General features: G+C 64.9%; 54 protein-coding genes (2 of these 54 cut by a window edge). 20 read left to right on the top strand and 34 right to left on the bottom strand.

Annotated features, from left to right (window positions below; genetic code table 11):
- The 4 genes from mscK to G7026_RS10145 all read right to left on the bottom strand — a co-directional run.
- Positions 1-1334: the start of a mechanosensitive channel MscK gene (gene mscK, locus G7026_RS10160; protein ID WP_181070654.1), read on the bottom strand. Its footprint begins 1963 nt before the window's first position; the window shows 1334 of its 3297 coding nt (coding positions 1-1334); the start codon lies at positions 1332-1334; the stop codon falls past the left edge of the window.
- A gap of 131 nt (positions 1335-1465) precedes the next feature.
- Positions 1466-3211 carry a potassium/proton antiporter gene (locus G7026_RS10155; protein ID WP_181070653.1) on the bottom strand — a complete coding sequence of 582 codons (1746 nt, stop codon included), beginning with the start codon at positions 3209-3211 and terminating at the stop codon, positions 1466-1468.
- A 158-nt stretch (positions 3212-3369) separates the two neighbouring features.
- Positions 3370-5172 carry an acyl-CoA dehydrogenase gene (locus tag G7026_RS10150; RefSeq protein WP_181070652.1) on the bottom strand — a complete coding sequence of 601 codons (1803 nt, stop codon included), beginning with the start codon at positions 5170-5172 and terminating at the stop codon, positions 3370-3372.
- Between the two features lie 107 nt (positions 5173-5279).
- Positions 5280-6179, bottom strand: a complete 900-nt coding sequence (locus G7026_RS10145; RefSeq protein ID WP_181070651.1) for a polyprenyl synthetase family protein — start codon at positions 6177-6179, stop codon at positions 5280-5282.
- A gap of 114 nt (positions 6180-6293) precedes the next feature.
- Between G7026_RS10145 and fni the strand changes: the two genes are divergently transcribed.
- The 5 genes from fni to G7026_RS10120 are packed head-to-tail and all read left to right on the top strand — an operon-like array spanning position 6294 to position 12209.
- Complete coding sequence (fni, locus tag G7026_RS10140; RefSeq protein WP_181070650.1) at positions 6294-7334, top strand: type 2 isopentenyl-diphosphate Delta-isomerase; 1041 nt, start codon at positions 6294-6296, stop codon at positions 7332-7334.
- Complete coding sequence (locus G7026_RS10135; RefSeq protein WP_181070649.1) at positions 7331-8620, top strand: glycosyltransferase; 1290 nt, start codon at positions 7331-7333, stop codon at positions 8618-8620. The genes fni and G7026_RS10135 overlap by 4 nt, the downstream gene beginning before the upstream one ends.
- Complete coding sequence (gene crtY, locus G7026_RS10130) at positions 8610-9779, top strand: lycopene beta-cyclase CrtY (RefSeq protein WP_181070648.1); 1170 nt, start codon at positions 8610-8612, stop codon at positions 9777-9779. Before G7026_RS10135 ends, crtY begins: the two co-directional genes overlap by 11 nt.
- Entirely contained in the window at positions 9776-11290 is a 1515-nt protein-coding gene (locus tag G7026_RS10125; protein ID WP_181070647.1) for a phytoene desaturase, read from the top strand. Before crtY ends, G7026_RS10125 begins: the two co-directional genes overlap by 4 nt.
- Positions 11283-12209: a phytoene/squalene synthase family protein gene (locus G7026_RS10120; protein ID WP_181070646.1), complete on the top strand. Its 927-nt coding sequence runs from the start codon at positions 11283-11285 to the stop codon at positions 12207-12209. The genes G7026_RS10125 and G7026_RS10120 overlap by 8 nt, the downstream gene beginning before the upstream one ends.
- Here the strand turns inward: G7026_RS10120 and G7026_RS10115 are convergent.
- The gene (locus G7026_RS10115) at positions 12169-12690 is read right to left on the bottom strand and encodes a sterol desaturase family protein (protein WP_181070645.1); all 522 of its coding nucleotides are present in this window, start codon (positions 12688-12690) and stop codon (positions 12169-12171) included. The two genes, G7026_RS10120 and G7026_RS10115, sit on opposite strands and share 41 nt — an antisense overlap.
- A gap of 123 nt (positions 12691-12813) precedes the next feature.
- Here G7026_RS10115 and G7026_RS10110 point away from each other — a divergent pair, with 123 nt between their 5' ends.
- Positions 12814-13659: a 23S rRNA (adenine(2030)-N(6))-methyltransferase RlmJ gene (locus G7026_RS10110; RefSeq protein ID WP_181070644.1), complete on the top strand. Its 846-nt coding sequence runs from the start codon at positions 12814-12816 to the stop codon at positions 13657-13659.
- A 6-nt stretch (positions 13660-13665) separates the two neighbouring features.
- On the opposite strand, the gene ggt is transcribed toward G7026_RS10110, so the two are convergent.
- The 7 genes from ggt to G7026_RS10075 all read right to left on the bottom strand — a co-directional run bounded on the left by ggt (position 13666) and on the right by G7026_RS10075 (position 21002).
- The gene (gene ggt, locus G7026_RS10105) at positions 13666-15375 is read right to left on the bottom strand and encodes a gamma-glutamyltransferase (protein WP_181070643.1); all 1710 of its coding nucleotides are present in this window, start codon (positions 15373-15375) and stop codon (positions 13666-13668) included.
- A gap of 3 nt (positions 15376-15378) precedes the next feature.
- Positions 15379-15630 (bottom strand): YfhL family 4Fe-4S dicluster ferredoxin, encoded by a 252-nt coding sequence (locus G7026_RS10100; RefSeq protein ID WP_181070642.1) that lies wholly within the window; start codon positions 15628-15630, stop codon positions 15379-15381.
- A 139-nt stretch (positions 15631-15769) separates the two neighbouring features.
- Positions 15770-16252, bottom strand: a complete 483-nt coding sequence (gene coaD, locus G7026_RS10095) for a pantetheine-phosphate adenylyltransferase (protein WP_181070641.1) — start codon at positions 16250-16252, stop codon at positions 15770-15772.
- Between the two features lie 209 nt (positions 16253-16461).
- Complete coding sequence (locus G7026_RS10090; RefSeq protein ID WP_308811777.1) at positions 16462-17490, bottom strand: hydrolase; 1029 nt, start codon at positions 17488-17490, stop codon at positions 16462-16464.
- 44 nt (positions 17491-17534) lie between these two features.
- Entirely contained in the window at positions 17535-18131 is a 597-nt protein-coding gene (gene rsmD / locus G7026_RS10085) for a 16S rRNA (guanine(966)-N(2))-methyltransferase RsmD (RefSeq protein WP_181070640.1), read from the bottom strand.
- A complete protein-coding gene (locus G7026_RS10080) occupies positions 18131-19657 on the bottom strand; it encodes a M16 family metallopeptidase (RefSeq protein WP_181070639.1) in 1527 nt (508 codons plus the stop codon). The genes rsmD and G7026_RS10080 overlap by 1 nt, the downstream gene beginning before the upstream one ends.
- The gene (locus tag G7026_RS10075) at positions 19650-21002 is read right to left on the bottom strand and encodes a M16 family metallopeptidase (protein WP_181070638.1); all 1353 of its coding nucleotides are present in this window, start codon (positions 21000-21002) and stop codon (positions 19650-19652) included. Before G7026_RS10075 ends, G7026_RS10080 begins: the two co-directional genes overlap by 8 nt.
- A gap of 256 nt (positions 21003-21258) precedes the next feature.
- Between G7026_RS10075 and ftsY the strand changes: the two genes are divergently transcribed.
- The 5 genes from ftsY to G7026_RS10050 all read left to right on the top strand — a co-directional run bounded on the left by ftsY (position 21259) and on the right by G7026_RS10050 (position 26066).
- Complete coding sequence (ftsY, locus tag G7026_RS10070; RefSeq protein ID WP_181070637.1) at positions 21259-22674, top strand: signal recognition particle-docking protein FtsY; 1416 nt, start codon at positions 21259-21261, stop codon at positions 22672-22674.
- Positions 22671-23339: a cell division ATP-binding protein FtsE gene (gene ftsE, locus G7026_RS10065; protein WP_181070636.1), complete on the top strand. Its 669-nt coding sequence runs from the start codon at positions 22671-22673 to the stop codon at positions 23337-23339. Before ftsY ends, ftsE begins: the two co-directional genes overlap by 4 nt.
- A complete protein-coding gene (gene ftsX, locus G7026_RS10060) occupies positions 23339-24364 on the top strand; it encodes a permease-like cell division protein FtsX (protein ID WP_181070635.1) in 1026 nt (341 codons plus the stop codon). The genes ftsE and ftsX overlap by 1 nt, the downstream gene beginning before the upstream one ends.
- A gap of 112 nt (positions 24365-24476) precedes the next feature.
- A complete protein-coding gene (gene rpoH, locus G7026_RS10055) occupies positions 24477-25331 on the top strand; it encodes an RNA polymerase sigma factor RpoH (protein ID WP_138406878.1) in 855 nt (284 codons plus the stop codon).
- Positions 25332-25400: 69 nt separating this feature from the next.
- On the top strand, positions 25401-26066 hold the full coding sequence (locus G7026_RS10050; RefSeq protein ID WP_181070634.1) for a hypothetical protein: 666 nt from the start codon (positions 25401-25403) through the stop codon (positions 26064-26066).
- On the opposite strand, the gene G7026_RS10045 is transcribed toward G7026_RS10050, so the two are convergent.
- Both G7026_RS10045 and mtgA read right to left on the bottom strand, forming a co-directional pair.
- Complete coding sequence (locus tag G7026_RS10045) at positions 26002-28593, bottom strand: CHASE domain-containing protein (RefSeq protein ID WP_181070633.1); 2592 nt, start codon at positions 28591-28593, stop codon at positions 26002-26004. The genes G7026_RS10050 and G7026_RS10045 overlap by 65 nt on opposite strands.
- Positions 28593-29321, bottom strand: a complete 729-nt coding sequence (mtgA, locus tag G7026_RS10040; protein WP_181070632.1) for a monofunctional biosynthetic peptidoglycan transglycosylase — start codon at positions 29319-29321, stop codon at positions 28593-28595. The genes G7026_RS10045 and mtgA overlap by 1 nt, the downstream gene beginning before the upstream one ends.
- A gap of 133 nt (positions 29322-29454) precedes the next feature.
- Here mtgA and G7026_RS10035 point away from each other — a divergent pair, with 133 nt between their 5' ends.
- The 5 genes from G7026_RS10035 to G7026_RS10015 all read left to right on the top strand — a co-directional run bounded on the left by G7026_RS10035 (position 29455) and on the right by G7026_RS10015 (position 33326).
- Positions 29455-29826: a DUF423 domain-containing protein gene (locus tag G7026_RS10035; RefSeq protein WP_181070631.1), complete on the top strand. Its 372-nt coding sequence runs from the start codon at positions 29455-29457 to the stop codon at positions 29824-29826.
- Positions 29827-29939: 113 nt separating this feature from the next.
- A complete protein-coding gene (gene thiS / locus G7026_RS10030; protein WP_181070630.1) occupies positions 29940-30140 on the top strand; it encodes a sulfur carrier protein ThiS in 201 nt (66 codons plus the stop codon).
- 57 nt (positions 30141-30197) lie between these two features.
- Entirely contained in the window at positions 30198-30992 is a 795-nt protein-coding gene (locus G7026_RS10025) for a thiazole synthase (protein WP_181070629.1), read from the top strand.
- A gap of 63 nt (positions 30993-31055) precedes the next feature.
- Positions 31056-31775, top strand: a complete 720-nt coding sequence (trmB, locus tag G7026_RS10020) for a tRNA (guanosine(46)-N7)-methyltransferase TrmB (protein ID WP_181070628.1) — start codon at positions 31056-31058, stop codon at positions 31773-31775.
- 216 nt (positions 31776-31991) lie between these two features.
- Positions 31992-33326: a DUF1329 domain-containing protein gene (locus tag G7026_RS10015; protein ID WP_181070627.1), complete on the top strand. Its 1335-nt coding sequence runs from the start codon at positions 31992-31994 to the stop codon at positions 33324-33326.
- Between the two features lie 62 nt (positions 33327-33388).
- On the opposite strand, the gene arcC is transcribed toward G7026_RS10015, so the two are convergent.
- The 4 genes from arcC to arcD all read right to left on the bottom strand — a co-directional run bounded on the left by arcC (position 33389) and on the right by arcD (position 38206).
- Positions 33389-34315, bottom strand: a complete 927-nt coding sequence (arcC, locus tag G7026_RS10010) for a carbamate kinase (RefSeq protein ID WP_181070626.1) — start codon at positions 34313-34315, stop codon at positions 33389-33391.
- Between the two features lie 45 nt (positions 34316-34360).
- Positions 34361-35371 carry an ornithine carbamoyltransferase gene (locus G7026_RS10005; protein WP_181070625.1) on the bottom strand — a complete coding sequence of 337 codons (1011 nt, stop codon included), beginning with the start codon at positions 35369-35371 and terminating at the stop codon, positions 34361-34363.
- 50 nt (positions 35372-35421) lie between these two features.
- A complete protein-coding gene (gene arcA / locus G7026_RS10000) occupies positions 35422-36678 on the bottom strand; it encodes an arginine deiminase (RefSeq protein WP_181070624.1) in 1257 nt (418 codons plus the stop codon).
- A gap of 100 nt (positions 36679-36778) precedes the next feature.
- Positions 36779-38206, bottom strand: a complete 1428-nt coding sequence (gene arcD, locus G7026_RS09995; RefSeq protein ID WP_181070623.1) for an arginine-ornithine antiporter — start codon at positions 38204-38206, stop codon at positions 36779-36781.
- Positions 38207-38386: 180 nt separating this feature from the next.
- Between arcD and G7026_RS09990 the strand changes: the two genes are divergently transcribed.
- On the top strand, positions 38387-38749 hold the full coding sequence (locus tag G7026_RS09990; protein WP_308811776.1) for a DUF5064 family protein: 363 nt from the start codon (positions 38387-38389) through the stop codon (positions 38747-38749).
- A gap of 6 nt (positions 38750-38755) precedes the next feature.
- On the opposite strand, the gene G7026_RS09985 is transcribed toward G7026_RS09990, so the two are convergent.
- The 10 genes from G7026_RS09985 to G7026_RS09940 form a co-directional block, all read right to left on the bottom strand.
- Entirely contained in the window at positions 38756-39079 is a 324-nt protein-coding gene (locus G7026_RS09985) for a DUF3392 domain-containing protein (protein ID WP_181070622.1), read from the bottom strand.
- A gap of 9 nt (positions 39080-39088) precedes the next feature.
- Positions 39089-40303 (bottom strand): radical SAM family heme chaperone HemW, encoded by a 1215-nt coding sequence (hemW, locus tag G7026_RS09980; RefSeq protein WP_181070621.1) that lies wholly within the window; start codon positions 40301-40303, stop codon positions 39089-39091.
- Positions 40300-40896 carry an RdgB/HAM1 family non-canonical purine NTP pyrophosphatase gene (rdgB, locus tag G7026_RS09975; RefSeq protein ID WP_181070620.1) on the bottom strand — a complete coding sequence of 199 codons (597 nt, stop codon included), beginning with the start codon at positions 40894-40896 and terminating at the stop codon, positions 40300-40302. The genes hemW and rdgB overlap by 4 nt, the downstream gene beginning before the upstream one ends.
- On the bottom strand, positions 40893-41312 hold the full coding sequence (locus G7026_RS09970; RefSeq protein WP_181070619.1) for a DUF4426 domain-containing protein: 420 nt from the start codon (positions 41310-41312) through the stop codon (positions 40893-40895). Before G7026_RS09970 ends, rdgB begins: the two co-directional genes overlap by 4 nt.
- A gap of 28 nt (positions 41313-41340) precedes the next feature.
- Positions 41341-41940: a methionine biosynthesis protein MetW gene (gene metW / locus G7026_RS09965; RefSeq protein ID WP_181070618.1), complete on the bottom strand. Its 600-nt coding sequence runs from the start codon at positions 41938-41940 to the stop codon at positions 41341-41343.
- Between the two features lie 9 nt (positions 41941-41949).
- Entirely contained in the window at positions 41950-43089 is a 1140-nt protein-coding gene (gene metX, locus G7026_RS09960; RefSeq protein WP_181070617.1) for a homoserine O-succinyltransferase MetX, read from the bottom strand.
- A gap of 130 nt (positions 43090-43219) precedes the next feature.
- Positions 43220-45190, bottom strand: a complete 1971-nt coding sequence (locus G7026_RS09955) for a dynamin-like GTPase family protein (protein ID WP_181070616.1) — start codon at positions 45188-45190, stop codon at positions 43220-43222.
- Between the two features lie 110 nt (positions 45191-45300).
- Positions 45301-45891, bottom strand: coding sequence for a YggT family protein (locus G7026_RS09950; protein WP_181070615.1), 591 nt, complete (start codon positions 45889-45891; stop codon positions 45301-45303).
- Between the two features lie 13 nt (positions 45892-45904).
- Positions 45905-46726 (bottom strand): pyrroline-5-carboxylate reductase, encoded by an 822-nt coding sequence (gene proC, locus G7026_RS09945; protein ID WP_181070614.1) that lies wholly within the window; start codon positions 46724-46726, stop codon positions 45905-45907.
- Between the two features lie 17 nt (positions 46727-46743).
- Positions 46744-47433, bottom strand: coding sequence for a YggS family pyridoxal phosphate-dependent enzyme (locus tag G7026_RS09940; RefSeq protein WP_181070613.1), 690 nt, complete (start codon positions 47431-47433; stop codon positions 46744-46746).
- A 66-nt stretch (positions 47434-47499) separates the two neighbouring features.
- On the opposite strand from G7026_RS09940, the gene G7026_RS09935 reads away from it, so the two are divergent.
- Positions 47500-48534: a type IV pilus twitching motility protein PilT gene (locus G7026_RS09935; RefSeq protein WP_181070612.1), complete on the top strand. Its 1035-nt coding sequence runs from the start codon at positions 47500-47502 to the stop codon at positions 48532-48534.
- A gap of 71 nt (positions 48535-48605) precedes the next feature.
- A complete protein-coding gene (locus G7026_RS09930) occupies positions 48606-49751 on the top strand; it encodes a PilT/PilU family type 4a pilus ATPase (protein WP_181070611.1) in 1146 nt (381 codons plus the stop codon).
- On the opposite strand, the gene G7026_RS09925 is transcribed toward G7026_RS09930, so the two are convergent.
- Complete coding sequence (locus G7026_RS09925; RefSeq protein ID WP_308811775.1) at positions 49748-51166, bottom strand: UdgX family uracil-DNA binding protein; 1419 nt, start codon at positions 51164-51166, stop codon at positions 49748-49750. The genes G7026_RS09930 and G7026_RS09925 overlap by 4 nt on opposite strands.
- Positions 51163-52374, bottom strand: coding sequence for a putative DNA modification/repair radical SAM protein (locus G7026_RS09920; protein ID WP_181070609.1), 1212 nt, complete (start codon positions 52372-52374; stop codon positions 51163-51165). The genes G7026_RS09925 and G7026_RS09920 overlap by 4 nt, the downstream gene beginning before the upstream one ends.
- A 143-nt stretch (positions 52375-52517) precedes the next feature.
- Between G7026_RS09920 and G7026_RS09915 the strand changes: the two genes are divergently transcribed.
- Positions 52518-52916, top strand: coding sequence for an NINE protein (locus tag G7026_RS09915; RefSeq protein WP_181070608.1), 399 nt, complete (start codon positions 52518-52520; stop codon positions 52914-52916).
- A 45-nt stretch (positions 52917-52961) separates the two neighbouring features.
- Here G7026_RS09915 and G7026_RS09910 read toward each other — a convergent pair whose 3' ends face one another.
- The 4 genes in view from G7026_RS09910 to ruvX are tightly spaced (at most 9 nt apart) and all read right to left on the bottom strand, a layout consistent with a single transcriptional unit that may run on beyond the window.
- Positions 52962-54233, bottom strand: coding sequence for a dihydroorotase (locus G7026_RS09910; protein WP_181070607.1), 1272 nt, complete (start codon positions 54231-54233; stop codon positions 52962-52964).
- On the bottom strand, positions 54233-55237 hold the full coding sequence (locus G7026_RS09905; protein ID WP_181070606.1) for an aspartate carbamoyltransferase catalytic subunit: 1005 nt from the start codon (positions 55235-55237) through the stop codon (positions 54233-54235). Before G7026_RS09905 ends, G7026_RS09910 begins: the two co-directional genes overlap by 1 nt.
- A gap of 9 nt (positions 55238-55246) precedes the next feature.
- Positions 55247-55762, bottom strand: a complete 516-nt coding sequence (pyrR, locus tag G7026_RS09900; RefSeq protein ID WP_181070605.1) for a bifunctional pyr operon transcriptional regulator/uracil phosphoribosyltransferase PyrR — start codon at positions 55760-55762, stop codon at positions 55247-55249.
- Positions 55759-55850, bottom strand: partial view of a Holliday junction resolvase RuvX gene (gene ruvX, locus G7026_RS09895; RefSeq protein ID WP_181070604.1) — the end only. The gene runs 361 nt beyond the window's last position; the window shows 92 of its 453 coding nt (coding positions 362-453); its start codon lies beyond the right edge, outside the window; it ends in the stop codon at positions 55759-55761. The genes pyrR and ruvX overlap by 4 nt, the downstream gene beginning before the upstream one ends.

Genomic DNA, 55850 nt, shown 5'->3' with positions numbered 1-55850 from the left:
AGGTCCAGCGGCTTGTTGCTCGGAATCCAGAACATCTGCTCATCGAGTGTGTCGCGCAGGGCCTGTGCCGTCTGCTGTAACTGGCGCTGGTTGAGCTGCAGCGTGATCGACTGGTTCAGCATCGCATTCAGTTCGCGATTGAGCCGGTCGAGCAGGGATGCGCGGGTGGTCATCAGGTCCAGCAGCGTCTTGCGCAGCTCCGGGGTCACGTCTTCAGGAGGCTGGTTCGCCAGCAGCTGCTCCACGTACTCCAGCGGGTCGGCACTGGCTTCGCGGCGTTTGTTCAGCTCGAACTGATAAAGCCGGATATCGGCGATCTCGTCGGCCAGATTATTGTCCATGCTGATCTGCGGAAGCGCCTGCTTCTGCTGGTAGAGGATCTTCGAGAGCAACAGGCTGCCTTCGAGCACGGTGATCTGTTCTTCGAGCGCCTGGTCGGCCTGATTGAGGTTGTCGAGCTGCTGGCGGGTTTGGAGGTTCTGCTGGGTCAGCTTGTTGTGCCGCTCGGTGGCACGCAGCAGGTAGTCCGAAAGCTTCAGGTTCTCCGCGCTTTCGGCGGCGACCAGCTTGTCGGAGCCGGCGAGCTGGGCCTTGCGCGAAAGTTCGGCGACAGTCTGCTCCGACTCCTCGCGGCGCTTGTCGTTGATCAGCGATTGCAGCGCCTCGGTTTCCTGCTCGGTGCGGGCGATGCGCTCGGCCAGCAGGTCGCGCTGGGCCTTGCCCAGGTCCTGCAGCAGGCTGTTGCCGCCCAGCTCCTCCCGGCGGAGCTCGATCAGCGCGTTGAGCGCGGCCAGTTCGGCCGTCAGCTGTTCACGGCGCTCGCCTGTGATGGGTTTGCCGGACTCTCGCCCCGGCTTGAGCAGGGCGTTGATTTCCTGGATGCGCGACTGGCTGGTACTGATTTCCGACTGCGCGCGCTCGGGGCGGGTCTGCGCACTGATGATCAGGCTGTTGGCACTGGCGAAGGCCTTCTGCATTTCGGCGAGCTGTTCGAGCAGCTCGGTCATCCGCTGTTCGATCGCCTGGGTGCTCTGCCTGGCGTAGCGCCCGGCGACATCGGTCGGCGGGGTGCTCTTGAGCTTGGTCAGCTCGCGCTGGGCATCGTTGATCTGCTTGGGCGCGCCTGCCAGCTGCTGCTTGAGGTCTGCCAGGCGCTCGGCGTTCGCGGCGGCCTGTTCGTTGAGCCGTTGGGCCTGTTCCGCCGCGCTTTGGGTCGGCTTCTGTTCGGCTTCGGCCTGGGCGGTAGAGGCCGAGTCGGGTGCGGCCTGGGCGGCGCTGAAGGGGAGGATGAGGGCGAAGAGGCTCGCCGTCAGGAATCTGTGCAAAGAGTGCATAGGTGCTTCGGCAGGATGAAAAGGCCGAAGTCTACCTACGCTTTAAATCGCTAGCGAGCCGCGTGGTGTCGAAGGCGTCGAACGGTCTTCGGCCCGTCTTGCAAAAGTGCGCGATGGGCCTCGTTCTCGCTCTAGAACATCAGGGTCGGGCCGGGTTTGCTGTCCTCGGGAAACTTCAGGCCGACCTTGCGCACCTCGCCGCCTTCCATCGTAGCGACCGTCCAGGTCAGCCCGTTCCAGTCGATGTGGTCGCCCACCACCGGCTGGCCACCCAGACGGCGGGTGAGGAAGGTGCCGATGGGCTGGCTACCATCGATGCCGTCGAGCTTGAGCCCATACAATGCGGCAATGGCGCCGAGTTCAGCCTCGCTTTCCAGGATGAAGTCACCGAAGAAGCGCATGTCCTGGCCGCGGATCGGGGCTTGGCTGAACAGCTTGCCCAGGGCGGGCAGGTCGGCTTCGTGACCGATCACGCAGAGGATGTCGTTGACCTGCAGGCGAGTACTGCCTGATGGATGCAACAGATCCTGTCCGCGGAAAAGCGCGGCGATGCGGGTGCCCGGCGGCATCTTCAACTCACGTAGGGCTGCGCCCACGCACCACTTGCTGGCACTCAGGCGGTACATGAACAGCTCCCACTGGCTGGTGGTATGCACCTGCAGGCCGGTGCGTGAGATCGGCAACGGCGAGGGCGGAACCTCGACTTTCGCCTTGCGCGCTGCCCAGCCGAGGGTCGTGCCCTGCAGCAGCAGCGAGACCAGCACGATGAAGAAGGCGACATTGAAGAACAGCTGTGCGTGATCGAGCCCTGCCATCAGCGGGAACACCGCAAGGATCACCGGCACCGCACCGCGGAGCCCGATCCAGGAAATGAACGCGCGTTCGCGCAGGTTGAAGCCGCGAAACGGCAGCAGGCCGATGAACACCGACAGCGGCCTGGCGAAGAAGATCATCCACAGCGACAGCAGCAGCGCCGGTACCGCAATGGGCAGCAGGTCGCTGGGCGTCAGCAGCAGGCCGAGCACGAGGAACATGCCGATCTGGCTGAGCCAGGCCAGGCCGTCGAACATGTGCAGGATGCCGTGGCGGTTGCGGATCGGCCGATTGCCCAGCAGCAGGCCGCAGACGTAAACCGCCAGGATGCCGCTGCCGCCCACCGCGCCGGACAGAGCGTAGATCATGATGCCGCCGCTGACTGCCAGCAGCGGATAGAGACCGTCGGCGACGTCCAGCCGGTTGATCAGCTTGAGCAGCAGCCAGCCGCCGGTCAGGCCCAGCACGATACCGATACCGAACTGCTGGAACAGACTGAGGAATACCGACCAGCTGAAGCTGGTGTGGCCCGAGGCGATCATGCCGATCAGGGTGACGGTGAGGAACATCGCCATCGGGTCGTTGCTGCCCGACTCGATCTCCAGGGTCGAGCCGACCCGTTCGTTCAACCCTTTACCGTTGAGCAGGTTAAACACGACGGCCGCGTCGGTGGAGCCAACGATGGCGCCAATCAAGAGTCCCTCGATCAGCTTGAGGTCGAACAGCCAGGCGGCGGCGAGGCCGGTCAGCCCCGCAGTGATGGCCACGCCTACGGTGGCGAGTGACATCGAGGGCCAGAGGGCGACGCGGAAGGTGGCCTTGCGGGTACGCATGCCGCCATCGAGCAGGATGATGGCCAGCGCCAGGTTACTGATGATGAAGGCCAGGTGGTAATCGTCGAAGACGATGCCGCCGACACCGTCGACCCCGGCGAGCATGCCCACGGCAAGGAAGATAACCAGAATCGGTACGCCCAGGCGGGTCGACAGCGAGCTCATCAGAATGCTTGCAGCAACCAACAGGGCACCGATAAAGAACAGGTGGTTGATGTTGCCGACGTCCAAATGAGCTCTCCAGGGCAAGCGCGCCCGGACGAATATGCAGGGCGCATGCCACGATTCTAACCTGATGATTTCAGAGGCTGTCAAAAAAGCGCCCCTCAGGGGAGGGGCGTTGGTCTGAACAGCAGGTACAGGCGGCCGGCAGGTATCGCCGGCAACGGTCAGAACCAGTTGTCCTGCATCTCGAGCGTGGTGGTGTCGCGTGCCTCGAGCAGATCGAGGTCGGGGTGACAGCCAGGGATTTCCCAGGTAAGGAAGAAGCGCGCGGCCTGTAGCTTACCCTTGTAGAAGGCCACGTCGGCCGGGTTGCCGCGCGCCAGTCCCTGTTCGGCATGGATTGCCTGTTCGAGCCAGCGCCAGCCGATCACCGTGTGGCCGAACACCTTGAGATAGAGCGCCGAGTTGGCCAGCGCGAGGTTGACTTTGCCGGCCACCAGATCGCCGAGCAAGCCCTGGCTGATCGGCACCAGTCGGGCCAGCAGCGCCTGTAGCGGCTCGCGTAGCGGCATGAGCGAGTCGTACGGGCGCGCCTGTTCGCAGGTCTGGCGGATCAGTGCGAGCAGATGGCGCAGGCCACGGCCGCCGTTCTGCGTCAGCTTGCGGCCAAGAAGGTCGAGCGACTGGATGCCGTGGGTGCCTTCGTGGATCGGGTTCAGGCGGTTGTCGCGGTAATACTGTTCGACCGGGTATTCGCGGGTGTAGCCGTGGCCGCCGAGCACCTGGATGGCCAGTTCGTTGGCCTTCAGGCAGAACTCCGAAGGCCAGGACTTGACGATCGGGGTCAGCAGGTCGAGCAGCTCGTGAGCGTTCTGCCGGGTTTCCTCGTCGTCCGCGGTGCGCTGGTCGTCGACCAGGCGCGCGGCGTACAGGCCCAGGTCGAAGGCGCCTTCGACGTAGGCCTTCTGTGTCAGCAGCATGCGCTTGACGTCGGTGTGCTCGATGATCGGCACCTGCGCCGAGCTCGGGTCCTTGCCGTCTGGCAGGCGGCCCTGTGGGCGTTCGCGGGCGTACTCGAGCGAATAGAGGTAGCCGGCGTAGCCGAGCATGATCGCACCCATGCCGACGCCGATGCGCGCGTCGTTCATCATCTGGAACATGTACGACAGGCCCTTGTGCGGCTCGCCCACCAGATAGCCGATGCATTCGCCGTGATCGCCGAAGTTGAGCGCCGTGGAGGTGGTGCCGCGCCAGCCCATCTTGTGGAACAGCCCGGCCAGCAGCACGTCGTTGCGTGGGCCGAGGCTGCCGTCATCGTTGACCAGGAACTTGGGCACGATGAACAGGCTAATGCCCTTCACCCCGGGCGGGGCGTCCGGCAGCTTGGCCAGCACCATGTGGACGATGTTTTCCGACAGCGGGTGATCGCCGCCGGAGATGAAGATCTTGTTGCCTTTGAGCCGGTAGGTGCCGTCGCCGGACGGCTCGGCGCGGGTGCGCAGGTCCGACAGCGAGGAGCCGGCATGCGGCTCGGTCAGCGCCATGGTGCCGAAGAACCGGCCCTCGAGCATCGGCTGCAGGAAGCGTTGCTTCTGCTCCTCGCTGCCGAACGCCTCGATCAGGTGCGAGGCGCCCATCGACAGCATGGCGTAGGACGAGGTGCCGACGTTGGCCGCCTGGAAGTGCGCGAAGCAGGCCCGTGCCAGCAGGTTCGGCAGCTGCATGCCGCCGTCCTCGAAGTCGCGCGAGGCATTGAGGAAGCCGGCCTCGATGAAGGCGTCGACCGCCGGCTTGACCTCGGGAATGAGGATGGCTTCGCCGTCCTTGTAGATCGGCTCGTTCTCGTCGGCCTTGCGGTTGTGCGGGGCGAAGAACTTCTCGGCGAGGCTGCGCGCGGTCGACAGCGCGGCATCGAAGGTCTCACGGTTGTGGTCGGCATAGCGCTGGCGCTGGGTCAGCGCCTCGGCATCCAGCACTTCGTAGAGTTCGAACGCCAGGTTGCGCGAGCTGAGCAGGGTCTCGGACATTGGGGACACCTCGGGTTTCTTGTGCGCCCGAGTCTAAGGAGGGCGCGGCGTGCCTCCTAGCTCCATCCATTGCACTGATGAAGGCCTAACACGGGCGGCGTGATGGCTCAGCGCGCCCGCGCGAACAGGCGGTCCAGCAGCTGCGACAACAGTCCGCCGGCCAGGCCCAGCCGCGCCAAGTGGTCTTCAGCGTACCGGACGTGCTCCTTCAGGAGCTGACGGGTGGCGTCGGCGCCGAGCAGCGATATGACGGTCGACTTGCCATCATCCTTACCGCTGTCCTTGCCGGTCTGCTGGCTGCTCATGCTGTCATCGAGGTCGTCGAGCAACTGGAAGGCGTGCCCCAGTTCAACGGCGAATCCACGTAGCAAGTTGCGCTGCCTGACATCGCAACGGGCGAACAATGCAGCCATCTCCAGGGCGGCGGTGAACAGCGAACCGGTTTTGAGCTGATTGGCGTTGGCAATGGCATCCAGGGGCCGTTGCTGACGTCCCTCGCGCAGGTCGAAGTACTGGCCGCGTACCAGCCCCTGGGATCCAATCGCTTGTGACAGCAGGCAGACCATCTGCGTACGCACAGGATGCGCAACGCCCTGCGCGCAGGCCGCTACGCTGAAGGCATGGCTGAGCAGCGCCACGGCCGCAAGGATCGCGATGTCTTCACCGAACTGCACGTGGATGGTAGGCCGGCCGCGGCGCAGGCTGGCGTCGTCCATACAGGGCATGTCATCCAGAAACAGGGAGGCGGCATGAATCATTTCCAATGCGCAGGCGATATCGAAAGCGCCTTCGTCGAGCCGGTCAAAGTCCTGCAGGGCGAGCAGCAACAGCAGCGGTCGTATGCGTTTGCCGGGCGCCAGAGTGCCTTCGCGCATGGCGGCGGCAATGGGGTCTTGTGGATGTGTCGGGCCGGGCAGCAGCTCGCCAAGCCGAGTGTCGACACGGGTACGGAGTGCTCTGAGGAATTGCTCGAGAACCGTCTGTGGGTCTGAAACAGACAGTGCCATTGGATACCCCCGTGGGTGACTGCAATGCGCCCTAATTTTGTACAAGATGTACAAGTCTCGGCACCATTAGTGACCTCAAGCGTCAAAATTAGGTCATTGCTCTGGGAGCGGACCATGAACGAAGAGCTTCTGGTGACACGCAAAAATGACCATCTCGATATCGTGCTTGACCCACTGCGTGCGCGACGGGTGGCCTCGACGGGCTTTGACATGCTGACATTCGAGCACTGCGCGCTACCGGAGTTGCATCTGGATCAGGTGGATATCTCCGCATCGTTGTTCGGACGCCGATTGGCCGCACCTTTGCTGATCAGTTCGATGACTGGTGGTGCCGCGCGTGCCGCTCAGATAAACCATAGCCTGGCAGCGGCCGCCGAGACGTTGGGAATAGCGCTGGCGGTCGGTTCGCAGCGCATTGCGCTGGAAACCGATGCCGACCAGGGGTTGACCCGTCAACTGCGGCAGTTGGCCCCAAGCGTGCCGTTGCTCGCCAACATCGGCGCCGCGCAGCTGGTGGCTGGTTATGGGCTGGCTCATGCGCGCCGCGCGGTAGAGATGATCGAGGCCGACGCGCTGATCATTCATCTCAACCCGTTGCAGGAAGCCGTGCAGCAAGGCGGGGACCGCGACTGGCGCGGTGTGCTGTCTGCGATCAAGCGACTGGCGGCTAAGCTCGACGTGCCCATTGTGGTGAAGGAGGTGGGGGTCGGACTGTCGCCCCGGGTGGCGCGACAACTGGTCGAAGCCGGGGTGTCGGTGCTCGACATCGCGGGTGCCGGCGGCACCAGTTGGGCTGCCGTGGAGGCGGAGCGCTCCGCCGACCCGCAACAGCGGGCAATCGCTCAGGCATTCGCGGGCTGGGGCATCCCCACCGCGCAGGCGCTGCAGATGGTGCGTCAGGAGTGCCCGGCGGCCACGTTGATCGCCTCGGGCGGCATTCGCGACGGCGTCGATGCAGCCAAGGCGATTCGCCTGGGGGCCAACCTGGTCGGGCAGGCCGCCGGGGTCCTGGACGCCGCGCTGCTTGGCCCCGATGCGGTCATCGACCATTTCCAAGTGCTGATCCAGCAGCTGCGCGTGGCCTGTTTCTGCACCGGTTCGGCGGATCTGGCTGCGCTGTCACGCGCGCCGCTGTTGACCGACATTGCGCGATGACGCACTTCGCCGTCATCGCTCCACCTTTCCACAGTCACCTGCGCGCCCTTGAAGCGATTTCCAGCGAGTTGATCAGGCGTGGGCATCGGCTGACCTTCGTTCAACAGGCCGACGTCTGCGCTGCCCTGTGCCATCCGGCGCTGCAATTCGCCGCGGTGGGTGCCGCCAGTCATCCGCCCGGTTCGATGCAGGCGGTCATTTCTCGTGCCGCGAGGCCCGGCGGCCCGTGGGGGCTCAAACGTGTGATAGCCGATCTGGCCTGCGCGACAGACATGCTCTGCCGCGAAGCGCCGTTGGTGCTGTCGACCTTGGGTGTGGAGGCGGTGATAGCCGACCAGATGGAGCCTGCCGGCGCGCTGGTGGCCGAATCGCTGGGGTTGCCTTATGTCTCGGTTGCCTGTGCTCTGCCGTTCAACCGCGAGCCGCTGATGCCATTACCAGTGATGCCCTGGCGGTACCAGGCGACGCCCTGGGGCGAGCAGCTCAACCTGCACAGCGCTCGTGTCTACGACTGGATGATGCGGCCCCACGGCGATGTGATCGCGGCCCACGCCGCGGCGTTTGGTCTGGCGCCGCGGCGAACACTCAGCGAGTGCCTGTCTCCCTTGCTGCAGGTAAGCCAGACACCTATCGACTTCGATTTCCCACGTCAGGCGCTACCGCGTCATGTCCATGCGGTGGGGCCGCTGCGCATGCCGCTGCAGGACGAGCCGCCATTGACGTTGCCCATCGAAACGCGTCGGCCCTTCGTGTTCGCCTCCTTCGGCACCCTTCAGGGCTATCGTTTCGGATTGTTCCAGCGCATCGCCCGGGCCTGTCGCGAGCTTGACGTGCAGTTGCTGGTGGCCCACTGCGGTGGGCTGGATCACCGGCAGGAGCAGCGGCTGCAGAAGGCTGGTGCAACCTGGGTAACTGATTTCGCGCCACAGCGCTCCGTGCTGGCCAATGCTCAGGCGGTGGTTACCCATGCAGGACTCAATACCGTGCTCGATGCATTGGAGGCAGGTGTGCCGGTGCTGGCGCTCCCGATCGCCTTCGACCAACCTGGTGTGGCCGCGCGGGTCGAATACGCGGGAGTCGGCTTGCGCCTGAATCATCGCATCGCCCGCAGTAGCGACATCTGCAACGCCTTGTTGCGGCTGCTGAGCGAGCCGGCCTTTCACGAACGTGCCAGCGCGCTTGGCCGCGAAGTCCGGGTGTCCGGTGGTGCGGCTCGCGCTGCCTATCTGATCGAAACGGCGGTCAGGCGCAACCGGCCGCTGACGAGGGATGACGATGACCTCTGATGCCGATCTCATTCTTGTCGGTGGCGGCCTGGCCAACGGGCTGCTCGCCTGGCGCCTGCGCGAGGCGCGGCCAGGCCTACGGATACTGCTGCTCGAACAGGGCCGGGCGCTCGGCGGCAATCATACCTGGTCGTTCCATGACTATGATCTGAGCGAAGCTCAGCACGCCTGGATCGCGCCGCTGGTCTCGCAGCGTTGGGACCATTACCGGGTCGTCTTTCCCCTACTACGACGGGAACTGCGCAGCGGTTATGCCTCTATTCTGTCCGGGCAGTTCCATCAGTGCCTGATGGCGCGACTGGGGGACGCCGTGCGCCTCAATGCCGAGGTGAAAACGGTAGAGCCACAGCGGGTGGTGATGGCGGACGGCGAGGTGCTGACGGCGCCCGCGGTGATCGATGGCCGTGGCGTGCGTCGCAGTCGGCACCTGGCCCTGGGCTTTCAGAAGTTTCTTGGCCAGGAGGTGCGGCTGGCCGTGCCCCACGGTCTGACGGGGCCGATCATCATGGATGCGAGCGTCGCCCAGCATGACGGCTACCGGTTCATCTACGTGCTGCCGCTCGCCGCCGACCGCCTGCTGATCGAAGACACCTACTATGCCGACGGCGAGGCGGTGGCGTCCGAGACCCTGCGCGACAATATCGCCGGTTACGCCTCGGTCAATGGCTGGCGCATCACCGAGGTGGAGCGGGAGGAGCAGGGCGTGCTGCCGATCGTGTTGTCGGGCGATCCCGACGCGTTCTGGCGCGACGCCGGGGGCGTGCCTCAAAGCGGTCTGTCCGCCGGTCTGTTTCATCCGACCACCGGGTATTCGCTCCCCGATGCGGTACGTCTGGCCGACCACCTACTCGCGCTCGATCGCTGGACCAGCGCCGAGTTGTGCACCGCCATCGGCAAGCATGCGCGGCGGCAATGGCGTGAGCGCGGCTTTTTCCGTCTGCTCAACCGCATGCTGTTCATGGCGGGGCGGCCTGACCATCGCTGGCAGGTCATGCAGCGCTTCTACCGGCTGCCCGAGCCGCTGATCCAACGCTTTTATGCGGCGCGCCTGACGCCGTGGGATCGGCTGCGCATCGTGTCTGGCAAACCTCCGGTTCCGCTTGGCGAGGCGCTGCGTGCGCTGGCCGCCGACAACCTGCACCTCAAGGACTCCCGATGAGTACTTCCGAACGCGTTGGATCCGCGCCCAGGCGAGCCGTGGTGATCGGTGCGGGTTTCGGCGGCCTGGCCCTGGCGATCCGTCTGCAGGCTGGCGGCGTGCAGACCACCATGCTGGAGAAGCGCGACAAGCCGGGCGGGCGCGCATACGTCTGGCACGATCAGGGGTTCACCTTCGATGCCGGCCCCACGGTGATTACCGATCCGGCGGCGCTCGAGGAGCTGTTCACCCTGGCCGGCAAGCGCATGGCTGATTACGTGGAATTGCTGTCGGTGAGCCCGTTCTATCGGCTGTGCTGGGAAGACGGCTACCGCTTCGATTACGTCAACGATCAGGCCGAACTGGACCGTCAGATCAGCGCGAAGAACCCGCGCGATGTGGACGGCTACCGGCGTTTTCTCGACTACTCCCGGGCGGTCTATGAAGAGGGCTACGTCAAGCTTGGCACCGTGCCGTTCCTGTCTTTTCGCAGCATGATCAATGCCGGCCCCCAGCTCGCCAAGCTGCAGGCTTGGCGCAGCGTCTACAGCATGGTGGCCAAATTCATCGAGGACGATCAGCTGCGCCAGGCGTTGTCGTTCCACTCGTTGCTCGTTGGCGGCAACCCGTTCGAGACGTCGTCCATCTATGCCCTGATCCACGCGCTGGAGCGCCAGGGTGGGGTGTGGTTTCCCCGTGGCGGCACCGGCGCGCTGGTAGACGGGATGGTGCGGCTGTTCCAGGACCTGGGCGGGCACCTTGAACTCGAAGCACCGGTGGCTCGGATAGAACTCGCCGGGGGCAAGGTCAACGCCGTCATCACTGAAGATGGCCGACGCTTCGAAACCGACGCCGCGGCCTCCAATGCCGATGTGGTTCACACCTATAAGGCGCTCCTGGGGCATGAGCCTCGCGGCCGACAGGAAGCTGCGCGGTTGTCGAAGAAGCGCTTTTCGATGTCGCTGTTTGTCATCCACTTTGGCCTCAAGCGCCGCCATTCGCATCTGCAGCACCACACGGTCTGCTTCGGGCCCCGCTATCGGGAGCTGATCGACGACATTTTCAAGCGCGAGACACTGGCCGACGATTTTTCGCTGTACCTGCATGCGCCGTGCGTAACTGATCCGTCGCTCGCGCCCGAAGGCTGCGCCAGCCACTACGTGCTGGCCCCGGTGCCGCACCTGGGTACCGCCGGCATCGATTGGGCGGTCGAGGGCCCGCGGTACCGCGACCGCATTTTCGAGTACCTAGAGCGTTACTACATTCCGGGGCTTCGCGAAGATCTGGTGACCCACCGGATCTTCACGCCGCATGATTTTCGCGATGAGCTCAATGCGCACTTGGGCTCGGCCTTCTCGCTGGAGCCAATCCTGACGCAAAGCGCCTGGTTCCGTCCCCACAACCGCGACGACAAGATTCCGAACCTCTATATCGTCGGTGCCGGGACCCACCCGGGGGCCGGTGTTCCCGGCGTAGTGGGGTCGGCCAAGGCCACGGCGGGGCTGATGCTCGAGGCGTGCGGCAATGAATGATCAGGTTGTCAGCCACTCGACCCAAGCGATTAACGTCGGCTCCAAGAGCTTCGCGGCGGCCGCCAAGCTGTTCGACGAGCGCACCCGACAAAGCGCGGTGATGCTGTATGCCTGGTGCCGACATTGCGACGACGTGATCGACGGCCAGGTGCTTGGTCATGGGCAGCAGGCGGGCGATCGCTCGGCGGGCCAGGCGCGCCTGGCCGAGCTGATCGAGCTCACCGAGCAGGCGTATCGAGGCCAGCCGATGAGCGACCCCGCCTTCGCCGCGTTCCAGGCAGTGGTGCAGCGCCATGCCATCCCGAGGCGCTATCCGCTGGAGCATCTGGAAGGGTTTCGCATGGACGTCGAAGGCAAGCATTACGCGACCCTCGATGACACGCTGCTCTACTGCTACCGGGTCGCTGGCGTGGTGGGCTTGATGATGGCCAGGGTGATGGGCGCCGAAGACGAGGCCACGCTCGATCGCGCCTGCGACCTTGGCCTTGCCTTCCAGCTCACCAATATTGCGCGAGACCTCGTCGAGGACGCGGCCATCGACCGGATCTATCTGCCTGCCGACTGGCTCGCCGAGGTTGAAGTGCCCGCCGACGAGCTGGCCGAACCGTGTCATCGGCAGGCTTTGGCGGTGCTGGCGGCGCGTCTGGTGGACCTGGCCGAACCTTACTACGCCTCGGCGTTACAGGGGCTGGCGGATTTGCCAGTGCGCTCGGCCTGGTCGATCGCAACCGCCCATGCGGTCTATCGGCAGATTGGCATCGAAGTCAAAGCGCGCGGCGCCAGTGCCTGGGATACCCGGGTATCGACCAGTCGCACACAGAAGCTGCGCTTTCTTCTCGCTGGCGCAGGGGTGGCGCTGGCCTCGCGGTGGAAGAGGATCAGGCCGCGTCCTGCCGGTCTGTGGACTCGGCCTCGCTAGCCCGGCGCAGCCGCCTGCCGTGCAGCTCGCGCAACCGCTGGCGAAGCACGGCCACCGGCGGGGCGTAAAGAAAGCCGAACGACACGCAGCGATCTTTGCCCTCGACCGCATGATGCAGCCGGTGCGCCTGATAGAGCCGCTTGAGGTAGCCGTTGCGCGGCACGTAGCGCAGCGGCCAGCGATGATGCACCAGACCGTCGTGGGCGACGAAATAAAAGAATCCGTAAGCTGTCATCCCGGCGCCCACCCATTCGAGCGGGCTGTAGCCTGCGGTGCCCAGCGCGATCAGAACGACCGCGACTGCGGCGAACACCACGGCGAAAAGATCGTTCTTCTCGAACCAGCCTGTACGTGGCTCATGGTGGGAGCGGTGCCAGCCCCAGCCCCAGCCGTGCATCACGTACTTGTGCGCCCACCAAGCGAACAGCTCCATCCCGGCGAGGGTAGCGAGAAACACCAGCGAGTTGATCAGTAGCGTCATGGCGAGAACCTTCGAACCGTTGGGCGACAGTCTACGCCCGTCGCCTCGGCCTGTTGAGCGCCGCGCGACGCCTGACCGCGTCCATGGCTGGCGCTACAATGTCCGGCTTGCCAGGAGCCTTCGATGAACTACCGCCACGCCTTTCATGCCGGCAACCATGCCGACGTCTTCAAGCATCTCGTGCTCAGCCAGCTGTTCGCCCTGCTCGGTCGCAAGGACGCGCCGCTGGCGTATCTGGACAGCCATGCTGGGGTCGGTCTCTACGACCTCTCGGGTGATCAGGCAAGCCGTACCGGCGAATGGCAGCAGGGCGTCGGCCGGATCTGGGGCAGGGAAGACGTCCCGGCGGCCCTGGCCCCTTATCTGGACGTGGTCAGGGCGCTCAACCCCGATGGCCAGCTGCGCTACTACCCCGGCTCGCCCGAACTGGCACGCCGGCTGAGCCGCGATCAGGACCGTCTGCAACTCAACGAAAAGCATCCCCAAGACGGTCGTCTGCTGAAGGACAACATGGCCGGCGACCGGCGTGTGGCCGTGCATCTGGGCGAGGGCTGGCACGTGCCGCGGGCGCTGATGCCGACCGCCGAGAAGCGTGTGGTGTTGCTGATCGACCCGCCCTTCGAGCAGGCCGACGAGCTGAGCCGCTGCGTGGAGGCGCTCAAGGACGCGCTCGGGCGCATGCGCCAGACGGTCGGGGTGATCTGGTACCCGATCAAGGATGAGCGCCAGTTGCGCCGTTTCTACCAGGATCTCGCAAGAAGCGGCGCGCCGAAGTTGTTGCGGGCCGAACTCCATGTGCATCCGACCGACGATGCCAGCCGCCTCAATGGCTCGGGGTTGGCGATCGCCAATCCACCCTGGGGCCTCGAAGAGCAGCTGCGCGAGGTGTTGCCCTGGCTGGCCGCCCAACTGGCGCAAAGCGAAGGCGGCTGGCGGCTGGACTGGCTGATCGAGGAAGGCTCGAAGTAACGCCGGTCAGCGCGGGGGCACGATCGGCACGAGCAGCGAGCGCCCGACACCTCGTGGATCACTGGCGGCGTCGAGGCGGCCGGAGCGCTTGTCCCAGTGCAGGACCTGCTGATTGCCGTAGGCGCGTTCCATCGGTTTGAGCCGGTGGCCCAGCGCTTCGAGCGCGTTTATCTGCCCGGCATCGAACGCCCCGACTTCGTATTCGACGACATCCGGCAGGTACTGGTGGTGATAACGCGGCGTGGCCGCCCAGGCGTCGGCCGGCTCTGCGCTCAGGTGCGACAGTGCCGAGAGCAGCACCATGCTCGGGATACGGCTGCCGCCTGGTGTACCGAATGTCGCGAAGTCCGACGGCCCTTCGATGAAGGTCGGGCTCATGCTCGACAAGGGGCGCTTTCCGCCGGCGATGGCGTTGACCTGGCTGGCGGCCAGGCCATAGGCATTGCTGCCCGACAGATCGGCAGCGAAGTCGTCCATCTCGTTGTTCAGCAGCACACCGGTCCCGGGCACCGTGAAGGCGGCGCCGAACATGAAGTTCAGCGACAGGGTGGCGGCGACCGCATTGCCCTCGGCATCGATGACGGCGAAGTGGGTGGTGTTCTCGCCCTCGCGCCAGGCCGGTGCGGGCGGCAGGTCGACGCTGGGCGTGGCGCGTTGCGGGTCGATCTCTTCTGCAAGGCGGTCCAGATAGGCCGGCGCGAGCAGTTGCTGCAGCGGGTTGTCGGTGAAGTCCGGATCGCCGAGCAGGCCTCGGTCGCGGTAGGCACGGCGCAGCGCCTCGATGACCAGGTGCGGGCGCAGCGGTGGCTGCGTCGCCTGCCAGTCGAGCCGCTCGAGGATGCCCAGGCTCTGGGCGAGGGCCACACCTCCGGCCGACGGCGGTGGCGCGCTGATCAGCTCGCGACCCTCGGCAAGATCAACGCGCAATGGTTCGCGCTCCACGCTGCGATAGTCGGAAAGGTCCTGCTCGGACCAGATCCCTCCAGCCGCACGCACCCCGGCGACCAGTTTCTCTGCCAATGGACCACGGTAGAAGCTGTCGCGGCCATGTGTGGCCAGCCCTTCGAGGGTCTCGGCCAGCTCCGGCTGGCGCAGCTGATGCCCCTCGGTAGGCAACTCCCCCTTGACGAGAAAGAGCCGTGCGCTCTCCGGATCGTCCCGTAGTGCGGAAAGCCGCCATCCGGCACGTTCGCGGTACACGGCATCGACCTTGAAGCCTTCGCGGGCCAGCTCGATTGCCGGTGCCAGGGTGGCGGCCAGTGGCAAGCGACCATAGTGGGTCGCCAGATCGTCCCAGGCGGCAGGCGTTCCGGGGATCGCCGCCGCCAGCGGGCCGTTGAGCGAGAGGTCGCGCTGGGCCTTGCCGTCGCGTACGTAGAGGTCGGCGGTAGCGGCTAGAGGCGCCCGTTCACGGGCGTCGAGGAACCGGTAACGCGTCGGCTGCCCGGCCTCACGCAGCAGAAAGAAGCCGCCACCGCCAACGCCTGAGCCGTAGGGCTCCACCACCGCGAGCGCGGCGCTGATCGCCACGGCCGCGTCGAAGGCGTTGCCGCCCGCCTGGAGAATTCGCTGGCCCACCTCGCTCGCCAGCGGGTGGGGCGTGGCGATTGCGCCCTGGCCGGGCGCCTGGCTCTGCGCAGCGGCTGCCAGCGCCAGCGAGGCGATGCACAGGCCGAACAGCCACTGCCGAGCGGAGCGAGCCACCGGCAGGGGCATTGATCAGGCCTTGCCGGTGATGATGAGGTATTTCTGCATCAACTGGTCCTTGGTCTCGACGTTGCTTTCATCGAGGGGGATGCAATCGACGGGGCAGACCTGTTGGCACTGAGGTTCGTCGTAGTGGCCGACGCACTCGGTGCAAAGGTTGGGGTCGATGACGTAGATTTCCTCACCCTGGGAGATGGCGTTGTTCGGGCATTCCGGCTCGCACACATCGCAGTTGATGCAGTCATCGGTGATTATCAGGGACATCCAGCAGGCTCCTGCCATGGCGCGCGGCCGTGGCACAGGTAAAAACGGTGCGCGAATTGTGCCGCATCGTCGCTCGCCGTGCACCTGCGGGCGCCCAGTGGCGACGTCGGCAAGCGACGCGAGCCATGCCCGCCAGCGCTTACGGCTGGCTGTAGCGCTTGTGCAGCGCGTCCATCACGGTGGGGTGGACGAAGTTGCTGATGTCGCCACCCAGGCGGGCGATTTCGCGGATCAGCGTCGAGGAGATGTAGGAATACTTCTCCGACGGCGTGAGAAAGAGGCTTTCGAGTTCAGGTGCCAGGTGACGGTTCATGTTCGCCAGCTGGAACTCGTACTCGAAATCCGACACCGCCCGCAGGCCGCGCAGCAGGATGTTGGCGTTCTGCTCCTTGGCGAAGGTCGCCAGCAGGCTGGAAAAGCCGACAACTTCGACGTTGGGCAGGTGACGGGTCACCTCCTGCGCCAGCTCGACTCGCTGCTCGAGGGGAAACAGGGGATTCTTCCGCGGGCTTGCCGCGACGGCGATGATCACGTGATCGAACAGACGTGCGGCGCGCTCTACCAGATCGCCGTGGCCTTTGGTGATGGGATCGAAGGTTCCCGGATACAGCACTCGATTCATCGTGACGTCCTGACGGGTCCGTGGGGGCTGGGATGGTAGCGGCTCGGTATCGACAGCGTAAAGTCTGGAACAACCCGTGGCGATCTGCTTGAAAAGATAGCCGAGTGGCGGCCTTCGGCTGCGCGGGGTTCAGTTCGCGACAATGGCCGCGCGGCTCTCTGCATCGCAGGCGTTTATCTGGGACGAGCCGATGCTGCCCAGAGCTGGAACTACCGGAACCCACGGCCTGCTGCAAGCCAGCCGGGAATGCGCCGCTCCAGGTAATAGCGGGGGTGGAGGGGGCTGCCTTCGACGAAGCCGACATGTCCGCCTTTGTCGTGCAGTTCCAGCGTCGTGCAGGGCGACAGCTCCTCGGGTTCGGGCACGCTGTGGCGGAACACGAAGGGGTCATCCGCGGACTGGATCAGAAGCGTCGGTACGCGGATCCGGTCCAGGTAGTAGCGGCTCGAGGCTTGACGGTAGTAGTCCTGAGCATCGGCGAAACCGTGCAGCGGGGCGGTGACCCGGCCATCGAAATCCCAGAAGGTGCGCATTCCACTCAGCGAGCCGAGGCCCTCCAGTGTGGCCAGACGGTCGGCATGGCCGTGGTGAACGAACAGGCGCTGCTTGTTCTTCACGTAGGCGACCAGCTCGCGAATGAAGTGCGCCTGGTACACCCTGGAGAAACCGACCTTGATGCGATCGGCGCACTGGTCGAGGCGATAGGGCACCGAGACGGCGACGGCGCGTTGCAATGGACACTGCTCGCCCGTTTCGCCCAGGTACTTGAGCAGGATGTTTCCGCCCAGCGAATAGCCCACTGCCTGCAACGGCGCCAGTGGACGGGCCGCTTGCACGTGGGCGATGACTTCGGCCAGGTCGTCGCTGGCGCCTGAGTGGTAGGCGCGCGGCAGCAGGTTCGGCTCGCCGGAGCAGCCGCGCCAGTTGATCGCCACGCTGGACCAGCGCATCGCCGCCAGACGCTGCTGCAGCCCCAATACATAGTGCGAGCTGGACGAGCCGGTCAGCCCGTGGAGCACCAGGACCAGTGGCGATTCGGCCTCGTGCGGCCCATGCCAGTCGAGGTCGATGAAGTCGCCATCGGCCAGCCACAACCGCTCGCGTCGACGCCCGAGCGTGGGGGCTTTGCGAAAGAACGGATTCCACAAGGTCTGCAGGTGCGGGCCCGGCAGCCACCAGGCCGGCTCGAAGGGCTCGTCGGCGTCGCGCGTGGGATCGATGTCGAGTGCCAGTGTCACAAGAAGCTCCGTTACGCAAAGGCGTGGGCAGGCCGGACCGCGGCTCAGGGTACGGATCGTTCCCAGAGCGAGTAGTACACCTGGCCGGCCTGCTTTTCCCGGTGCAGTCGCCAGTTGCCCGGCATGCCGAGGCTCGAGGCAGGCGCCTCGCTTTCGGTGTAGATCCAGGCGTGATCGGCCAGCCAGCCCTTGTCTTCGAGCAGCTGGCACGTCGGCAGCAGCAGGTTCTTGTTGAACGGCGGGTCGAGGAAGACCAGGTCGAACGGCGTTGCGTGCTGGGTTTCCAGGTAGCGCAGGGCATCGCTCTGCAGCAGCTGGCCGTTGCCGCAGCTGAGTGTATCCAGGTGTTTGCGCAAGCTGGCGATGGCGTTGGCGTTGACGTCCAGCGCCAGGGCCATGCCGGCGCCGCGGGAGAGGGCTTCGAGATAGAGCGCGCCGCTGCCGGTGAACAGGTCGAACACACGCGCGCCGGAGAGGTAGGGCGCCAGCCAGTTGAACAGCGTCTCGCGCACCCGATCGGGCGTCGGGCGCAGGCCTTCAGCGTCCGGAAAGGAGAAGCGGCGGCTGCGCCATTCGCCGCCGATGATGCGTAGCTGGCCTTGGCCACCACGGGCATTAGGCCGGATCGGTGGAGTCGCCATCAATGCTCCGGAACGCCGCTGGGCTGTTCGATGGGTTGGTCGCTGGGCGGTGGCAGTTCCTTCTGCTCGACGCTGGGACCTGCGGTGACGATGACGAAGCCGTCAGCCTGCAGATGCTTGTTCATCGCTTCCCTGACTTGTTCGACCGTGACCTCCTGGACCTGTTGCATGAAGTCCTCGAGGTAGGTCAGTGGCAGGTCGTAGAAGCCGATGCTGCCCAACTGGCCGACGATGTCGGCATTGCTCGCGGTCGACAGCGGGAAGCTGCCGGCGATCTCGCGCTTGCTGCGCTCGATCTCGGCCTGGCTAGGACCATCGGCGAGGAACTCGCGTACCAGGCGTTGGACCAGCTCCAGCGACCCCTGAGCGAGCTCCGCGCGGGTCTGCAGGCTGATCATGAACGGGCCGTTACTGCGCATCGGGCTGAAGCCTGAATAGATGCCATAGGTCAGGCCGCGTTTTTCACGTACTTCCTCCATCAGGCGGGTGCCGAAACCGCCGCCGCCAAGGATCTGGTTGCCCAGGTAGAGGGCTGCGTAGTCCGGGTCGTCGCGCTCGATGCCGAGCTGGGCCAGTAGCAGGTGGGTCTGGTTGGACGGGAATTCGATATGGTGAGTGCCAGGCTCAGGCGCTGCAGGCACAGGCGTTGCCGCCAGCGCACTGCCAGTGGGCAGACTGCTCGATACGCGCGCAGCGACCGCCTCGGCCTCTTCGCGACTGAGGTCTCCGACCAGTGCGATCACCGCGTTGCCGGCGGCATAGGCGCGTGCATGGAAGCGCTGCAGCTGCTCGCGGCTGATGCCGGGAATCGATTCGGCGGTGCCTTCGCTGGGATGACCGTAGGGATGGTCGCCGTAGAGTTGAGTGAACAGCTCCAGGCTCGCCAGCTTGCCGGGGTTCTGCTTCTGCAACTCGAAGCCGGCCATCAACTGGTTCTTGATGCGCAGCAGCGAGCCTTCCGGAAAGGTCGGATGGCCGACCACCTGGCTGAACAGCTCCAACGCCGCGTTGCGTTTGTCGGCCTCGCTCAGGCTGCGCAGGCTGGCCACGGCCATGTCGCGATAGGAACCGTTGCCGAAGTCGGCGCCGAGCCCTTCGAAGCCTTCGGCAATCGCGGTGACGTCCTTGCCTTCGATACCCTCGTTGAGCATCGCATTGGTCAGCAGGGCCAGGCCGGGTGTGTCGCCGTCCTGGCTGCTGCCGGCAGCGAAGGTCAGGCGCAGGTCGAACATCGGCAACTCCGAGGCCTGAACGAACAGCACCTTGGCGCCCTCGGCGGTCTGCCAGCTCTGGATGTCCAGCGAGCGTCGGGCTAGCGGCTGATCGCCAAGCTCGGCGAGTGATTCCAGGGGTATCTGCTCCACGGCCGACTCGTCGGCTGGGGCAGGCGTCTCGACACCGGTCTGTGGTTCTGCGGGTGTTTCGGCCGGTGCGTGGGCCGGACGATTCACGCTCCAGGCGAGCAGCCCGACCAGGATCAGCAGCAACAGGCCGGACAGCCCGTGGCGCAAATGGCGCTTACTCATCGCGGGATTCCTCGGGCAGAACGTGGGCGACGCTCAGGCGCGAGCGGGTGAAATAGGTCCGCGCGGCCTGCTGGATGTCCTCGGGAGTGACGGCTTCGAGCGCGTTGAGCTCATCGTCCATCAGTCGCCAGGAGAGGCCGACCGTTTCCAGTCGGCCGATGGTGGTGGCCTGCTCGGTGATCGAGTCGCGCTCGTAGACCAGGCTGGCGATCACCTGGGCGCGAACGCGCTCGAGCTCTTCGGCCGACGGTGGTGTCTGCTTGAGCTGCTCCAGCTCTCGCCACAGGCCGGCCTCGACGTCTTCCAGGGTGCGCTGCTTCTGCAGGTTCGGCGCGGCACCGAGTACGAACAAGCTGTCGCCGCGCGGGTAGGCGCTGTACCAGGCCGAGGCGCTGATGACCAGTTCTTCGCCGCGCTCCAGGCGCGAGGGCAGCCGCGCGCTATAGCCGCCGTCGAGCAGCGCCGAGATCAGCCGCAGGGCGTGGATCTCTCGCGGATTCTCGGTCGTGGCCAGTCCCGGTACGTTGAACGCCATGATCAGGCTCGGCAGTTGCGTCCTGACATGCAGTTTCAGGCGCCGTTCGCCCGGCTCGTCGAGCTCCAGCGGCACCTTGGCCATGGGCACCGCACGTTTTTCGATCGGCCCGAAATAGCGCTCGGCCAGGCCGCGGACCTCTTCCACCGTGACATCGCCGACCACTACCAGGGTGGCGTTGTTCGGCGCGTACCAGGTCTGGTACCAGGCGCGCAGCTCCTCGACGGTCATCCGGTTCAGGTCGTCCATCCAGCCGATGGTGGGCGTGTGGTAGCCGCTGGCCGGATAGGCCATGGCCTTGAATCGCTCGAAGGCCAGCGCACTGGGCTTGTCGTCGGTGCGCAGACGACGCTCCTCCTTGATCACCTCTATCTCGCGGGCGAACTCGTCGGCCGGCAACTTGAGGCTGGCCAGCCGGTCGGCCTCCAGCTCGAAGGCGACGGCCAGGCGGTCCCGGGCCAGTACCTGGTAATAGGCGGTGTAGTCGTCGGAGGTGAAGGCATTCTCTTCAGCGCCGAGTTCGCGCAGTATTCGAGACGCCTCGCCAGGACCGAGCTTGCGACTGCCCTTGAACATCATGTGCTCCAGGGCGTGGGAGAGGCCGGTCTGGCCTGGTGTTTCGTAGCTGGAGCCGACCTTGTACCAGAGCTGCGAAACCACCACCGGCGCGCGATGGTCCTCGCGCACGATGACTTTAAGACCGTTGTCGAGGAAGAACTCGTGGGTCGGTTGCGGATCGGCTGCGATTGCCAGGCAAGGCAGGCAGAGTGTGCCGAACAACAGCACGGCACGGCGTAGCATCGAAGTCATAGACAGGACTCGTTCGGTTGCAGGCCGCATCGTCTGATGCGGGCTCCGTAAATGCGCGGTCATGGTAAAGGTGCGAGCGCACCAGGCAAAGGGCTGCGGCGAGGTGACGCCGGAACATGCCGGCGCCGATGGCGTCATACCAGGCGCGCTGGTCGAGGCGCGCTTAGCGCTGGCGCCCGGTGAGGTGCTAGGATATTCCCCCCATTTGGCCAGCAGCGCGCCTGCTGGTGTTTCGCCCTTTGAGAAAGTCTTCTCCATGTTTGGTTCCAACGACGACAAGAAGACGCCGGCCGAGGCCGGCGAAAAGAAAGGCCTGTTCGGCTGGCTGCGCAAGAAGCCCGAGGCGCCCGCGGCAGAACCTGTCGAAACGCCGCAGGAAGATTCCGGCGAGCAGCTCGATGCCCCGGCGGCCAACGTTCAGCCGCAAGAGTCCCTGCAGGCCGAGCCGACCCCGCTGGCCGAGCCTGAGCGTTTTCCTGCGCTCGAGTCTGAAACCGCGCCGGAGCCGCAAGCCGAGACGGAACCGGTTTTCGAGCCAGAGCCCGAGCTGCCCGTCACGCCAGTGCCCTCGGTCAAGGCCGAAGCCGAAGCCCGTTCGGGTTTCTTCGGCCTGTTCAAAGGCGGCGAGCCGAGCGCACCTGCCGAGCCGTCCGAGCCGCCAATCGAGGTCGTTGAACCCCCCGCGCCGAGCGAACCGTTGCCCAGCGAGCCAGAGCCCGTACCGGCGGCGCAGCCCGAACCCACTCGGGCAGGTTTCTTCGCGCGCCTCAAACAGGGCCTGTCGAAAACCAGCGCCAGCCTTGGTGAAGGCATGGCAAGCCTGTTTCTCGGCAAGAAAGCGATCGACGACGATCTGCTCGAGGAGCTGGAAACGCGGCTGCTGACTGCCGACGTTGGCGTCGAGGCCACCACCGCCATCATCCAGAACCTAACCCGTCGCGTGGCGCGCAAGGAGCTGGCCGACAGCGGCGCGCTCTACAAGGCTCTGCAGGAAGAGCTGGCGGCGCTGCTCGCGCCGGTCGAACAGCCGCTGCAGATCGATTCGGCCAAACGGCCCTATGTGATTCTGGTAGTGGGCGTGAACGGCGTCGGCAAGACCACCACCATCGGCAAGCTGGCCAAGAAGCTGCAGCGCGACGGCAAGAAGGTCATGCTCGCGGCAGGCGATACCTTCCGCGCGGCGGCCGTCGAGCAGTTGCAGGTGTGGGGCGAGCGCAACAATATTTCGGTAGTCGCGCAGCACACGGGTGCCGACTCCGCCTCGGTGATCTTCGATGCGGTGCAGGCGGCCAAGGCGCGCGGCATCGACGTGCTGATCGCCGACACCGCCGGACGTCTGCACACCAAGGACAACCTGATGGAGGAGCTGAAAAAGGTCCGTCGGGTGATCGGCAAGCTCGACGAGACCGCGCCCCATGAGGTGTTGCTGGTGCTCGACGCCGGTACCGGACAGAACGCGATCAACCAGACGCGTCAGTTCAACCAGGCGGTGGAGCTGACCGGTCTGGCGCTGACAAAACTGGACGGTACCGCCAAGGGCGGCGTCATCTTCGCCCTGGCCAAGCAGTTCGGCACACCGATCCGTTACATCGGTGTCGGCGAGGGGATCGACGACCTACGCACCTTCGAGGCGCAGGCCTTCGTCAGCGCGCTGTTTGCGGAGCGTTCATGATTCGCTTCGAGCAGGTCGGCAAGCGCTACCCGAACGGCCATATCGGTCTGCACGAACTGTCATTCCATGCGCAGCGTGGCGAATTCCTCTTCGTCACCGGGCATTCCGGCGCTGGCAAGAGCACCCTGCTGCGCCTGTTGTTGGCCATGGAGCGCCCGACCACCGGCAAGCTGCTGCTGGCCGGCCAGGACCTATCTCGGATCACCAATACACAGATCCCGTTCTTGCGGCGCCAGATCGGGGTGGTGTTCCAGAATCACCAGCTGCTGTTCGATCGCACGGTGTTCGACAACGTGGCGTTGCCGCTGCAGATACTCGGGCTCGGCAAGCGCGAGATCGGCCAGCGGGTCATGACGGCGCTCGAGCGCGTCAGCCTCAAGGACAAGGCGACCCAGTACCCTGCGGACCTCTCCACCGGCCAGCAGCAGCGCGTCGGTATCGCTCGCGCCGTGGTGCACCGGCCAGCCCTGTTGCTGGCCGACGAGCCTACCGGCAACCTCGATCCGCGCCTGGCTGCGGAGATCATGGGCGTGTTCGAAGACATCAACCGGCTGGGCACCACTGTGTTGATCGCCAGCCATGACCTTGCGCTGATCGCCCGCATGCGCCACCGCATGCTGACGCTGCAGCGCGGCCGCCTGATCGGTGATGGGGAGGCCAGCTGATGAGCGCTACACCTGATCGCAAGGCCAGGGCGTCCAGCACCGCCGAACGGGTGGGCGGTTCGGCCAAGCCGAGCAAGCCGCCGAGAAATCCGGACGAACCGGACTTCAAGGCGCTGCTGCATGCCTGGCTCGAAAGCCACCGTGCCAGCCTGGTCGACAGCCTGCGCCGACTCGGCAAGCACCCGATCGGCAGTTTCTTCACCTGTCTGGTGATGGCCGTCGCCCTGAGCCTGCCGATGGGGCTGGCCCTGTTGCTGGATAACGTCGAGCGGCTTGGCGGTTCCTGGCAGCGCGCGGCGCAGATCTCGCTGTTCATGCAGCTGGATGTCGACAGCGCCGCGGGCGAGTCACTGAGAGCCGAGATCGGCGCCATGCCCGACGTCGATGAGGCGCAGTGGATCAGCCGCGAGAGCGCCCTGGAGGAGTTCCAGCAGCTGTCCGGTCTTGGCGAGGCGCTCAAGGAGCTGCCCGACAATCCGTTGCCCGGGGTGATCCTTGTGACCCCCCATGAAGTCGACAAGGACAAGCTCGAAGCCCTGCGTCAGCGGCTGGCCGAGATGCCGGGCGTGGAACAGGCGCAGCTGGACCTGCTGTGGGTCGAGCGCCTGAGCGCGATCCTCAAGCTGGGCGACCGCTTCGTGTTCGGTCTGACGTTGCTGTTGGTCGCCACCTTGCTGTTGGTTATCGGTAACACCATTCGCCTGCACATCGAAAACCGTCGCACCGAGATCGAAGTGGTCAAGCTGGTGGGCGGCACCGATGGTTATGTGCGACGTCCCTTCCTCTATATGGGCGCGCTCTACGGGCTTGGTGCCGGTTTGCTGGCCTGGTTGGTGCTGGCCTATGGACTGGGCTGGCTGAACGAGGCCGTGGTACGGCTGGCCGGCCTCTATGGCAGCGATTTCGGCTTGTCCGGCGTGCCCTCGGGCGATGGTTTTTCTCTGGTGCTGGGCGCGGTGCTGCTCGGCTACATCGGTGCCTGGCTGGCCGTTGCCCGTCATCTGAGCGAGCTGGCGCCTCGCTGATAACTTATTGATATCGTTGCGCTTATTTGGCGTGGCGCGGAACTTTTCCACAGGCTTGCAGTCCCATGGCTCAATGCTAAACTGCTGCAGCTTCGTGAGTTGGAGGATCTGCATGACAACTTCACTGCAACCTGTTCACGCACTTGTCCCGGGGGCGAACCTCGAGGCCTACGTGCAGACGGTCAACAGCATTCCGCTGCTCACCGTCGAGCAGGAGCGCGAGCTGGCCGAGCGCCTTTATTACGACCAGGATCTGGATGCCGCTCGGCAGATGGTGCTCGCGCACCTGCGTTTCGTCGTACATATCGCGCGCAGCTACGCCGGCTATGGCCTGGCTCAGGCGGATCTGATCCAGGAAGGCAACGTCGGGCTGATGAAGGCGGTCAAGCGCTTCAATCCCGAGATGGGTGTGCGCCTGGTGTCTTTTGCGGTGCACTGGATCAAGGCCGAGATCCACGAGTTCATTCTGCGCAACTGGCGCATCGTCAAGGTGGCGACCACCAAGGCGCAGCGCAAGCTGTTCTTCAACCTGCGCAGCCAGAAAAAGCGTCTGGCGTGGCTGAACAACGACGAGGTCACCGCGGTGGCCGACAGCCTCGGCGTGGAACCCCATGAAGTGCGCGAGATGGAAAGCCGCCTTACCGGTCACGACATGGCGTTCGACCCGGCGGCCGATGCCGACGACGACAGCGCCTATCAGTCGCCAGCGCACTATCTGGAAGACCATCGCTACGACCCTGCGCGTCAGCTCGAGGACGCCGACTGGAGCGACAATTCCACCTCCAGCCTGCACGAGGCGCTCGAGCGGCTCGACGAGCGTAGCCGCGATATCCTGCAGCAGCGCTGGCTCAGCGATGACAAGGCGACGCTGCACGATCTGGCCGCCAAGTACAACGTTTCGGCCGAGCGCATACGCCAGCTGGAAAAGAATGCGATGAATAAGCTCAAGGGCTCCATCCAGGCCTGATCGCCGCATCCGTTAAAGGGCCGCCCGGACTCCGTCCGTGGCGGTCCTTTTTATTTGTCCGGAGTTGCCATGCCCAGGCTGCCGTTTCGTCCTGCCCACCTGTTGTTCTTCGCGCTGCTAGGGGTGTCCTGTTTCGCTCTCGGGCTCTGGCTGGCCTTTTCCCGCCAGGCCGTGCCGGTGGCCTGGTTGGCCGAACTGCACGACCCGCTACTCGAGCCGATGGCGGCCGGGCAACTGACCCTGCAGCGCCTGCGTGAGCAGGCACCGGGGGGCGAACTCTGGGTGCAGCGCGAAGGGGAGCGGATCGTGCTGAGCTATCGCGCGCGCCTTGCCGCGGCGGACATATCGCTCGGCCTCCAGGGTAAGCTCCAACTCGACGACAAGGAGCGCGCCGGCCTGGCGCAGGCGAGCGGTGTGGATGATTCGCCCAAGCTGCTCGCCGACACGCTGATACAGGCGATGTCGGCACGGCAGCTGGTCGATATGATCCTGATGCCCGCCGAGCCGGTCGAGGCCCGCGACCTCGTCGCCAGCCTGGGCGAGCCGCGAATGCGCTACGCGCTAGGGCAGGGCGAAGGCTGGTTCTATCCGCAGCGGGGCATGACCCTGCTGGTGCGCGACGGGGCCCTGAGCTGGTTGCGGATCACGCCGCGTGCCGCGCTCGGCGACGTCAGGGGGAAGGAGCTGTCGACTGCCGCGCCCGCTCGACTGCAGCCAGCAGCTGAGCGTCGCTGATCGGCTTGTGCAGCCAGATGATGCCGGGCTGCGACTGTTGCTGGTCGAGGCTGTTGGCGGCGGAGATGACGATGATGGGAAGGTCGCGCGTGGCCGAATGCTCGCGCATCTCGTCGATCAGTTGGTGACCGTTGCCGTCCGGCAGATGCAGGTCGAGAGTCACGGCGAGGTACTGCGCCTCGGCCAGCTTCTCCCGTGCCTGGTGCAGGCTTTCGACACGGTCCACGCCGTAGCCGGCATTGCGCAGCATCATGTGCAGCAGGCGACCGGTGTCCGGTTCGTCCTCGATGACCAGTAGCCGTGGCTTGTCGCTGCCGTGTTCCTGGGCGGGGTCGTCGAGCACTGGAAGCTCGCACCAGAAAGTCGTTCCCTGGCCCACCACCGACTCGAATCCCAGGCAGCCGCCCATGCGCTCGACCAGCTCCTTGCTGATCGCCAGGCCCAGCCCGGTACCGCCCTTTTCGCGGCTGTCGGAGCTGTCGGCCTGGGCGAACTTCTGGAAAATCCGCTGGCGGAAACTGTCGGGTATTCCTGGTCCCTGGTCGATGACGCTGATGCGTACCAGGCCCTCGTTGACGCTGCTTTTCAGGTGGACCTCACCGCCCTGCGGCGAGAACTTGATGGCGTTGGAGAGAAAGTTGGCGAGTACCTGCTGCAGCCGCAGGCCGTCGACCCAGACGCGCGCCGCGCTGGTGTCCGTTTCCAGCGTGCAACGCACCCCGTGTTGGGCGGCGAACGACTGGTTGCTGGCCAGCGCCTCTTCCAGCAGGTCGCGCAGTGGGTATTCGCGGCGGTTGAAGCTCATCTTGCCGGCCGCGATCTTTTCCATGTCCAGCAGGTCGTTGATCAAATGCTTCAGTCGCAGGCTGTTGCGGTGGGCGATCTCCAGCAGCTGTTGCATGGGGGCAGGGATTGCGCCGAGCACGCCGCCATTGATCAGGCCCAGGGCGCCGGCGATGGAGGTCAGGGGCGTGCGCAGCTCGTGGCTGACCGTGGAGACGAACTCATTCTTTAGCTGTTCGACGCGCTTGTGCTCGGTCAGATCCATGATGGTGCCGCTCACGCGCTGCGGCTTGCCCTCGCTGTCGCGCTGGACATAGCCGCGCACCAGGACCGGCACCACCTGGCCGTTGCGATGTTGCAGGCGCAGCTCGCTGGTGAAGTGTTCGCGTTGCGATTGCAGCGTCTGGCTCAAGCGTTCCTTTTCTACGCCCAGGTCATCCGCCACCATCATCCGCTCCCACAGCCCCATGTCCGACTCGAGTTCGCCGGGGTGGTAGCCAAGCATCTGCATGCTGCGCGGGGACGCGAAGAAGGTGCCGGTCTGCAGGTTCAGGTCCCACAGGCCATCATTGCTGCCCTTGAGCGCCAGTGCGAGGCGCTCTTCGCTCAGGCGCAATTCCCGTTCGTTCTGCCGGATCTGCTCGGTCATCTGTCGGGCCAGAGCCTCGGCCCGGCTGCGGCGAACGGTCAGCGAGGAGGTAAGCAGGAACAACAGCGCGCTCAGGCCAATGCAGAGGATTACCAGCAGCGCCTCGTTGGCGTGGAAGGCGTTTTCGAATTCGGGCTGGCTGTCCAGGCGCAGTGTCCAGATCTGGCCGTAGAGGCGGATGTGCTGCAGGCTGCTATAGCGCGGGTTGTGCTTGCCGGTCCGGTTGGTGGCGAAGATCAGGTCGTCGGGTTCCTCGCTGTCGCCGGAATAGATCGTGAGGTTGAGCTTCGGGTCGGCCGGTCCGAGGATGCCTCGCATCAGATCGCTGACCCGGTAGGGGCTGTAGACGACGCCGATCAGCGCGTCCATGCGCTGCATCGGCAGCGCCAGCGGCATGCCGGGGCGGTAGACCGGCACGTAGAGAAGGATGCCGGCCTGCGTACTGTCCGGGGTTTCCTGCCGCAGGGTGACCTTGTCGGTCACGCTGGCCAGGCCCAGCTCGGCGGCGCGCAGCAGCGCACGCTGACGTACCGGCTCGGAAAACATGTCGTAGCCCAGCGCCACGGTGTTGCGGTCGATGAAGGGCTCCAGATAGATCACGCTGATGTACAGCGGCCGCTCGCCCGGCGGATGGATGTCATAGTCGGGAAAGCCTTCGGCGCGCATGCTCTGGACGTGCGCGGCGCGCTCCTGCTGGCGCACCACCTTGCCGAAGCCAACCCCCTGTATGCCGGGGTAACGCGTGGTCAGCTGCAGGCGCTCGACATAGCGATGCCACTGATCGCGGTCGACTTCTCCGCTGGCATCGAAAAGGCCTGCCGCGCCGAGCAGGATCTGCTCGTGGTTGACGAGGCGCTGCTCGATGGCCTCGGTCACCTTGTTGGCGAGCATCTGGAACTGCTCCTGCGCCGCGCGGCTTTCGTTGCCGCGCAGGTTCTGCAGAATGATCATCTGCACCAGCAGGGTGAACGCCAGAACCAGCCAGGCGAGCGCGTTTCGCCTATGCAGCAGGCGTTTCAGTCCGCGGGGCTCGGGCACTGGCTGCGGGCCCGAGCCCCGCGGCAGACCGTGGCGCTCGATGGGGTTGTCCGCCATTACAGCCACGACGGCCACCAGTCCGGGCGCTCGCTTTCAAGGCGCGTCAGGTAATGGCTGCCGCCGAGCTGGCGTATCTGCTGACGGATCCAGCTCGCGCGGCGGATGATGTAGGCGCTGGGCCTGCCGGCGCTCCACTGGCGCGGGTTGGGCAGCACCGCAGCGAGCTGGCTGGCCTGCTGGGTCGACAGGTAGGGCGCACCGACGTTGAAGTGATGCCGCGCCGCAGCTTCGGCGCCGAAGATGCCGTCGCCCCATTCGACGCTGTTGAGGTAGACCTCTAGGATGCGTTGCTTCGGCCAGAGGAGCTCGATCAGCGCCGTGAACCAGACTTCGAGCCCCTTGCGTGCCCAGCTGCGGCCGGACCAGAGAAACAGGTTCTTGGCCACCTGCTGGCTCAGCGTGCTGGCGCCACGCAGCGAGCCGCCCTGCTCGTTGTGCTCGAACGCCGCGCGGATCGCGGCGACGTCGAAGCCCCAGTGATCGGCGAACTTCTGGTCCTCGGCCGCGATGACAGCCATTTTCAGATCGTCCGGCAGCTCCGTCCACGGACGCCAGGTACGCTGCAAGTCGAGGCTCTGTTCGCCGCTGAAAGATTCGATCTTGCGTTCAATCATCAGCGCGGTGAACGGTGGGGGAATCCAGCGCAGGGCCAATACCAGCACGACCGACAGGGCGGTCAGCCAGAGCAGCAGTTTGACGAGGCGGCGGAGCACGGTCCGAAGCATGAGGGAGAATCGGCTTCCTTGGGTCGGGGCATTATACCGGTGACGCACCGCTGGCTGACGTGTCGAAGATTGCATGACAGGGCGGGCGCGTCCGATCATTACATTTTTCGCCAACTTTACCGAGGCCGATCGAATGACCCGACTCCTGTTGATGCTCGCTGCCTTCTTCGCCATGACCGGTGTGGCGCTCGGTGCATTCGCCGCCCACGGCCTGAAAAACCGGCTCAGCAGCGATTACCTCGCTGTGTTTCAGACCGGTGTGCACTACCAGTTGATTCACGCGTTGGCCCTGTTCGGTGTCGCCCTCCTGGCGCTGCATCTACCGGGCCGGCTACTAGGCATCGCCGGCGGGCTGTTCGTCCTGGGTATCGTGCTGTTTTCCGGCAGCCTGTATCTGCTGACGCTGAGCGGCATCGGCAAGCTGGGCATGATCACCCCGCTGGGCGGCGTCAGCTTTCTCGCGGGCTGGGCGTGCCTGATCGTCGTCGCCTGGAGAATGACCTGATCTATGCCGTGAGATCATGGGCCATCAACCGCGTGACGAATGACTGTAGGTTCGTCTTTGGTCGCGAACCGGGTTCGCGTAGAATGGCGGGCCCTTCCGACAGTGATCAGACCATGCGGATTCAATTGAATGGCGAGCCTTTCGAGCTCGCACGGGGGCAGACCGTAGCCGATCTGTTGCAGCACCTCGAGCTGACCGGTCGGCGCGTTGCGGTCGAACTCAACCAGGACATCGTGCCGCGCAGCCTGCATGCCGAGACGCCGTTGAGCGAAGGTGACCAGGTCGAGGTCGTGCACGCCATCGGTGGCGGCTGAGTCGCCCACGCGTCCCGTCCAGATCGCTCGCCGCAACCCGTACACGAGAGGCTCCCAATGACCCCAGTTCCCCACGACAAGCCCTTTACCCTTGCCGGCCGTACTTACCAGTCGCGCCTGCTGGTGGGCACCGGCAAATACAAGGATCTCGAGCAGACCGGCGCCGCTATCGCGGCCTCCGGTGCCGAGATCGTCACGGTCGCGGTCCGCCGCACCAACATCGGGCAGAATCCGGGCGAGCCGAACCTGCTCGATGTCATCTCTCCGGAGCGCTACACCATCCTGCCGAATACCGCCGGCTGCTACGACGCCACCGAGGCGGTGCGTACCTGTCGCCTGGCGCGCGAGCTGCTGGACGGGCACAACCTGGTCAAGCTCGAAGTGCTGGCCGACCAGAAGACCCTGTTTCCCAACGTGATCGAGACCCTCAAGGCGGCCGAAGTGCTGATCAAGGACGGCTTCGACGTGATGGTCTACACCAGCGACGACCCGATCATCGCTCGCCAACTGGCCGAGATGGGCTGCATCGCGGTGATGCCACTGGCCGGTCTGATCGGCACGGGTCTTGGGATCTGCAACCCCTACAACCTGCGCATCATTCTCGAAGAAGCTACGGTGCCGGTGCTGGTCGATGCCGGCGTGGGCACCGCCTCGGATGCCACCATCGCCATGGAGCTCGGTTGCGAGGCGGTGCTGATGAACAGCGCCATCGCCCACGCGCAGAATCCGGTGCTGATGGCCGAGGCGATGAAATACGCCATCGAGGCAGGGCGCCTGGCTTACCTGGCCGGTCGCATGCCGAAGAAGCTCTATGCCAGCGCTTCTTCTCCCCTCGATGGCTTGATCAACTGAACGGGGCCCGGCCGACCCTGTTTACGGCCGGGACGCCGCATTTTACGAACGTGCAGGACATCCATGAGCGATATGCAGCAACCCTCCGGCGAACCGACCGGACAACGCCCGATGCGCACCGTCAAGAGCTTCGTCATGCGCGCCGGCCGTACCACGGTCGGCCAGCAGCGCGCGCTTGAAGAGGGTTGGCCGCGCTTCGGTCTCGAACTGGAACAAGGGATGCAGGACTTTTCCCAGGTCTTCGGGCGCACGGCGCCGCTGACCTTCGAGATCGGCTTCGGCATGGGCCATTCCACGCTGGAAATGGCGGCAGCGGCGCCCGAGCAGGATTTCATCGGCGTCGAAGTGCACAAACCGGGCGTTGGGGCGCTGCTCAGCGGCCTGCTGGCGCGCGAGATGAACAATGTCCGGGTCTACAGCTGCGATGCGCTGGAGGTACTGCGCACCTGCGTCGCCGATGCGAGCCTGGACCGGGTTTTGCTGTTTTTTCCAGACCCCTGGCACAAGAGTCGCCACCACAAGCGGCGTATCGTCCAGCCCGCCTTCGCGGACCTGGTGCGACAGAAGCTCAAGGCCGGGGGCGTGCTCCATATGGCGACCGATTGGCAGCCCTATGCCGAGCACATGCTCGAGGTGATGAACGCGGTGGCCGGCTACCGCAACCTGGGTGACGAGGACGGCTTCGTCCCTCGGCCCGAGGAGCGACCGGTGACCAAGTTCGAACGCCGTGGCGAACGCCTCGGGCATGGTGTCTGGGACCTCAAGTTCCAGCGCACCGAGTAAGCGTAAGAAATGAGAGGACGTCAAACTCTGCGTCCGACGAGAGCCGCACAACGGCCATAGGGATGAATCCGCGCGGCGATCGAGACAGCACCCACTCGTCTCGACGCCAGCGGCCGCCAGGAAGGCGCGCCCAACACAACGCTTACCACGGCTGCTCTGCCATTCCGGCAGCGGCACGAAGCAGCGCCCGGACCGCGCTGCAAGGAGTAAAGGACGATGTACAGAAAGATTGGAATTCTGTTGTTGATGGCCTGCGTCGGCCAGGCTCAAGCCAAGGTCGATAGCGCCCAGGCCGCTCGCCTGGGGCAGGATCTGACCCCACTGGGTGCCGAACGGGCGGGTAACGCCTCCGGCACCATCCCGGCCTGGACCGGCGGCGTGCAGTCTCCGGCCAGCTATTCGAGCGGCATGCATCACCCTGATCCTTTCGCCAGCGATGCGCAGCTCTACCGGGTCGACCGAGGCAACGTTGGCCAGTACGCCTCGCTGCTGCCCGAAGGGTTGCGTGCCCTGGTCGAGCGCTATCCTGAGTTCTACCTGCGCGTGTTCCCGACCCGCCGCAGTGCTTCGGCACCGCAGCGCATCTATGACGCCACGCGTCTCAACGCCGTCAATGCGGAGCTGATCGCCAACGGAAACGGCATTCGTGGGGCGTCGGCGGGCATACCCTTCCCGCTGCCCCAGGACGGTACCGAGGTGATCTGGAACCACATCCTGCACTACAAGGGTGAGCAGATCCGCATCATCAACAACCAGGCGGTGGTGATCAACGGCAACCCGCATTACATCAAGCGGGATCGGCTGGTCTACAGCGTCTACAACCGAGAAGGCATGACCGAAGACAGCCTGGACAATACCCTGCTGTACTACAAGTACAAGGTGACCGCCCCGGCGAAGTTGTCCGGTACCGCGTTGGTGGTTCAGGATACCCTCGATCAGGTCATGGCGACCCGCAAGGCATGGCGCTACAGCCCTGATGACCGCCGCGTCCGGCGTCTGCCCTCGCTGGCCTACGACTCGCCGCAGCCGGACACTAGCGGTCTGGCCACGGCCGACGTAGTCGACTCGTTCAACGGCGCGCCGGATCGCTATGAATGGCAGCTAGTGGGCAAGCGCGAGATGCTGATGCCTTACAACAGCTATGCCGTACACCAGAAGGGCATCCCCTACAACGACATCGTCAAGTCCAAGACGCTGAACCCGGAGCTGCTGCGTTACGAGTTGCACCGTGTATGGGTTGTCGATGCGACCCTGCGGCCGAGCTTCAAGCACACCTATGACCGGCGTCGCTTCTATATCGACGAGGACAGCTGGCAGATCCTGGCGGTGGACCTCTACGACCAGAATGGCGAGCTGGTCGGGCTGCAGGAAAGCCATCCGATCAACTACTACGAGGTGCCGATGTTCGCCAGCACCCTGGAGACCCTCTACGACCTCAAGCGGGGTAACTACTTCGTCGACGGTCTGGACAACAACGAGCCGATGTACCAGTTCGACGTGAAGCTGCAGCCGCGCGATTTCTCGCCCCAGGCGCTGCGCCGCGACAACTGACCGAGGCTTTGCCGTCACGAAAAAGGGGTGCCACCGGCACCCCTTTTTCGTTGGCATCGTCCCTAGGTCAAAGACGACTCCGCTGCCAGGCTGACCCGCGTTCCGGCCCGGCCCTGCGCGATCGCCTCGATATCACCCAGGGAACCGATCACCGCGACCTTGCCGGTGTTGCGGGCGAACTCGCAGGCCGCCTGCACCTTCGGCCCCATCGAGCCGGCAGCGAAACCCAGGCGTTCCAGCTGGTCGGGATGGGCCTCGCCGATGCGCCGCTGTTCTGGTGTTCCCCAGTCCAGGTAGGCGCCATCGACGTCGGTTGCGATCACCAGCAAATCCGCCTCCAGCTGTTCGGCCAGCAGGGCCGAGCAAAGGTCCTTGTCGATCACCGCCTCGATGCCGTGCAGTTGTCCGTCCTGGTCATACACCGTAGGGATGCCTCCGCCCCCGGCGCATATCACCACGCTGCCTTTTTCCAGCAGCCAGCGGATCGGCCTTATCTCGAAGATCCGCTTCGGCCGCGGGCTTGGGACCACCCGACGGAAGCGGTCTCCATCGGCGGCGATGCTCCAGCCTTTCTCGCGTGCCAGGCGCTCGGCTTCCTCGCGGCTGTAGACCGGCCCGATCGGCTTGCTGGGATGCTCGAAGGCTGGGTCGGCGGCGTCCACTTCCACCTGGGTCAGAAGCGTGGCGAAGGGCACCTCGAAGGGCAGCAGGTTGCCCAGCTCCTGCTCGATGATGTAACCGATCATGCCCTCGGTTTCCGCACCGAGGACATCCAGCGGATAGGCAGGCACATCCGAATAGGCCGCGCCCTGCAAAGCCAGCAGCCCGACCTGCGGGCCGTTGCCATGGGCTACGACCAGCTCGTTGCCCGGCGCGATCCGGGCGATCTGGGTGCAGGCGGCCCTCACGTTCTCGCGCTGGTTATCCGCGCTCAGCGGCTCGCCTCTGCGAAGCAGGGCATTGCCACCCAATGCGACGACGATACGCATGCGGTCTTCCTCCTGTGCGCGCCCGAAACTCCGGGCGCCGGATGCTCAGATGTCGGCGAGGGTCGAAACCAGGATCGCCTTGATGGTGTGCATGCGGTTCTCGGCCTGCTCGAAGGCGATGCAGGCTGGCGACTCGAATACCTCTTCGGTCACCTCGATGCCGTTGGCCAGGTGCGGGTACTTGGCCGCGATCTCCCCACCGATCTTGGTCTCGCTGTTATGGAAGGCCGGCAGGCAGTGCATGAACTTGCTGCGCGGGTTGCCGGTGGCCTGCATCAGCGCTGGGTTCACCTGGTAGGGCAGCAGCTGTTCGATGCGCTCGGCCCAGGCTTCGACCGGTTCGCCCATCGACACCCAGACGTCCGTATGGACGAAATCGACGTCCTGCACCGCTGCGCGCGGGTCTTCGGTGAGCAGCAGCCGAGCGCCGCTCTGCTCGGCAAAGGCATTGCACGCCTCGATGTGCTGCTCGTTCGGCCACAGCGCACGTGGCGCGGCGACGCGCACGTCCATGCCGAGCTTGGCACCGATCAGCAGCAGCGAGTTGCCCATGTTGTTGCGCGCATCGCCCAGGTAGGCATAGCTGATCTGGTGCAGCGGCTTGTCGCTGTGTTCGCGCATGGTCATCACGTCGGCCAACATCTGGGTCGGGTGATACTCGTCGGTGAGGCCGTTGTAGACCGGCACTCCGGCGTAGCGGGCCAGCTCCTCGACGATCTCCTGCTTGAAACCGCGGTATTCGATGGCGTCGTACATGCGCCCGAGCACCCGCGCGGTGTCCTTCATGCTTTCCTTGTGGCCGATCTGCGAGGAGTTCGGGTCGATGTAGGTGACGTTGGCGCCCTGGTCGTAGGCGGCGACTTCGAAGGCGCAGCGGGTACGGGTAGAAGTCTTCTCGAAGATCAGCGCGATGTTCTTGCCCTTGAGATGCTGGCGCTCGGTGCCGGTGTATTTGGCGCGCTTGAGGTCGCGGGACAGATCGAGCAGGTAGCGCAGCTCGCGCTCGCTGTGGTGCATGAGGCTGAGCAGGCTGCGGTTGTGAATATTGAAAGCCATGAGATGGGTCCTCCGAATGTGGGACTTGCCGGGACGAGGCCCGGCGGTGATCAATAGTCCAGGGCGTCGCGCACGATCGGGCAGGTCATGCAGTGGCCGCCGCCACGGCCCCGGCCCAGTTCGCTGGCACTGATGGTGATCACCTCGACACCGGCCTTGCGCAGCAGGGTGTTGGTGAAGGTGTTGCGGTCGTAGCCGATCACCACGCCGGGCTCGAGGGCGACCACGTTGTTGCCGTCGTCCCATTGCTCGCGCTCGACCTCGTAACTGTCGCCACCGGTCTCCACCACTCGCAGGGCCGGCAGGCCGAGGGCTTCGGCGACCACCTGGAGGAAGCTCGCGCCCTCGCGGCGCAGGTCGATGCCGCCCGGCTTGCTTTCGTCGGGGCGCAGGCTGAATGCCACGATGCCGTGCACGACTTCAGGGTAGATGGTCACCAGGTCGCGATCGCAGAAGCTGAACACCGTATCCAGGTGCATCGCCGAGCGCGAGCGCGGCAGGCCGGCCACGATCACGCGCTCGGCCGCGCCCTGGCTGAACAGGGACTGGGCCAGTTGGCCGATGGCCTGACGCGAGGTGCGTTCGCCCATCCCGATCAGGACCACGCCCTTGCCGATCGGCATCACGTCGCCGCCTTCGAGCGTGGCCAGGCCATGGTCGAGTTGGGGGTCGCCGTACCAGACCTTGAAGTCCTGCCCGAAGAAATGCGGGTGGAAGCGGTAGATGGCCGCGGTCAGCAGGGTTTCCTGACGCCGTGCGGTCCAGTGCATCGGGTTGAGCGACACCCCACCGTAGATCCAGCAGCTGGTGTCACGGGTGAACATCGTGTTGGGCAGCGGCGGCAGGATGAAGCTCGAGTGGCCCAGGTAATCACGGAACAGGCTGACGATCTCGCCGCTGTGGGTGCCGGGCAGATCGCTGCCCGAGACGCCGCCGATCAGGTATTCGGCGAGCTGTCTGGGTTGCTGCTCTTCGAGCCAGCTGCGCACTTCGTTCTGCAGACCGATGCCAACCTGGTTGGGGGTGATCTTGCGGTCGAGGATCCACTTCAGGGCTTCCGGATTGCTCACCGTCTCGGTCAGCAGGTTGTGCATTTCCAGAACCTCGACGCCCCGTTCGCGCATCTTGGTAACGAAGTCGAAATGGTCGCGCTTGGCCTGGTTCACCCACAGCACATCGTCGAACAGCAGCTCGTCGCAATTGGTCGGCGTCAGGCGCTGGTGGGCCAGGCCTGGCGAGCAGACCAGTACCTGGCGCAGTTTTCCGGCCTCGGAGTGGACGCCCAGCTTCAGGGGTTGCGGTGTCATGGCAGTACTCCTTGCAAGTCTTCGCACCGGTGGGGTGCTCGGTGGCTCTCCACCGCTTGTGGCTGTGGTCGAGCGTTGCTGGGGCAGCGGGCCCCATGGATCAGAGAGACAGGAATCCGTCGTACAGCCCGTAGGCAGCGATTGCCGCACCGACCAGCACCACGGCGAAGATCAGCTTCTCCAACGGGGTGAAAACCGGCTGGCCGAGCTCGCGCTTGGCCTTGGCGAAGAGCAGCGCACCCGGCGCATAGAGCAGGGCGGACAGCAGCAGGTACTGCATGCCGCCGGCATACACCAGCCAGAGCGCATAGAACGTGGCGATCGCGGCGGTCAGCAGATCCTTGCGCCGCTCCCCGGGCGCGTTCTCGTAGCTCTCGCCGCGCACGCCGAGCAGCAGCGCGTAGGCGGCCGACCAGAAGTAGGGCACCAGAATCATCGAGGTGGCCAGGTAGAGCAGGCTCAGGTACGTCGAGGCGCTGAACAGCGTGATGATCAGGAACAGCTGGATCAGCCCGTTCGACAGCCACAACGCGTTGGCCGGGACGTGGTTGGCGTTCTCCTTGCGCAGGAAGCTCGGCATGGTGTTGTCGCGGGCGCCGGCGAAGAGGATCTCGGCGCACAGCAGGGTCCAGGAGAGCAGGGCGCCGGCCAGCGACACCACCAGCCCGACGCTGATCAGCACCGCGCCCCAGCGTCCGACGACCTGCTCCAGTACGCCGGCCATGGACGGATTCTTCAGACCGGCCAGCTCGGCCTGGCTCATGATGCCCATCGACAGCACGTTCACCAGCACCAGCAGGGCCAGCACGCCGATGAAGCCGATCACCGTGGCCTTGCCGACGTCGCTACGCCGCTCGGCCCGCGCCGAATAGACGCTGGCGCCTTCGATGCCGATGAACACCCAGACGGTCACCAGCATCATGTTGCGCACCTGCTCCATCACGCTGCCGAGTTCGAGGTTGCCGCGGCCCCAGAAGTCGGCCGTGAACACGTCCAGACGAAAGGCGACCGCGGTGATGATGATGAACAGGACCAGCGGTACGATCTTGGCGATGGTGCTGATCAGGTTGATGAAGGCCGCCTGCTGGATGCCACGTAGGACCAGCAGATGGACGCCCCATAACACCAGCGAGGCCCCGATCACCGCTGGCAGGGTGTTGCCCTCGCCGAATATCGGAAAGAAATAGCCGAGGGTGCTGAACAGCAGGACGAAGTAGCTGACGTTGCCGATCCAGGCGCTGATCCAGTAGCCCCAGGCGGAGGAAAAGCCCATGTAGTCGCCAAAGCCGGCCTTGGCGTAGGCATAGACACCCGCGTCGAGATCCGGCTTGCGGTTAGCCAGGGTCTGGAAAACGAAGGCAAGGCTCAGCATGCCGACCGCGGTAATCGCCCAGCCGATGAGGATTGCGCCGGCGCTGGCGCTGGCCGCCATGTTCTGCGGCAGGGAAAAGATCCCGCCGCCGATCATCGAGCCCACCACCAGCGCCACCAATGCACTAAGTTTTAGTTGTTTCGAAGCCGTGGCCATGTCCTGTCTCCTTGATGGATCAACTGTAGCCATGACCATTGAATGCTGCCCGTTGAGAGGTGGTCATGATCCGTGTCAAGGAAGCTGCGAAGGGGCGGCGCGAAGATGAATTCAGTGGCCGGCATGCCGCGGCCGGCACCGTGGGGCGTCGCCCGGTGCGTCAACAGAGGAGGGGCGTTCGTGTTCAGACCTGGTCATGTAGAGGTCAGCCGGCCCGCGTCGGCTGGCTTTCCCGGCTATCACCTGATCCTCGACTATCACGTCGAGGGGGCCGAGCCGAAACCGGAGTGGGCCTGTTTTCACCTGCACGGTGTGGCCGACCAGACGCCAGTCGACGAGCGGTTCTCGATGCATCGCGATGTGGCGTTCAACTTCCTGCATCGCATCCGCCAGTGCCTGCTCCAGCATGGTGTGCATCTGCATACCGACGTGCTGTTCGGCTTCCATGCCGTCTACGACCCGCTTTTCGAGGACCTGCGCCACCAGCTGCACGGGATGCCCGGGGAGCCGGTGGACCTCGAACGCTTTCTCCGTGAGGAGTGAGGCGGGCTAGTTGCGGTCGGCGAGCACGCCGATGAGGAAGAAGATCAGCAGCAGCACCGGTGCCAGGCCATAGTTGTTCAGGTGGCCCAGGCCCTGCGCCACCCAGGGCGTCAGGAACACGATCGCCAGCCCGTAGCCGATGGCGCAGACCAGTACGAAGATCAGCGTGCGGAAGAAGAAGTTGAGGCCGCTCACCGACTTCCTCACCCAGGCGTTGATCGCCGGCCCGAAGAGCACGAAGAGGGTGGCCATGATGGCCAGCGAGATGTCGTAGAGGTGGCTGCGGCTCCAGCGCGAGACGGTGACGATGAGGTCGAGCAGCAGGTCCATGCGGTGTCCTTAGGGTAGAAACAGTTGCAGCAGATCGTTGAGAAAAAGCTGGCCGCGTGGCGTAGCCACCAGGCGAGCCGGGTCGTCGAGCAGCAGGCCGCGGCGTATCGCCTCGTCGCGTCCCTGCTCGAGCTGTTGCAGCGCCAGGCCGGTACGCTGGGCGAACAGCGCGGCGGGTACGCCTTCGGTCAGGCGCAGCGCATTCATCAGGAACTCGAACGGCAGTTCCTCGGCCGTGAGCGTCTTGCGGCCGGCCCGGTAGGCCTTGACCGGGTCGAGGTAGTCCTTGGGCAGGCGGGTTTTCCAGCTGCGCTCGATGCGTCCGTCAGGATGGGTCAGCTTGGCGTGGGCACCGGCGCCGATGCCGAGGAAGTCGCCGAAGGTCCAGTAGTTCAGGTTGTGCCGCGCGCATTGCCCGTCCCGCGCGTAGGCGGAGGTCTCGTACTGCCCGTAGCCGTGGCTTGCGAGTAGGGCCTGGCCCGCTTCCTGGATGTCCCAGAGCACATCGTCCTCGGGCAGCTGCGGAGGCTGGCTGAAGAACAGGGTATTGGGCTCCAGGGTCAGCTGATACCAGGACAGGTGCGTCGGCAGTTGGGCAATCGCGATTCGCAGATCGGCCAGGGCGTCGTCCAGGCTCTGCCCGGGCAAGCCGTGCATCAGGTCCAGGTTGAAGTTGTCGAAACCGGCCGCGCGGGCCATGTCGGCGGCGCGGATCGCCTCGTCGCCGTCGTGAATGCGCCCCAGCGCCTTGAGCTTCTCGGCCTGGAAACTCTGCACGCCGATCGACAACCGATTGATGCCCAAGGCACGGTAGCTGCGGAATTTTTCCTGCTCGAAGGTACCTGGATTGGCTTCGAGGGTGATCTCGATGTCGTCGGCGAAACCGACCCGCCGCTCCAGCCCTTGGAGAATCCTGCCCAGCGCCTGGGCCGAAAACAGGCTGGGGGTGCCGCCGCCGAAGAAGATCGAGCTCAGCCGGCGGCCGTGGACGTGCTCGAGGTCCTGATTGAGGTCGCTCAGCAGCGCGTCGACATAGGCATCCTCGGGCAACGAGGGGCCGGCCGCGTGGGAATTGAAATCGCAGTACGGGCATTTGCGCACGCACCAGGGGATATGGACATAAGCCGCCAGAGGCGGCAGTTCGAAGCCGGAAGTCAGCCGCTCGAAGCTGTCCGTGTGCTTTTCGCTTCCAGCTTCCTGCTTCCGGCTTCCGGCTGCGCTCATGCGATGCCCAACCGCTGTTTGAGGATCGCCATCGCCCGTGCGCGATGGCTGATCCGGTTCTTTTCGGCCGCCGGCAGCTCGGCGCTCGAGCATCCCCGCTCGGGCACCCAGAACAGCGGGTCGTAACCGAAGCCCTGATCACCGCGGGCAGCATGCAGGATGCTGCCCGGCCAAAGCCCTTCACAGATGATCGGCAACGGATCGTCCGCATGCCGCACCAGCGCCAGCGCACAGACGAACTGGGCTCCGCGCTCCGCAACGGGCACCTCGCGCAGGGCGTCGAGCAGCTTGGCATTGTTGGCGGCATCGCCCTGGCCGTCGGCATAGCGTGCCGAGTAGATGCCCGGCGCGCCGCCGAGGGCGTCGACTGCCAGACCCGAATCGTCGGCCAGTGCCGGAAGGCCGGACAGCCGCGCGGCATTGCGCGCTTTGAGGATAGCGTTCTCGACGAAGGAGAGGCCGGTTTCCTCGGGCTCGATATCGCTGAACTCACCCACCGAGCGCACGCGGACCGCGTCTCCGAGCATGGCCTGCAGCTCCTTGAGCTTGCCGGCGTTGTGGCTGGCCAGCACCAGTTCGTTGAAAGGCATCATGGGTCGGGAAACACTTCCTGGTTGAAGTTGAAACTCATTGGCTCGCCGCCCAGCGGTTGGACATTGAGGGTGAAACGCAGGGTCTCGCGCGAGTCGAACGGGAACTGGGCCAGGTAGTAGATCGCCTGGCCTTCCTTTATCTGGCGGAAGGCCAGGGGACGGTCCTGGCCGAGCAGGTTCCTCACCGAGCCGTTGACCAGTGAGGGGACCGGCTCGCCCTGCTTGAGTACCGATACGTTGACCACGCCCTGGGTCCTGCTGCGCACCAGGCCGGTGGCGGCGGCGACGTCCGGCTGCAGGAAACCGGAATTGAAGGTGATGTAATGCACGTCGTACTCGCCAAAGCTCTGCTTGCGTTCGGCCAGCGCCGGTACGGCCAGCAACAGGGCGAACAGGAGGGTCAGGCTCCGCTTCATCAATTACCTCCGATGGTGTAAGGGTGGTTCATGGCTGCGGCCGGCTGACGCGGTAGATGCCGATCTCGCCGAACAGGTTCGGCCAGAGTTTGCTGGCCCAGCCGTGGCGATGCTCGCGATCGACCGCAAGGCGTTCCTTGACGGTGATCTTCAGCTGGCGGCAGAGGTTTTCGAAGTCTTCGAAGGTACAGAAATGGATGTTCGGCGTGTTGTACCAGGTGTAAGGAAGAAATTCCGAAACCGGCATGCGTCCCTTGCTCGCCAGGTACCAGCGGCAGCGCCAGTGGCCGAAATTGGGAAAGGTGATGATGCATTCGCGGCCGACGCGCAGCATCTCTTCGAGCAGCTTGTCGGGGTAGTGCACCGCCTGCAGTGCCTGGGTCATGACCACCACGTCGAAACTGTCGCTGGCGAAGTTGCCGAGCAGCTTGTCCAGGTCCTGCTCGATCACGTTGACGCCCTTGTCCACGCAGGCGGCGATATTGCCCGGATCGATCTCCAGCCCGTAGCCGCTGACGTTCTTGTGGTCGCGCAGCCAGGCCAGCAGCTCGCCGCTGCCGCAACCGAGGTCGAGCACGCGGCTGCCCGCCGGTATCCAGTCTTGGATGATGTCCAGATCGGCTCGCATGTGAGGTCCTTAAACGGCGATGCGGTTCATGTAACCGCGGAAGGCTTGCAGGTAGCGCGGAATCGGCATCAGGAAGGCGTCATGGCCCTGGGGCGCATCGATCTCCAGGTAGCTGACGTTCTTCCCAGCAGCGATCAGGGCCTCGACCAGTTCGCGCGAGCGTTCCGGCGAGAAGCGCCAGTCAGTGGTGAAGGACATCACGCAGAAGTCGGCCTTCGCCACGGCCAGTGTGGCGGCCAGGTCGTCGTCGTGGGCGGCGGCCGGGTCGAAGTAATCGAGCGCCTTGGTCATCAGCAGGTAGGTGTTGGCATCGAAGCGCCCGGAAAACTCCTCGCCCTGATAGCGCAGGTAACTTTCGACCTGGAATTCGACGCTGTTGAAATCGTAGTTGAGCTTGTCGCTCTTCAGTCCGCGGCCGAATTTGGCGCCCATGGCGTCATCGGACAGGTAGGTGATGTGACCGACCATGCGCGCCAGCATCAGCCCGCGCTTGGGAATCACGCCCTGCTCGTGGAAGTGTCCGCCGTGGAATTCCGGATCGGACAGGATCGCCTGGCGAGCCACTTCGTTGAAGGCAATGTTCTGCGCCGAGAGCTTGGGCGCCGAGGCGATCGCCAGGCAGTGCCGCACGCGCTCGGGGTAGCTGATGGTCCACTGCAGCGCCTGCATGCCGCCGAGGCTGCCACCGACCACCGCGGCCCACTGGTCGATGCCCAGGGCATCGGCCAGGCGCGCCTGGCTGTGCACCCAGTCTTCCACGGTGATCACCGGGAAATCCGCGCCGTAGGGCTTGCCGGTGGCCGGATTGAGGCTGCAGGGGCCGGTCGAGCCGTTGCAGCCGCCCAGGTTGTTCAGGCTCACCACGAAGAAGCGCTCGGTGTCGATCGGCTTGCCGGGGCCGATGCAGCTGTCCCACCAGCCGGGCTTGCGATCTTCCGGGTTGTGGTAACCGGCGGCGTGATGGTGTCCGGACAACGCGTGGCAGATCAGCACGGCATTGCTGCGCTCGGCGTTGAGCGTGCCGTAGGTTTCGTAGATCAGCTGGTAATCGGCAAGTGTGCGGCCGCAGGCGAGCGCCAGAGGATCGGCGAAATGCTCGACCTTCGGGCTCACCAGACCGACGGAGTCGTCTGGAATGGCAGTGGGCATCGACCCTGTCTCGCAAGAAGAAGGCGGCAAAGTCTAAAGGGAAGCGCGCTTCAATTCATCCAGTATCGATGGCTGCGCCGCCGCACACCGTGTCGCCACGGGGTGCGGCGGCCCGCGCTCGGCAGCCGGTTCAGTTGGCGGCGAAGTGAGCGTTCAGGTTCACCACCTTGGCCTGGCGTTGTTGCGGCGCGGGGCGACGCAGCGCGCGCTGGATGTCGTTGGCGACTGCCAGTTGCTCTTCGAGCTCGCCGCTGTAGCGGGTCAGCAGCTGGCCACGCTGGCTGGCCTGCTGGGTTTCCTGGGCCAGGGCCTTGAGCTTGAACATGTGGGTTTCGAGCTGCTGCTTGTGCTCGAGCGAATGTTGCAGCAGTGGCGCCAGCGCTTCGTTGGCCCACTGCTCGGCTTCCTGGCGCAGTCTACGATGCAGGGCGACCACTTCGAGCACCAGTGTGGCGAAGAAGCGCCGGGTGAGGATCTGTTGCTCGGTCAGCAGGGTCTTGAGCTGAAGGCGGAACTGGTCGGCCTTGCCGTGCAGCTTTTTCAGCTCGCGCTGATACGGCTTGAGATTGAACAGCGGCGCATCGACCGCGCGCAGCGGATTCTCCTCGTTGTGCCGGCGATAGACGGCCGAGACCATCTTGTTGGCCAGTTCCGCCTCCTGCTCCAGCAGCCCCAGATCCAGCTCCACGGAGCGGAAGAACTGCAGGATGCCGAGATTGATGCCGATGGTGGTCAGGCTGCCGGTCAACCGCTGGCGCAGCTTTTCCAGACTCTGGTCGAGTCGCTCGGTGCGAATGGCGGCACACAGCAGGTCGCCCTGGCGCTTGATCAGCCGCTGATTGGTCTTCAGGCCGAGCAGCTGCTTGTGGTGCAGGTCGTGATCTTCGCGGGTACGGGCGGTGAGCTCGAGCAGCATCTGGCCGTTGTCCTGCTGATGGCTGGCGAGCAGATCGCGCTGCTCGCAAACCTTTTCCAGGCGCAGGCTGAGTACGTGCTGACTGTTCTGCAGGAGGGCCAGGACCTGCTTGATGACGCGGTCTTCGAGCAGGCGTTCCTTCTGCGCGATGATGCGCTCGCAGAGCAGTTTTTCCAGCTCGGCCAATTGGCTGCGTTCGAGAAGTGCCTTGTCGCCGCGGACCTTGGCCAGCAGGGCCTGCTTGGCCGATAGCGGCAACACGTCCTCGTCCTCGAGGCCCAGCTGCTTGGCAGTGTGGCCGCGCAGGCGGTGAATGGCGTTCTGCATGAACACCTCGCCCGCCAGGTCGTCCCAGAGCACGTCGATCTTGTTCAGCACGGCGAACAGGGCGCCCTGGGTAGTCTCGTCGAGGCGACGGATGTGTTGCTGCCAGATTTCCATGTCGCTCGCGGTGACGCCGGTGTCGGCCGACAGCATGAAGATGACGCCCTGGGCGCTGGGCAACATCGAAAGGGTCAACTCCGGCTCGCTACCCAATGCATTGAGTCCCGGCGTGTCGAGAATACGCAGGCCCTGACGCAGCAGCGGATGATCGAAATTGACGAGGGCGTGACGCCAGGCCGGAACCAGGACCTTGCCTTCGATGCCGGCACTTTCCAGCATGGCCGGATCGAAGCCCAGCTGGATCGCCTGCTCCACCGGCATCGGCTTGACCAGTGCCACCTGGCCGAACGCCTCGGCCATGTTGTCGGCATCGGTCGGATCGAGTGCAATGTTGGTCCACTGCTCGGGCGATCGCTTGAGCTGGGCGATGCTGGTCTCGCCCAGTCGCGTCTCGATCGGCAGCAGGTGGATATAGGAACGTTCCGAACGCGGGTCGAAGAACAGTTCGGTCGGGCACATGGTGGTGCGACCTGCTCTCGACGGCAGCATGCGCTGGCCGAATCCGGAGAAGAACAGGGCGTTGATCAGTTCGGTCTTGCCCCGGGAGAATTCGCCGACGAACGCGAGGGTGATGTGGTCGGTGCGCAGCAGTTTGAGCGCGCGTTCCAGACGGGCTTCGACCCCTTCGGAGTTGAGCCGGTTGTGGGCCAGCCAGCTACGGTAGCGGGTGACCTCGCGGATAAGATCACGCTTCCAGGTTACGTAGGCATCCACCTGCTGATCGAGACGTTCCATGCTCACCTGGTGCCGGCAATTTATGATGCGGCGATTATGCGATGAATCGCCGCGGGGTCAATTGCGGTGACCGGCCGGAGCACCCAAAGGGCAAATCGACCGGTCGGGCGGTCGTCTCACATCAACAGACGCAGGGTATCTGGCATATGAGTCATGGCGGCCAGGTTGTTGATCACCATCATGTCCAGCAGGCGCAGTGCCAGGAATGCGAAGATTGGCGACAGGTCGAGCCCGCCCAGGCTCGGCAATATGCGACGGATCGGGCTCAGCAGCGGTTCGCATAATTGATTGACCAGTTGCGCGCCGGGGTTGTGGCTACCCGGAGCGACCCAGGACAGGATCACGCTGATGATCAGCGCGAAGAAGAAGATCTTCAGAAATAGCCCCGTCACGCCAATGATCGCCCAGACCAGCAACTGCATGGGATTGCCGGTAGTGCCGTAGGCCAGCAGCAGGGTCAGCGCCATCAGCAGCATCTGCAGCAGGACGGCAAGTACCAGCGACGCCAGGTCGAGCCCGCCCAGGCTGGGAATGATCCGACGCAGCGGGCGCAGCAGCGGATGGGTCGCGCGCACGATGAACTGGCTCAGCGGGTTGTAGAAATCGGCACGTACCAATTGCAGGATGAAACGCAGCAGCACTATCAGCAGATAGAGGCTACCCAGCGTCTGCAGGACGTAGATAGCCGCGGTGTTCAGTCCAATCATCAATGACTCCTTGTTAGCGGCCCAGCTGCTCGGCCAGTTCGACCGAGCGCCGTGCGGCGGCGTTCAGGGCCTGTTGTACCAGGGATTCGAAGCCGCCAGCCTGGAAAGCTTTGATCGCGGCTTCGGTGGTGCCGTTCGGGGAGGTGACGCGGCGTCGCAGTTCTGCTGCATCGACCTCGCTCTCGCAGGCCATCCGCGCAGCGCCCAGGGCGGTATGCCGGCTTAGCTGTTCGGCGGTCTGGCGGGGCAGGCCGAGGGCTTCGCCGGCAGCGGTCATCGCCTCGATCATCAGGAAGAAATAGGCTGGACCGCTACCCGACACGGCAGTCACCGCGTCGATCAGGTTTTCATCGTCCAGCCACAAGGCCAGGCCCACGGCGGACAGCAGCCGTTCGGCCTGCTGGCGCTGCGCCGCGCTGACCTGCGGATTGGCGAACAGGCCGCTGACACCTTGGCGCAGCAGCGACGGTGTGTTGGGCATGCAGCGAACGATCGGACGGCTTGCGCCGAGCCAACGCTGCAGGCTTTCGCAGCTGATCCCGGCGGCGATCGAAACGACGAGCGTCTGTGGTTCCAGGTGCTCGGCCAGCGCGCGGCAAACCTCTTGCATCACCTGGGGCTTGACCGCCAGCACGACGATGTCGGCGCCGGCGACGGCGTCGCGGTTCTCGGCGAAGGCTTCGATGCGGTGTTCGCGGCTCATAGCGTCACGCTTGTCGGCGCCCGGGTCGCTGGCGCGAATGGCATCGGCCGGAACGCCCTCGGCGCGCAGGCCGCCAATCAGGCTTGCGGCCATGTTGCCGGCACCGATGAAGGCGATGCGGGGTTGAGTCATCGATTGCTTTCCTTTATTCATGCGGAGCGCCCGTACTCTCGGGCGCCGAACAGGGCGGTGCCGATGCGGACCCAGGTCGCGCCCTCGGCAATGGCGGCTTCCAGATCCTGACTCATGCCCATGGACAGGGTGTCGAGGTCGGCCCCCAGGGTTTCCTTCAACCGGCGCAGGCGAGCGAAGGCCTGACGCTGTTCGACAGGGTTCTCGGTAGGTGCCGGGATGGTCATCAGCCCGCGCAGGCGCAGGCGGGGCAGCGTAGCGATCGTCTCGGCCAGCGCGGCGACCGCCTCGGGCGAGCAGCCCGACTTGCTCGCTTCGCCGCTGACGTTGACCTGAATGCAGATATTCAAAGGCCCGAGCGCGTCGGGGCGCTGCTCGGACAAACGCTGGGCAATCTTGAGACGGTCGACCGAATGCACCCAGTCGAAATGCTCGGCGATGGCCTTGGTCTTGTTCGACTGGATCGGGCCGATGAAATGCCAGCGCAGGGGAAGGTCGGCGAGGTCCGCCTGCTTTTCCAGCGCTTCCTGCAGGTAATTCTCGCCAAAGTCCCTCAGGCCGGCATCGAACGCTTCACGGATCGCCTCGGCCGGCTGGGTCTTGCTGACCGCCAGCAGGCCCACCGATTCTGCTTCTCGCGTCGATGCTTGCGCCGCCTCACGGATGCGCGCTCCGACCTTTGCAATATTCGTTGCTATCGTGGACATTACCTGCGCCCGCCGCCTCATGGTCTGCGCGGCATTCTACCTGCTTGCTTGTAATTGGGGAGTCCCATGGATATCACTGAGCTGCTGGCGTTCAGCGCCAAGCAGGGTGCGTCGGACCTGCACCTTTCCGCCGGCTTGCCGCCGATGATCCGCGTCGACGGCGATGTGCGCCGGATCAACCTGCCGCCGCTGGATCACAAGCAGGTGCACGCGCTGATCTACGACATCATGAACGACAAGCAGCGCAAGGACTACGAAGAGTTCCTCGAGACCGACTTCTCCTTCGAAGTGCCCGGTGTGGCGCGTTTCCGCGTCAACGCGTTCAACCAGAACCGCGGCTCGGGCGCGGTATTCCGGACCATTCCCTCCAAGGTGCTGACCATGGAAGACCTGGGGATGGGCGAAGTGTTCCGCAAGATCACCGATGTGCCGCGCGGCCTGGTGCTGGTCACCGGCCCGACCGGTTCGGGCAAGTCGACCACCCTGGCGGCGATGCTCGACTACCTCAACAGCACCAAGTACCACCACATCCTCACCATCGAGGACCCGATCGAATTCGTTCACGAGTCCAAGAAGTGCCTGGTCAACCAGCGTGAAGTGCACCGCGACACCCTCGGCTTTTCCGAAGCTCTGCGTTCGGCGCTGCGTGAAGACCCGGACATCATCCTCGTCGGCGAGATGCGCGACCTGGAAACCATCCGTCTGGCACTGACCGCGGCGGAAACTGGCCACCTGGTGTTCGGCACCCTGCACACCACCTCGGCCGCCAAGACCATCGACCGTGTCGTCGACGTCTTTCCCGCCGAAGAAAAATCCATGGTCCGCTCCATGCTTTCCGAATCGCTGCAGGCGGTCATTTCGCAGACGCTGCTCAAGAAGGTCGGCGGTGGGCGAGTCGCGGCACACGAAATCATGATCGGCACACCGGCCATTCGAAACCTGATCCGCGAAGACAAGGTCGCCCAGATGTACTCGTCGATACAGACCGGCGGTTCGATTGGCATGCAGACGCTCGATGCCTGCCTCAAAGGATTGCTGGCAAAAGGGCTCATCAGCCGCGACAGTGCCAAGGAAAAGGCCAAGACGCCGGAAAATTTCTAACCCCTACGCGCCTGCGGGCGAAGGGTTTGCCGCTGCGGCGGCGGTTTCGCTAGACGATTGCGAGTACACCGATGGAATTCGAAAAACTGTTGCGCCTGATGGTGGAAAAGGGCGGTTCCGACCTGTTCATCACCGCTGGCGTTCCGCCGTCGATGAAGGTCAACGGCAAGATCATGCCCGTGACCAAGAACGCGATGTCGCCGGAGCAGACCCGTGAAACCGTGCACGGGGTGATGAACGAGGCGCAGCGTCGGGATTTCACCGAAAACCACGAGTGCAATTTCGCCATCAGCGCCCGCGGTATCGGCCGCTTCCGCGTCAGTGCCTTCTACCAGCGCAACCTTGCAGGCATGGTGCTGCGTCGCATCGAGACCAACATCCCTACCATCGACGACCTCAAGCTGCCCGACGTGCTGAAGAAGCTGGCAATGACCAAGCGCGGGCTGGTGCTCTTCGTGGGCGCTACCGGCACCGGCAAGTCGACCTCGCTGGCGTCCATGATCGGCTACCGCAACAAGCATTCGAGCGGGCATATCATCTCCATCGAGGACCCGATCGAATACATCCACCAGCACCAGAGCTGCATCGTCACCCAGCGCGAAGTCGGCATCGATACCGAGTCGTTCGAGGTGGCGCTGAAGAACACTCTGCGTCAGGCGCCGGACGTGATCCTGATCGGCGAGGTACGGACCCGCGAGACCATGGACCACGCCGTGGCCTTCGCCGAGACCGGCCACCTGTGCCTGGCAACTCTGCACGCCAACAACGCCAACCAGGCGCTGGACCGGATCATCAACTTCTTCCCCGCCGATCGACAGAACCAGGTGTGGATGGACCTTTCGCTGAACCTCAAGGCCATCGTCGCCCAACAGCTGGTTCCAACCCCGGACGGCAAGGGCCGTCGAGCGGTGATCGAGGTGTTGATCAACACCCCGCTGGCCGCCGACCTGATTCGCAAAGGCGAAGTCCACGAGCTCAAGGCGCTCATGAAGCGCTCCACCGAACTCGGCATGCAGACCTTCGACCAGGCGCTGTACAACCTTTATGTACAGGGCGAAATCACCTATGAAGACGCCTTGCTCTACGCCGACTCGGCAAACGATCTGCGCCTGATGATCAAGCTCGGTTCGGAAACCGACGGCGAGCACCTGACCAGCGTCTCCCAGGGGCTGAGCCTGGAAGTCAGCGACGAGGACCCGGGCCGCAGCTTCCGCTAAGCCTCGTGCGCCAGCCGGTTCGCCTGCTCCAAGGCGGCGACCAGTTCGGCGAGCCGCACCTCGGCGTCTCCTCGGCTTCGCAGGATCGCTGCCGGGTGAGGCGCCACCAATAACCAGAAGTGCTCGTGACGTATCGCCTGGCCGCCGAAATCGGCCAGGCGGATGCGCTGCGGGTCATGCATTTTCAGCACGGACGCCAGCGCCGTGCGGCCGAGCGCAACCACGACCCGCGGGCGTATCCGGTTCAACTCTTCGTCCAGCCAGGGGCGACAGGCCTGAATCTCGGCGGGCTTGGGTGTAGCGTGCAGGCGCGTGGCGCCTCGGCTGGTGGAACCGCCGCGGGGCTCCCATTTGAAATGCTTGACCGCATTGGTCAGGTAGAGCGCGTCCCGCTCGAGTCCCGCTGCCAGCAATGCGTCGTTCAGTACCTGTCCCGCCGGACCGACGAAGGGGCGGCCAGCCAAGTCCTCGAGGTCACCGGGCTGTTCGCCGATCAGCATGATCGATGCTTGCTGCGGGCCTTCGCCGGGCACGGCGCAGGTGGCGTTGCGCCAGATCGCGCAGGCCTGACAATCCTGCAGGGCGCTAGTGGTCGGGCGCGCGGGCTGAGCCCGCTCACGGGCGATCAAGACCGCCTTGCCGTCGCGTTCACCGACGTCCGCAGCCTGTGCCAGGCGCTGTTGTCCGGCCCGGGCCTCGCTGACCATCTGCGGGATCAGGCGTGCCTCCGGCAAGTGCTGCCAGAAGCGCACCGGCATATGCCCACGCATGGCCTTTTCGTTCAGTCGCGCCGGGTTGAACGTGCTCTGGTAGTAGGTCTGCCACAGCGCATCGCCGCGCTCGTCGACCACCTTGGCCAGTCGCGTCAGTGCTGGCGGGCAGGGGTGCCGATAGTGCAGCGCGTGGCCATCGAAACAGGCTGCGCCATCAGGGGTCGCGATAGCCCATCGAGTCCGGCCCATGCGACCGATGAAATGCTCCGCGCCCAGGTCCAGCACCTCATGGGCCGGCTCGTGCCAGGCGATGAACTCGACCTCGGTCGCCTGGCAGGGACGAAAACGCAGAAAGGCATGCAGGTGATGAGCTTCGCGACGTACCGCCTTGATGCGCCGGTGCAGCTCGCTGCCGTCGCTGTCGCCGGCGAGAATCGCACTTCGGTCACCTGTCACGACGCGCCAGAGTACGCGGTACAGCAGCGCCCAGCGATCCTCGGCGCGAAAGCGCGCAGCGCTGGCCAGTAGTTCGGGGAGGGCGCGCGGGATGCGTAGCGTCCTCGGTGGGTCGCCGCTGCCCGTCGCATCCAACAGGCCGTCAAGCAGCCCTGTGTTGCCCTGCCAGTCCGCTTCGTGTGGCGCGACGCCGGCCAGCACCAGGCGCCTGGCCTCCTGGCGCCAGTCATCGAACGAGCTGATCACCACAGCGCCATCTGCGCCGGCTGGTCACTAAGCTGGCGGCGCAGCACGGACGACTCCAGCGTCGCCTCCCGGGGGCGATAGTCCTGGGTGACGATGAAGGGTTTGGCCTTGTCCATGGCGCAACGCAGGCGAATCAGGTCGGCATAGCGAATCCGTCGTTCACGGCGCAGCTCGACCAGCCGTTTGGCATTGCGCACGCCGATGCCGGGTACCCGCGCGATCAGCATCGGCTCGGCGCGGTTCAAATCGAGGGGGAACTGCTCGCGGTGGTTCAGTGCCCAGGCAAGCTTCGGATCGATGTCCAGGGGCAGGTTGCCCGGGCCGTCGAGCAGTTCGTTGACCCTGAAGCCATAACCGCGCAGCAGGAAATCCGCCTGGTAGAGGCGGTGTTCGCGCAACAGCGGTGGCGGTTGCAGCGGCACCGAGTTCGGGCTTTGCGGGATCGGGCTAAAGGCCGAGTAGTAGACGCGTTTCAAGCCGTAGGCGCCGTAGAGGCGCTGGGCGGTGTGCAGGATGATGCTGTCGTCGGTGGTGTCTGCGCCGATGATCATCTGCGTGCTCTGGCCGGCTGGCGCGAACGACGGGGCGCGGCGCTCACCCTCGGCTTCTTCGACGCCCAGGCGGATCTGCCCCATGGCCTGGCGAATGGTCCTTCCGCTCTTTTCCGGCGCCAGGCGTGTCAGCCCGTCTTCGGTGGGCAACTCGACGTTCACGCTCAACCGGTCCGCGTAGCGCCCGGCTTCGGCGATCAGCTGCGGGGCGGCGTCGGGGATCGTCTTGAGATGAATGTAGCCACGAAACTCGTGCTCTTCACGTAGCAGCCTGGCGACACGGGTCAGCTGTTCCATGGTGTAGTCGGCCGAGCGGATGATGCCCGAGCTCAGGAACAAGCCGCTGACGAGGTTGCGCCGGTAGAAATCCAGCGTCAGGCGTACCACCTCCTCCGGCGTGAAGCGGGCGCGCGGCACGTTGCTGGAGCGGCGGTTCACGCAGTACTGGCAGTCGTACAGGCAGAAGTTGGTCAGCAGGACCTTGAGCAGCGAGACGCAGCGACCGTCGGGCGTGAAGCTATGGCAAATTCCTGTGCCATCGGTTGCGCCGAGCCCATTGCGGTCTTTCGAACTGCGCCGGGGTGCTCCGCTGCTGGCGCAGGAGGCGTCATACTTGGCGGCGTCGGCGAGCACCGTGAGCTTGTCGATGAGTTCCATGACGAAGACCGCTAACTGTATTTATATACAGTATCTTGCCTGGCCTGCGTTCGGGCAAGTCTACTTGGCTCCTATTTGTCGGATCGACGACGGCCGGGCAGGGTCTGATCTGTCGCTTTTCCCTTTCCTCCAGGAGGACACACATGCAAAGACAGGACACCCACAGCAAGGTCATCGGTTATCTGCTCTGGATATTCGGCTTTCTTGGCGCGCACCGCTTTTACTATGGCAAGCCTGTCACGGGCACCATCTGGTTCTTCACGCTGGGGTTGCTGTTCATCGGCTGGATCATCGACCTGTTCCTGATCCCGGCGATGGATCGCGAGGCGGACCTGCGGTTCACCGCCGGGCCTCTGGACTACAACATCGGCTGGATCCTGCTGACCTTTCTCGGGATTTTCGGGGTGCACCGGATGTATCAGGGCAAGTGGATCACCGGCATCCTCTACCTGTGCACCGGCGGCCTGTTCTTCATCGGCGTGCTCTACGACTTCTGGACGCTCAACACTCAGATTTCGGTTCGCAACGCCCAGCGCACCTGAAGCTCAGGAGCGCGTTGCGCGCTCCTGAGCAGGTTGGCTATCCGATCAGCGGCGATAGCTGATACGGCCGTCCACCAAGGTGTAGCGGACCGCGCCCGGCAGGCAATGGCCGAGGAACGGGCAGTTACGGCCCTTCGACAGCCAGGTTTCGCCCACCAGCGTGGAGCTGGTCGGGTCGAACAGCACCAGGTCGGCCGGCATGCCCTGGGACAGTTGTCCCGCGGGCAGGTTCAGGGCGGCGGCCGGCCCGCTGCTCAGACGAGCAAGCAGGGTCGGCAGGTCGAGCAGTCCGTCTTGGACCAGCGTCAGGGCCAGCGGCAGGAGGATCTCTGCGCTGCTGATGCCGGGCTCGGTGGCGCCGAAGGGCGCTTCCTTGGCATCTGCCTCATGGGGTTGATGATGGCTGGAGATAGCCGAGACGACACCCTGCTTGACCGCCTCGCGCAGCGCCTCGCGGTCCGCGCGGCTACGTAGCGGCGGTTGCACGTGATAGAGGCTGGAGAAGCCCTGCAGGGCTTCTTCGGTGAGGATCAACTGGTACATCGCCACATCGGCGGTCACCGGCAAGCCCCGCGCCTGGGCATCGGCAATCATCTGCACGCCGCGTGCGCTGGTCAGTTGGGTGAAGTGCGCACGTACTCCCGCCTGCTCCACCAGCAGCAGGTGCCGCGCCAGTGCCAGGGTTTCCGCCGTTTCCGGAATGCCGGCCAACCCGAGAAAGCTGGCGACCGGGCCTTCATGGGCGAGTCCGCCCTCGGCAAGATCGGCATCCTGGGAGTGGAAGACCACGGTGAGGTCGAAGGTGGCGGCGTATTCCAGTGCGCGGCGCAGATTGCGACTGTTGGCGAACTCGCGCAGCCCGTTGCCGAAGGCGACGCAGCCTGCATCGCGTAGCGAGACCAGTTCGGCCAGTTGCTCGCCTGCCAGCTCACGGGTCAGTGCGCCGATCGGATAGACCTTGGCGTGTCCCGACTCGCGCGCTCGGTCGAGGATGAGCTCTGCCACTGCCGGGGTGTCCAGCACCGGACGCGTATAGGGTGGGCAGCAGAGGCTGGTGATGCCTCCAGCGGCGGCGGCCAGCGTCTCGCTAGCAATGTTGCCTTTGCGGCTGTAACCGGGCTCGCGCAGCGCCACGCTGAGGTCGACCAGGCCTGGCGCAGCCACCAGCCCCTGTGCATCGATCGAGGTAGCGGCCTCGTAGCCCGCCGGTGCTTGGCCGATGGCGACCACCTTGCCGTCCTGCAGATAGATGTCGGTGACTTCGTCCCGTCCGCTGGCGGGGTCGATCAGGCGGGCGCCGAGGATCTGAACGGGCATCACTTCTGCTCCTCGGAGTCGAGTTGGCGCTGCGCGGTCTGTCCGCTCATGGCCATGGACAGCACCGCCATGCGGATGGCGATGCCGTAGGTAACCTGATTGAGAATGACCGACTGCGTGCCGTCAGCCACCGCCGATTCGATTTCCACGCCGCGGTTGATCGGGCCCGGATGCATGACGATGGCATCGGGTCGCGCCTGAGCCAGGCGCTGCGTGCTGAGGCCGTAGAGTCGATAGAACTCGCTTTCGCTCGGCAGCATCCCGCCCTGCATGCGCTCGCGCTGCAAGCGCAGCATGATCACCACGTCGACGTCACGCAGGCCCTCGCTCATGTCGTTGAACAGGCGCACACCGTACTGCTCCAGGCCGATCGGCAGGAGCGTTTTCGGGCCGATGACGCGAATGTCCGGACAGCCCAGGGTCTTGAGCGCGAGCATGTTCGAGCGGGCGACACGCGAATGCAGGATGTCGCCGACGATGGCCACCGAGAGGTTTTCGAAGCTGCCCTTGTGGCGGCGAATGGTGAGCATGTCGAGCATGCCCTGGGTCGGGTGCGCGTGGCGCCCGTCGCCACCGTTGATCACGGCGACATCGGGACAGACGTGCTCGGCGATGAAATGCGCGGCGCCCGACTCTGCGTGACGGACCACGAACATATCGGCTGCCATGGCCTCCAGATTGCGCAGGGTGTCGGTGAGCGTTTCGCCCTTGCTGGTCGAGGAGGTCGACACGTTAAGGGTGATGACGTCCGCCGAAAGACGCTTGGCCGCGAGCTCGAAGGTGGTACGGGTACGCGTCGAGTTTTCGAAGAACACGTTGCAGACGGTCTTGCCGCGCAGCAGCGGTACTTTCTTCACCGATCGGTTGCCGACTTCGAGAAAGGAGTCGGCCGTGTCGAGGATTTCGGTCAGCAGCTCGCGGGGCAGGCCGTCGAGCGAGAGGAAATGGCGCAGCTGACCGAGGTCGTTAAGTTGCAGCGGGCGCTTGGCGTCGGTGGGCGTCATCGCGTGATCTCAGTTGGAGGCGGGGGCGAGGGCCTGAAGCTCGAGGGCAAGCGGCGTCGGGCCGAGCAATTTTACCCGCTGCTCCGGTGCCAGGGACAGGGTGGCGCCGACCACGTCAGGGCGGACCGGCAGCTCGCGAGCGTTGAGATCGAGCAGGCACACCAGGGTCACACTGGCGGGGCGCCCGTAGTCGAACAGTTCGTTGAGTGCGGCGCGGATGGTGCGCCCGGTCATCAGGACGTCGTCGATCAGCACCAGATGCTGGCCCTCGATCTCGAACGGCAGCTCCGAAGGCTGCACCTGTGGATGCAGGCCGTTCTGAGTGAAATCGTCGCGGTAGAAGGAGACATCGAGAATGCCAAGCGGCTGGTCGCGGCCGCTGGCCTGCATGAGCGCCTGGGCGACCCAGACGCCACCGGTGCGGATGCCGATGAAGTGGGGATCGAGGATCTCGCGGCGGGCCAGGTGATGATCGAGCGCAGCGGCCATTTCCGGGAGAAGCTGCTCGGGACGGGGAAGGTTCATGGGTGCTCCTTGGGAAGGGGAGAGGGAGCGGACTGCGCTGCTAGCCAGCCTTCGAGCAGAAGGGCCGCGGCCAGGGCATCGACCGGCC

The sequence above is a fragment of the Stutzerimonas azotifigens genome (genome assembly GCF_013522725.1).
In the GTDB taxonomy this organism is placed as follows: domain Bacteria; phylum Pseudomonadota; class Gammaproteobacteria; order Pseudomonadales; family Pseudomonadaceae; genus Stutzerimonas; species Stutzerimonas azotifigens_A.
Note: the sequence above shows the minus strand (reverse complement) of the source record. Positions and strands in the feature narration are given on the sequence as shown.

What these genes read in the sequence shown, in the direction of transcription:
- G7026_RS10150 (WP_181070652.1), bottom strand. Translation starts at nt 5,172, where the DNA reads ATGTCCGAGACCCTGCTCAGCTCGCGCAACCTGGCGTTCGAACTCTAC.
- G7026_RS10145 (WP_181070651.1), bottom strand. Translation starts at nt 6,179, where the DNA reads ATGGCACTGTCTGTTTCAGACCCACAGACGGTTCTCGAGCAATTCCTC.
- fni (WP_181070650.1), top strand. Translation starts at nt 6,294, where the DNA reads ATGAACGAAGAGCTTCTGGTGACACGCAAAAATGACCATCTCGATATC.
- G7026_RS10135 (WP_181070649.1), top strand. Translation starts at nt 7,331, where the DNA reads ATGACGCACTTCGCCGTCATCGCTCCACCTTTCCACAGTCACCTGCGC.
- crtY (WP_181070648.1), top strand. Translation starts at nt 8,610, where the DNA reads ATGACCTCTGATGCCGATCTCATTCTTGTCGGTGGCGGCCTGGCCAAC.
- G7026_RS10125 (WP_181070647.1), top strand. Translation starts at nt 9,776, where the DNA reads ATGAGTACTTCCGAACGCGTTGGATCCGCGCCCAGGCGAGCCGTGGTG.
- G7026_RS10120 (WP_181070646.1), top strand. Translation starts at nt 11,283, where the DNA reads ATGAATGATCAGGTTGTCAGCCACTCGACCCAAGCGATTAACGTCGGC.
- G7026_RS10115 (WP_181070645.1), bottom strand. Translation starts at nt 12,690, where the DNA reads ATGACGCTACTGATCAACTCGCTGGTGTTTCTCGCTACCCTCGCCGGG.
- G7026_RS10110 (WP_181070644.1), top strand. Translation starts at nt 12,814, where the DNA reads ATGAACTACCGCCACGCCTTTCATGCCGGCAACCATGCCGACGTCTTC.
- ggt (WP_181070643.1), bottom strand. Translation starts at nt 15,375, where the DNA reads ATGCCCCTGCCGGTGGCTCGCTCCGCTCGGCAGTGGCTGTTCGGCCTG.
- G7026_RS10100 (WP_181070642.1), bottom strand. Translation starts at nt 15,630, where the DNA reads ATGTCCCTGATAATCACCGATGACTGCATCAACTGCGATGTGTGCGAG.
- coaD (WP_181070641.1), bottom strand. Translation starts at nt 16,252, where the DNA reads ATGAATCGAGTGCTGTATCCGGGAACCTTCGATCCCATCACCAAAGGC.
- rsmD (WP_181070640.1), bottom strand. Translation starts at nt 18,131, where the DNA reads ATGGCGACTCCACCGATCCGGCCTAATGCCCGTGGTGGCCAAGGCCAG.
- G7026_RS10080 (WP_181070639.1), bottom strand. Translation starts at nt 19,657, where the DNA reads ATGAGTAAGCGCCATTTGCGCCACGGGCTGTCCGGCCTGTTGCTGCTG.
- G7026_RS10075 (WP_181070638.1), bottom strand. Translation starts at nt 21,002, where the DNA reads ATGACTTCGATGCTACGCCGTGCCGTGCTGTTGTTCGGCACACTCTGC.
- ftsY (WP_181070637.1), top strand. Translation starts at nt 21,259, where the DNA reads ATGTTTGGTTCCAACGACGACAAGAAGACGCCGGCCGAGGCCGGCGAA.
- ftsE (WP_181070636.1), top strand. Translation starts at nt 22,671, where the DNA reads ATGATTCGCTTCGAGCAGGTCGGCAAGCGCTACCCGAACGGCCATATC.
- ftsX (WP_181070635.1), top strand. Translation starts at nt 23,339, where the DNA reads ATGAGCGCTACACCTGATCGCAAGGCCAGGGCGTCCAGCACCGCCGAA.
- rpoH (WP_138406878.1), top strand. Translation starts at nt 24,477, where the DNA reads ATGACAACTTCACTGCAACCTGTTCACGCACTTGTCCCGGGGGCGAAC.
- G7026_RS10050 (WP_181070634.1), top strand. Translation starts at nt 25,401, where the DNA reads ATGCCCAGGCTGCCGTTTCGTCCTGCCCACCTGTTGTTCTTCGCGCTG.
- G7026_RS10045 (WP_181070633.1), bottom strand. Translation starts at nt 28,593, where the DNA reads ATGGCGGACAACCCCATCGAGCGCCACGGTCTGCCGCGGGGCTCGGGC.
- mtgA (WP_181070632.1), bottom strand. Translation starts at nt 29,321, where the DNA reads ATGCTTCGGACCGTGCTCCGCCGCCTCGTCAAACTGCTGCTCTGGCTG.
- G7026_RS10035 (WP_181070631.1), top strand. Translation starts at nt 29,455, where the DNA reads ATGACCCGACTCCTGTTGATGCTCGCTGCCTTCTTCGCCATGACCGGT.
- thiS (WP_181070630.1), top strand. Translation starts at nt 29,940, where the DNA reads ATGCGGATTCAATTGAATGGCGAGCCTTTCGAGCTCGCACGGGGGCAG.
- G7026_RS10025 (WP_181070629.1), top strand. Translation starts at nt 30,198, where the DNA reads ATGACCCCAGTTCCCCACGACAAGCCCTTTACCCTTGCCGGCCGTACT.
- trmB (WP_181070628.1), top strand. Translation starts at nt 31,056, where the DNA reads ATGAGCGATATGCAGCAACCCTCCGGCGAACCGACCGGACAACGCCCG.
- G7026_RS10015 (WP_181070627.1), top strand. Translation starts at nt 31,992, where the DNA reads ATGTACAGAAAGATTGGAATTCTGTTGTTGATGGCCTGCGTCGGCCAG.
- arcC (WP_181070626.1), bottom strand. Translation starts at nt 34,315, where the DNA reads ATGCGTATCGTCGTCGCATTGGGTGGCAATGCCCTGCTTCGCAGAGGC.
- G7026_RS10005 (WP_181070625.1), bottom strand. Translation starts at nt 35,371, where the DNA reads ATGGCTTTCAATATTCACAACCGCAGCCTGCTCAGCCTCATGCACCAC.
- arcA (WP_181070624.1), bottom strand. Translation starts at nt 36,678, where the DNA reads ATGACACCGCAACCCCTGAAGCTGGGCGTCCACTCCGAGGCCGGAAAA.
- arcD (WP_181070623.1), bottom strand. Translation starts at nt 38,206, where the DNA reads ATGGCCACGGCTTCGAAACAACTAAAACTTAGTGCATTGGTGGCGCTG.
- G7026_RS09985 (WP_181070622.1), bottom strand. Translation starts at nt 39,079, where the DNA reads ATGGACCTGCTGCTCGACCTCATCGTCACCGTCTCGCGCTGGAGCCGC.
- hemW (WP_181070621.1), bottom strand. Translation starts at nt 40,303, where the DNA reads ATGAGCGCAGCCGGAAGCCGGAAGCAGGAAGCTGGAAGCGAAAAGCAC.
- rdgB (WP_181070620.1), bottom strand. Translation starts at nt 40,896, where the DNA reads ATGATGCCTTTCAACGAACTGGTGCTGGCCAGCCACAACGCCGGCAAG.
- G7026_RS09970 (WP_181070619.1), bottom strand. Translation starts at nt 41,312, where the DNA reads ATGAAGCGGAGCCTGACCCTCCTGTTCGCCCTGTTGCTGGCCGTACCG.
- metW (WP_181070618.1), bottom strand. Translation starts at nt 41,940, where the DNA reads ATGCGAGCCGATCTGGACATCATCCAAGACTGGATACCGGCGGGCAGC.
- metX (WP_181070617.1), bottom strand. Translation starts at nt 43,089, where the DNA reads ATGCCCACTGCCATTCCAGACGACTCCGTCGGTCTGGTGAGCCCGAAG.
- G7026_RS09950 (WP_181070615.1), bottom strand. Translation starts at nt 45,891, where the DNA reads ATGATTGGACTGAACACCGCGGCTATCTACGTCCTGCAGACGCTGGGT.
- proC (WP_181070614.1), bottom strand. Translation starts at nt 46,726, where the DNA reads ATGACTCAACCCCGCATCGCCTTCATCGGTGCCGGCAACATGGCCGCA.
- G7026_RS09940 (WP_181070613.1), bottom strand. Translation starts at nt 47,433, where the DNA reads ATGTCCACGATAGCAACGAATATTGCAAAGGTCGGAGCGCGCATCCGT.
- G7026_RS09935 (WP_181070612.1), top strand. Translation starts at nt 47,500, where the DNA reads ATGGATATCACTGAGCTGCTGGCGTTCAGCGCCAAGCAGGGTGCGTCG.
- G7026_RS09930 (WP_181070611.1), top strand. Translation starts at nt 48,606, where the DNA reads ATGGAATTCGAAAAACTGTTGCGCCTGATGGTGGAAAAGGGCGGTTCC.
- G7026_RS09920 (WP_181070609.1), bottom strand. Translation starts at nt 52,374, where the DNA reads ATGGAACTCATCGACAAGCTCACGGTGCTCGCCGACGCCGCCAAGTAT.
- G7026_RS09915 (WP_181070608.1), top strand. Translation starts at nt 52,518, where the DNA reads ATGCAAAGACAGGACACCCACAGCAAGGTCATCGGTTATCTGCTCTGG.
- G7026_RS09910 (WP_181070607.1), bottom strand. Translation starts at nt 54,233, where the DNA reads ATGCCCGTTCAGATCCTCGGCGCCCGCCTGATCGACCCCGCCAGCGGA.
- G7026_RS09905 (WP_181070606.1), bottom strand. Translation starts at nt 55,237, where the DNA reads ATGACGCCCACCGACGCCAAGCGCCCGCTGCAACTTAACGACCTCGGT.
- pyrR (WP_181070605.1), bottom strand. Translation starts at nt 55,762, where the DNA reads ATGAACCTTCCCCGTCCCGAGCAGCTTCTCCCGGAAATGGCCGCTGCG.